Below are 57671 nucleotides of genomic sequence, written 5' to 3' on the forward strand. Positions count from 1 at the left end.
CTACAGCTTTGACTCGACTGAGCTGCCGATCAATACGGGCAAAGAGTACCCGATGGGAAATATGGGGCACCGCCCTGGTCCAAAAGGCGGCTACTTCCCAGTACCTCCGGTAGATTCCGAACAGGACATGCGTTCCGAGATGCTGTCCGTCATGGCCGATATCGGCCTGGAACCGGAAAAGCATCACCACGAAGTGGCGCCTGCACAGCACGAGCTTGGCCTGAAGTTCTCCACGCTCACCACGATGGCGGACCGTCTGCAGCTGTATAAATATGTGATCCACAATGTGGCCGCATCCTACGGCAAGACGGCAACCTTCATGCCGAAACCGATGTTTGCGGACAACGGCTCCGGTATGCACGTTCACCAGTCCATCTGGTCTGGCGGCAAGCCGCTCTTCGCTGGCGATCAGTATGCCGGTCTGTCCGAGCAGTGCCTGTTCTATATCGGCGGTATCATCAAGCACGCACGTGCTCTGAACGCTCTGACGAACCCGTCGACCAACAGCTACAAGCGCCTGGTTCCGGGCTATGAAGCTCCGGTCATGCTGGCCTACTCTGCCCGCAACCGGTCTGCCTCCATCCGTATTCCTTTCGGCTCCAACCCGAAAGCAAAACGGATCGAGACCCGCTTCCCGGACCCGACCGCCAACCCGTATCTCGCCTTCGCAGCCCTGCTCATGGCTGGCCTCGACGGCATCGAGAACAAGATCCATCCGGGCGACGCGATGGACAAAGACCTGTACGATCTGCCGCCTGAAGAGGCGAAATCGATCCCGCAAGTTTGCGGTTCACTGCGAGAAGCGCTTGCAGCGCTCGACGCAGACCGTAAGTTCCTTACCAAGGGCGGCGTGTTCGATGACGACCAGATCGATGCATATATCGAACTGAAAATGGAAGAGAACATGCGCTATGAGCTCCACCCTCACCCGGTGGAATTCGACATGTACTACAAGGTCTAGGGGCCTTATCTCTCTCCCTTAATCCTTGTAGAGGCCGGTATCGAAAGATACCGGCCTCTTCTTTATCCAAAACTGAAAAGCGGAATTGATGACCGACGCCCCAGCGGCGAACGTCTCTCCTGTCTGCGCAAACAAAAACGCCCCGGTCGATCTGACCGGGGCGTTTTTGTTTTGGCTTGTTTGTGCCTGAAAGGATCAGCCAGCTTCTGGTTGGCTCTTCTTGGCATGTACGTAAAGCGGCTCAGCATTGCCTTCGACGACTTCGCCATTGATGACGACTTCCTCGACACCGCGCAGATTTGGCAGTTCGAACATCGTGTCGAGCAGAATGCCCTCCATGATCGACCGCAGACCACGTGCACCGGTCTTCCGCTTGATGGCACGGCGAGCAACAGCCGTCAGCGCCTCAGGTGTGAAGTTCAGTTCGACATTCTCCATATCGAACAGGCGCTGATACTGCTTGAGCAGAGCATTCTTCGGCTCGGTCAGGATCTTGATGAGCGCTTTCTCGTCGAGATCTTCCAGGGTTGCGATCACCGGCAGACGGCCGATGAATTCCGGGATCAGGCCGAAACGCTGAAGGTCTTCCGGTTCCGTGTTGCGCAGGATTTCACCCACGCCGCGATCTTCGGAATTCTTGATAGAAGCCCCAAAGCCAATCGATGCGCTCTCACCACGAGACGAGATGATCTTGTCCAGGCCCGCAAAAGCGCCGCCACAGATAAAGAGAATGTTGGTTGTGTCGACCTGCAGGAACTCCTGCTGCGGGTGCTTGCGGCCACCTTGTGGAGGCACAGCCGCAACCGTGCCCTCCATGATTTTCAGAAGCGCCTGCTGCACGCCCTCACCCGACACATCACGCGTGATGGACGGATTGTCGGATTTGCGGGAAATCTTGTCGATCTCATCGATATAGACGATGCCGCGCTGCGCACGCTCGACATTGTAGTCAGCGGCCTGAAGCAGCTTCAGGACGATGTTTTCAACGTCTTCCCCGACATAACCGGCTTCGGTCAGTGTCGTGGCATCTGCCATCGTGAAAGGCACGTCGAGAATACGAGCAAGCGTTTGCGCAAGAAGCGTCTTGCCGCAGCCTGTCGGACCGACCAGCAGGATATTGGACTTGGAAAGCTCAACCCCGTCTGTTTTCCCGGCGTGGGACAGACGCTTGTAATGGTTATGCACAGCAACCGAGAGAATGCGCTTGGCGTGAACCTGACCGATGACGTAATCGTCAAGCACATCGCAGATCTCCTGCGGCGTGGGGACCCCTTCGCGAGACCGGACCATTGAGGTCTTGTTCTCTTCGCGAATGATATCCATGCAAAGTTCTACGCATTCATCGCAGATGAACACCGTCGGGCCGGCAATCAGCTTTTTCACTTCATGCTGGCTTTTTCCACAGAAGGAGCAATAAAGCGTGTTCTTGGAATCGCCTGAGCCGTTTTGTTTGGTCATGCCGTCCTCAATGCCGGGTAAGCCTTAATTTCGTCTTTAAAGACGTCCCACCCGTTTACTAACAAGACAATAAGTTTCTGAGCCTGCACTGCAAGAGGCAGGCCATTTTTGTGCGAGGGATGCACCCTATTTGTCATCCTCGGCTGTCCGGCGCTCAAAAACCTTGTCCACAATGCCGAATTCCTGGGCTTCTTCAGCCGTCAGGAAGGTGTCACGATCCAGCTTGCGCTCGATTACATCATATTCTTGGCCGGTGTGGCGCACATAGATGTTGTTGAGACGACGCTTAAGATCAATAATTTCCTCGGCATGGCGCTCAATATCGGTCGCAACCCCCTGATATCCGCCAGAGGGCTGGTGCAGCATGACGCGCGCATTCGGAAGCGCGATACGCATGTCTTTTTCACCTGCAGCAAGGAGAAGCGATCCCATGGACGCAGCCTGACCGATACATACGGTCGAAATTGGGCAACGGATGTACTGCATTGTGTCATAGATCGCGAGACCGGAGGAAACATATCCGCCCGGGCTGTTGATATACATCGCGATGTCTTTTTTCGGGTTTTCTGATTCGAGGAACAGAAGCTGGGACGTGATCAGCGCTGCCATGCTGTCATCAATTCCGCCGGTGACAAAAATGATGCGCTCTTTCAGGAGGCGGGAGAAGATGTCGAATGCCCGCTCGCCACGGCTCGTCTGCTCCACAACCATTGGAACCAGGTTTAGAGCTGTCTGATAGGAAGTCATCATGAATCGGGCCTTGCTCATCTATAGCGGGAATCTCTACCGGGCAGGAGTGGCAGAATGAAGTATATTTGTCCACGCATCTGTCACCGCAAGAGGTAAAGCGCTGTGGAAACTGCTAGCGAAACGGCCATTCAGGCGAATGGCTGGGTAGATCGCCCGCCGGATTGACCATGAAGGCAAGGTAATCGGCATTTACCGTCTCTGCCTGCAAATCGCGTGTCAGCATGTGATAGCCATCTTCGTAATAAACTGTCCTGACATGATCCGGCAGCTCTTTTGCGGTCCGCTTAACGCCCTTAGGGGGCACGACATAGTCATTAGCGCCATAGGATAGCAGAACAGGCAGCTTTGGCGGCAGGTCTTGAACACTCTGGTGCGCCGACTCCATGAGAGAGACCAGGCCATAGACCTGATCAATCCTGTTCTCAGTCAGCATCAAAGGGTCTTCCGAGGCTCTGCGGAGCATCTCGATATTATCAGATGGCTCAATATGGACGAAACGTGCTGGAGGACGCACGATCCATCCTGGCCGCGCATGGGCCGATGCCCACAGGCTGGCCCTGTAGAGGAAATTCATCGCCCCCCATCCGCGCAAGCCCGGACCAGAAGCAATCAATCTGTCTGCATCTGGCGGATTGTCAGAACCAAAGGCTGAGAGCGCTACGGACCCGCCCATGGATATGCCAATAACGGCAATCGTTGCATCTGGATGACTCTTGCGAGCCAAGGCCGTAGCTGTGCGAAGATCCTGGCGCATGACCTCTTCATCGGGCCAGACACCGCGCTCAGGCGACCTGCCAAAACCTCTCTGGTCATAAGCATAAGTCGTCACGCCCTGCTCGGCCCAATATGGCGCCGCTATATGGAACGCATTGGCATAATCATTCATGCCATGAAGACCGATGACGACATATTCAGGCTGATCTGTTCCCTCTGCAGGCCAGACCGTCAGGCCCAGGCGGGCACAATCGAAAGAAACAAATGTGCTCTCTTCCGGCAGGAATACGGGCTCAGGCGGTTTCATTGGACTCAATCTTGTTTGCGTGACGGGGGTGGCACAGCCTGACAGCAGGAATGCGAGAGACCATAGGATCAGTACTCCAACGCCAATCGAACTGATCCGCGCAGTTCGGATATAATGCCTGTTTCGAACCATGGATGGTGGCGCTTCAGCCAAGACGTGTTCCTCCATCTCGGAAACGGCAGGACAAAAATATGCTCGTCTGCCCGATCTATCCAGTTACTGTCAGTTGCGGTCATGGTTTTAAAGCTCTCTTGCCATAGGTAACAATTTGGAGATGAAATCGATCCGTCCAAGGGAAAGTTGCCATGTCATCACCCATCACACGCATAATTGAACCCCGTAGCCGGGATCTGGGCGGCAGCTTCAGGGTGCGACGTGTTCTGCCCTTCCATGCGCAACGCACCGTCGGGCCTTTCGTCTTTTTCGACCATTTTGGACCCGTGGATTATGCCCCGGGCGAGGGCTTTGATGTAAACCCTCACCCGCATATCGGCCTGTCGACGGTCACTTACCTGTTCGATGGCGCCATACGCCATCAGGACTCTCTCGGCACAGACGTCGTAATCAGGCCCGGCGCCATGAACTGGATGACCGCTGGGCATGGCATTGTCCATTCCGAGCATACACCGGAAGAGCTTCGCACACAGGGCCAGAGCATGCATGGCCTGCAAACCTGGGTCGCGCTGCCAGATGGAGAGGAAGATTGCGAGCCATCCTTTGAGCATCACGCCGCAGACAGCCTTCCGGAATTCGAGATATCAGGCGCGCGCATACGCGTGCTGGCCGGCGAAGCATGGGGAAAGGCGTCCCCTGTAAAATTCCCCTCGCCCATTCTCTACGTTGCCCTGGAAACCGAGAGCGTGGCTGAACTTACCTTATCCTCTGAACTCGCTGAGGAGCGCGCGCTCTATCTTGTGTGCGGTTCGGCCAATGTGGCGGGAGAATTTACGGATGCCGGCGTCATGCTGGTCTTGGAGAGCGGCGTGGATGTTGCCATCAAGCTCAGCCCTGGCACCAAAGGCGTCATCTGTGGCGGCGCAAAGCTGCCCGGGAAGAAACGGATCGAATGGAATTTGGTCTCCAGCAGCCAGGAAAAGATCGATCAGGCCAAGATTGACTGGACCGCAGCTGTACAGGCCGGTGGCAATCTCCGCTTCCCAGCTGTGCCAGGCGATGAAAACCCATGGATCCCCCTGCCCGGTAATTGATGCAGCCAGATCTCAGCTTGGCAGAACCACCCAACTTGCTGTCTTCAGGCACCCGTGCCACACAATTCGCAAATTGAATTCAGTCCCGAAAGCGACTCGTTATGAAGAAATATCTGATTTCAGCATCCCTGATCGTTCTGGCTGCCTGTGGCGCCGAAAAAAACGAAGCCCCGGAACCGCAAGCCGAAGCGGACGCCGTGGAAGAGACTGCCCTGCTGATGCCCCTGCCAACTGACACGACAACGGACATCACCTCTAAAGACCTGGCGGTCCGTATTGAGACACTTGCCGATGATACGTTTGAAGGCCGCGGGCCAGGCACGGAAACCGGCGAAGCGGCCGCAGACTGGGTCGCAGCGGAGATGAAACGCATCGGCCTGCAGCCTGGCGGTGAAGACGGCACCTATTTCCAGACCGTCAAAATGGTCAATCAGACTGTGGATCTATCTGCGTCCAACCTGACCTTTACCGCTCCGGATGGCACCGAAATGCCCATGGAACCCAAAAAGGACGCTGTCTTCTGGACGAAACGCCAGAATACGGATCACATATCCTTTGATCCGACGGATGTTGTGTTCGTCGGCTATGGCGCTGTCGCCCCGGAATATGACTGGAATGATTACGGAGATCAGGACCTTAGCGGCAAGACCGTCATCATCCTTGTGAATGATCCGGGCTTTGCTACGGGCGATCCGGATCTCTTCAAAGGCAAGGCCATGACGTATTATGGCCGCTGGACGTATAAATTCGAGGAAGCCGCCCGTCAGGGCGTTACTGCAGCCATCATCATTCATGAAACCGAACCTGCCGCCTACGGATGGGATGTCGTGACAGGATCATGGTCTGGCGCACAATCCGACCTGGTACGTTCGAATGGCGGCGAAGACCGCGCAGCGCTAGAAGGTTGGATAACGCGGGACGCGGCTGAAAAGCTGTTCGCCACTGCCGGGCTTGACCTGGAAGAGATGAAGCAGGCCGCCAAGACCCCTGGCTTCAAACCGGTGCCTCTGGAGGGCATGAAGGCAAGTGGTGAGATCACGCAGACGATCGAACAACTTGAAAGTCGTAACGTCATCGGCATGCTGCCCGGCAAGACTACGCCGGACGAATATATGCTGTACACGGCGCACTGGGACCATCTGGGCAAAAAGCCGGAACAAAAAACAGGCGCGCCGGGCGAAGACTTCTACGCGGACCAGATTTTCAACGGCGCTGTAGACAACGCAACCGGCACCGCGGCGCTACTGGAAATCGCTGAAGCCATGGCCGCACAAGACCTGGACCGGTCGGCTATCTTTGCAGCCGTGACACTTGAAGAGTCCGGACTGCTGGGGTCCGCCTATTTCGCCGAACACCCCACGGTGCCGCTCAACGAAATTGTCGCCGGTATCAATATGGATGGCGCCCTGCCAATCGGTCGCACGAAAGACATGGTCGTTATCGGCTATGGCGCATCCGAACTGGAAGACATGCTGAAGGATGTGCTGGCAACACAGGACCGCGTCATCAAACCGGACTCCAAACCCGAAGCAGGATACTTCTATCGCTCTGACCACATATCTCTGGCCAAAAAAGGCGTACCCATGCTGTACGCGGATGGCGGCGAAGACAAGCGGGATGGCGGGATTGCCGCCGGCAAAGCGGCCGCAGCGGTCTATACAGCAGAGCGCTATCACAAGCCGATGGATGAGTATTCTGAGGACTGGGATCTGGAAGGTTTCAAGGAAGACGTTCAGGCCTTTTATGACGTTGGCACACAAATCGCCCAATCCGATGAATGGCCAACCTGGTATCCTGGCAACGAATTCGAAGCAGTTCGCAAGGAAAGCCTAAGTAAAAAATAAGTCTCGAGTCCTTTCAAACAATATCAAGAAACCGTTGCGACCAGACAGGAAGACAGGATGCTTTCCTATCAACATGGCTTTCATGCGGGCAACAGGGCGGACGTGCTGAAGCATGCCGTCCTGCATGCCCTGTTTGAAGGATTCAGCAAGGCGACTAGTCCTCTACTCTATGTGGAGACCCATTCCGGACGCGGACGATATGACCTGAAAGGCCCGCAGTCTCGTAAGGGTGGCGAGGCGGATGATGGCATCCTGTCCATGACCGACGGTAAAGCCCCGAAACCACTACAGCCCTGGGTCCGCTTTGTCGAACAGGAAGGGATACAAAACTATCCCGGCTCACCTGCTCACGCACAAAAGCTGTTACCGGAGAAGAGTCGTTACATTCTCTTCGAAAAGCATCCTGCTGAATATGAGGCACTCACCAAGGCAATGGCGGGTGATGATCGCATCCAGATCAGGAAAGCTGATGGGTATGGCAGCGCACTGAAGCTCTCCCCCCGCACAGGAGAACAGATGGTCTGCCTCGTGGACCCAAGCTATGAGACGACACGCGATATCAACGCCCTTGCCTTGTGGACTCCGAAAGCCCTCAAACGCTGGCCTCGCGCCACGCTGATCCTATGGTTGCCGCTATTCCGGGACGGCCGCGAAGCAGAGTTCGGCGAGTATCTGACAACCCTAGACGAATGCTTTGTTGCAGGCGCCAGATGGCCTGTGGACGCTCTGAAGGAAACGGCCCTCGAAGGATCTGCCATGGTGGTCTATCGCGCACCGCCTGAAACCCGGGAGCCCTGCCTGAACATTGCATCCGCCTTGCAGTCGTGGTGGTCCAACAAGCCTTTGGGAGGCTGAGGACAGCATGACGGCCCTGCTTCTCATCGGAGGCGGACACGCTCACGTTACGGCCCTGCGATGGCTAAAGCAGAATCCGCAGTCTCATCTGACGATAACTCTGCTCACCCCTGACAGTCGATCCGTATACAGCGGAATGGTCCCAGGCTTTGTTGCCGGTCACTTCGCCAGAGAAGAAGTAGAAATAGACCTTGCTGGCCTTTGCAGGGATACAGGAACAGTCTTGATTGAAGAGGCAGCATCACACCTGGATGTGGACAGTCAGTTCGTAACTACAGGATCAGGTAGGCAAATCCCTTACGATCTAGCTTCCATAGATGTTGGAATTGTATCCCAACCGCCTACAGCCTCCAATTATCCAGACAGTATCGCCGTAAAACCTATGGCAGGCTTTCTCGATCACTGGGAAGCCATAAGTGGTGCAACGGGCGCAAAAGATATCGCCATCATTGGCGCGGGCCTTGGAGGGGTGGAACTTGCGCTCTCTGTCCAGCATGCCCTGAAAAGCACATCTGGAGCGCAGGCCAAGACCGTTTCCTTGATCGAGCGGAATAAGACAATTCTACCACACGCAGCCTCATCACTGCAGCAGCACCTCAGAAAAAGGCTTGTTCAGGCAGGTATCAGTATCCTTGAAAGCGCCGAGCCTGCATCCTGGCAAGACAACGTCTTACATCTTACTGATAGTCATAGCATTAAAGCGGATCACGTCTTCTGGGTCGCTGGGGCGGCTCCCTATGACTGGCTCAGTTCATCCGAGCTGCAAGCGGAGGAGGCCTTCCCCCTCGTACACGCAAGCCTGCAATCAGTATCTCATCCAAATGTCTTCATCGCGGGAGATACGGCACGTTTCGAAGACAAGTACATCAGCCGTGCTGGCGTCTATGCCGTACGGCAGGGTCCGATCCTGATGAGGAACCTAGCCGCGCGGGCAAAAGGTGATCCGCTTGAGACCTATAGTCCGCAAAAAGATTACATGAAACTCGTAAGCCTTGGCAGCAAGGATGCTGTGGCCGAAAAATGGGGTGTCACACTATCCCTACCCGGTTTGTGGACCCTGAAGCGAAAGATCGATCAGGCTTTCGTCCGGGGTTAGGAAGCGATCAAACCGGCCGCATGCTTGGCCGCCTCTTCCAGAACGACGCTCGCAGCAATCTCTGCAGCGTCCCGGTCGCCTTCCCTCATTCGGTCAAGGGCAATGCTTTGGTCGACTTTTTGCTGTGGCAGTGCGCTAGGGTCACTCAACCAGGCCCATGCCTTATCAGCAATCAATGAAGGTTTCTGCCGGGTCTGGACAAATTCCGGAACGATCTCCTGATCGTCACTGACAATGTTCAGAAGAGTGATGTGCTCGCGCTTGTAGAGCAGTCCGCGCGCCAGAGCCCAAGTTATCCAACCCGTTTGATACGCAACGATCATGGGCGTGCCCTGCATTGCCAATTCAGTCGTGACCGTACCGGAACAAGCCAGGGCAAGGTCTGCAGCAGCCATCGCATCATAACGATCCGCCGCCTGACTTGTTACCAAAGCCCAATCCTGAAGCCCTGGAAAAGCCTGAGAAAATTGTTCGGCAACATTTTTTGCTGGTGCAAACACGACACGAAGCGAAGGGTCCCTTTTATAAAGGATATGAGACGCCTCGACTAAAGCCGGCGCAACGCGCTTGATTTCACTTGAGCGGCTGCCTGGCAAGACCAGAACCATTCTCTCAGTTTCAGAGAGGGCGTTCAGCCGTCTGAAACGTGCGCCATCACCTTCAACATGACGAGAAATTGCCGGGTTTCCGATAACGGTCGTCGCCAGATTATACGGCTCGTAAAACGGCACTTCCATGTCGTGGATGCAAAGCAAATGGTCCACAACACTGGCCAGCGTCTTCGCGCGGCCCGGTCGCGTCGCCCAGACTTGAGGGCCGACCAGCTTTACCAGACGTATGGAAGGATCGCGCAGTCTCACACGTTGCGCAACCCGCAACATAAAGCCCCATGAGTCGACCAGAACGACGACGTCCGGTCGGTCAGCAATGATGGCATCCGCCGCAGCATCAGCCAGCTTTACCACATCGCCATACGCCTTGATGCCTTCAAAAAATCCAAGAACAGACAACGGCGACACATCGATGGGAGATATAATCCCGGCGCTGGCCAGTTCATCACCGCCAATGCCGGAGATGTGGACGGCCGGGGCTTTCTTCCTGATCTCTTCAACCACTTCCCGCGCCAGGACATCTCCTGAAGCTTCTGCCGCGACCATATAAATGCGGTGCGCGCTCACAGCCCCAGCTCCGGTGGGAAACCGTAAATGAATACGCCAAGGCGCTCGGCAGCTTCCTGCATGGCGGACTTGTTGAGTAGCAACGCCCCTTCTGCCTCTATAGCCAGCCCAGCCAGCCCTGCGGCGGCGACCTTCTCAACTGTGGAAACTCCCGTCGTAGGCAAATCAATGCGCAGCTCCTGGCCGGGTTTAGGACGCTTGACCAGAACGCCACGCCGTTTTGTATCAGTACCGCGGATTGTGACGGGCAAGCCGGCACATCGGTCCAGCATGGCATCCGTGCCCTCCTGCGCCTCGACGGCCAGCACGAGACCATCGCAAACGACAGCGCCCTGTCCGATATCAAGCGCACCTGTTGCCGCGACCACACGCGCGGCATGTTCAATATCTGCCATATCATCCGGGCTAGGATTATTCCCGGCAATCAGTCCTGCTGGCGCAAGCAATTGCCCGTTCACCTCATGGCTTCCCAGGACATTAAAGCCTTGCTTTTCGAACTCGTTCACGAGCACGCGCAACAAGGCATCGTCACCCTGCCGCGCGGCGGAAAGCACTTTGGGTAAAAGCGCCATACCCTTCATGTCGAGCTTCAGATCAGAGAAATTCGGGCGATTAACAATCCCCGCAAAGACAACATCCTTACAGCCGGCGGCCTTGAGTCTTTTCAGAACGCCCCCAACCTCACCAAGACCGATGATATCGCCGGGAAACTTCGACAATGCAGGCTCTTCAAATCCCTTCACACGGAGCACATAAACGCCCTGCCCGCTGGCAACCGCATTGTCTGCGATTGCCAAAGGGAGGTCCCCCAAGCCAGCGATGATACCTAGTGGCGCCATGACACCCTCACGCAGGCTTGCAGATCGGCCTGTCACCAGCGTGACGGATGAAATCAATCATTTCCATGGCCAGCGGCTTGTCTGCGAATTTCTCCGCCGCCTGATCGACGCGTTCCCTGAAGAGGCCTTCCCCAAAGAATACGGCCTTGTAGGCAGATCGTATCTCCATTTGCTCGGCCTTTGTGAAACCGCGTCGCTTCAATCCGACCATGTTCAGTCCGGAGAGCTTCGCATGATTGCCGACTACTGAGCCGAAGGGAATGACATCTTCAACCACGATGGCGCCACCGCCTATGAAGGCGTTCCGACCTATGCGCGAGAACTGGTGAATGGCAGAGAGACCGCCAAACCACACATTATCCCCAACCTCGATATGCCCCGCCAGAGAAACATTGTTGGCCATGACCACATTGTTTCCGATTTTGTTGTCATGCGCGATATGGGCACCAATCATGACATAGCAATTATTGCCGACAGTCGTGACACCGCCAAACTTTGGCATACCTGAATGCGCCGTCGCATATTCCCGAAAAACACAATTGTCGCCCACAACCAGACGCGAGTCAGGACTTGCCTCAAAACCGATAACTTGCGGGAGGCCGCCAAGCACAGCATGCGGATGCAGGGTACACCCATGCCCGATTTGCGTATGCCCCATCACAACGGCGTGGGACATCAGTTCACACCCATCTCCAAGGCTGGTGCTGGCAGCTACATAACAGAAGGGGCCGATTTTGACGTCCTGCCCGAGGCTTGCGCCCTCTTCAACACAGGCTGTCGGATGGATTTGGGCTGTCATGGTATATCCCGATAGGTTTCAGGCTAAGGCGAGGATGCCTAGCCTACCCCGTTTTCTTCGGGTTTGCATTCTTCTGCAACCATGCAACTTCGCGCATCCATTGGCGGATAGGCTTTGCAGGTGTTCCGCCCCATGTCTCGCCTGCCTCGATATCTCGGAACAGGCCTGCAGAGGCAGCAAGCGATACGCCTTCGCCAACTTTCACATGGTCGGCAATACCAACACGGCCACCAAGCATTGCACCATCACCGACCTGGACAGAGCCTGAGATGCCGCCAAAAGCGGCGACAAGCACAGACCGGCCGAGAACAACATTGTGAGCGATCTGGCAGAGATTATCGATCTTCGTGCGCTCGCCTATGATCGTGTCGTCAAAGACGCCGCGATCAATGCAGCTATTGGCTCCAATTGTTACATGATCCTGCAGGATCACACGGCCATAATGGGGGGCATCCTCTGCCCCCTTCGGGCCGGGCATCACGCCAAAGCCAGTCTCGCCGACCCGGGCACCAGCCAGCAATTTCACGTTGTCACCGACAAGCGCGCAGTAAACACTTGCGCCTGGCCCAACAGAACAATTGCGGCCAATCTGGACACCCGGTCCGATAATGGCGTTCGCACCGATAACTGAATGCTCGCCAATCACGGCACCGGGGCCGATAACCGCACCTGGCGCAATGATCGCCTCTTCATGTATGGAGGCTTCGGGTGAAATGGCTTCAGAGCCATGCCAGACCAGATGGCGGGGCTGATACATCGCCAACGCTGCTGCACCATGCGCATAACGCGGCACAGATGTGACAAGATAAGCCACGCTTTCCGGCACATGTTTGACATTGGCCGCATTCACAAACAGTGCGGAAATATCTGCGCTGATCTCAACGGGAGTTTTGCCATCCCCGTCAAGAAACCCGATATCTCCCCGGCGGCCAGTGCCTGCCGAGGAGAGTCCGGTAATCTGCAGGCTTTCATCGCCGTGCAGCTCCGAACCAGTACGCTCCGCCAAATCTTTTAGCGTCAAAGCCCCCAAAGGCGCATAAAAACGGGGATCGACTGGCACGGTAAGTCCTCGCTACTGCTGGGCAGGCTGATCAGGAATGCGCTGACGCACGACATTGATCGTCGGCGTAGCAGCGTCCAGTTTGGTGATCACAGACGCCGTCGCATCGATTGCCTCGGTGCTGTAGATAACGGCGCTGCGAGACATCACGACTTGGGCGTTCTTTTCTTGCACAACCTGCATCAGAACAGGCTCAAGAGCTTTATTGAAATTAACAAGCGCCTGACGCTCCGTAAGGGAGTATTCCTGAGAAGCCTTCTGACGGGCACGGCCAAAATCGGCAGTTTTCTTGTCATAGGCCTGCAGTTTGCCAACAAGAGCAGCATCGCCAGCAACTTGCTCACGTGTCTTGCCCTGCAGCTGAGCGTTCAGGCTCTTACCTTCGGTTTCAAGGGAAGCGCGGGTCGGCTCCAGTTCGTTATTAATCTGGGCTTCGATGTTCTGGAGCTTTGTCTGGATGTCCTTGCCAGCCTTGCTGTCGCGCAGGATCTTTGCCTCATCAATCGTTATGACTGTCGTGCCTTGTGCACTCGCAGCCGGGGCAACAGCCACGAGGGCTGCAAAAGCAACCGCCATGGCAAGAAAAATCTGTTTTAGTCGGGACATTATAGTCTCCTCCTGGTTGGGGCTTGAAACTTAGAAACGTGTAGACGTGGAGAACCGGAACGTCTCTGTCCGGTCATAGTCTTCCTTGCGAAGAATTTGCGAGAAGTCGAAGCGGATCGGACCGAATGGAGAATCCCAGAAAACACTTAGACCCGCCGAAGCCCGCAGCGATGCGGCCGTCTTGGTCATGCGCACAGAGGGGTTTCCGCTTTGGCTTGTATAGTAGATTGTTTGGCCGACATCCGAGCCCCGCAGCGTGCCCAGTGAGCCAACTTCGGTGAACAGGGCGCTACGGATACCATATTCTTCCGGAAGGAAGTTTGGCAGGCTCAACTCGAATGTACCCTGGTAGTATGCGTTACCGCCCTGAGAGTTCAGGCGGCGCGTACGGATGACTTCACCCGTCTCCGGATCCACTTCCTTCACAATCTCACGCGGCCCCAGACCGGCGACATCAAAGCCGCGGAATGTGCTGCCGCCACGGAAAAAGCGGTTGTTGATACGTACGCCCTGGCCGTCTTCCAGCGGGAAGACATACCCGCCAGAGAAGCGCGCGCTGGCAATCATGCTTTTCCAGATGCCACGGTAGAATGTGGCAGATGATTCCGTACGCAGATATTTCACGTCGCCACCCAGACCTGCGAGGTCCTGGCTGAAACGGAAATCAAAGCCGCGCGACGGCCTGATGGGGTCGTTGGTACGGTCCCAATAGAAATTATAGCCGATGATGCTGGAAATATCGCTGCGCTCTGCACGGCAGATCGTGTCGCGCAGAACGTATGCCGGGGAACACTGGTCTACGACCCGCTCGCCTGGTCCGGCATCCCCTTCTTCAACGGCGCGATAGCGGTCATCAGATCTATCTTCAGGCGTGTCTGCACCTGCCGTCTGAATAATATCAGTGACGAAGAAGCCATTGGCATCAATGATGTAATTGCGGTCGGTGACGTTCACGTCATCCGATTGCAAGCGATAGCTGAGCCCGAGCTGCATGCGCTCTGTCAGCGGGAAGCCTACGCGAAGGCCCGCACCGATCGTTTCACTGTTGAAGTAGGAGTAACGCTCATAATCCTGCTTGGTCGCAAACAGGTCGATCCCGCCAGATAGGTTACGATCAAATAGGCGCGGTTCGGTAAAGCGGAAATCGACAATCTGCTGACGGCTGGACGCAGATACCCGCGCGACTACGGACTGACCGCGACCACGCAAGTTGCGCTGCGAAGCGCTCACATCGATCAGGTAGGCATCAGCAGACGAGAAACCGGCCGCAAATGAAAGCTCACCCGTAGGCTGCTCCTCAACCTTGATGTCGACGATGGTTCGATCGGGCTCTTCTGCCGGCGTTTCAACGATCTCGACATCCTTGAAGTAGCCGAGCGCACGAACGCGGTTACGCGAACGGTCAAGAAGGATACGGTTGAACGCATCCCCTTCGGAAATACGCAGCTCGCGCCGGATAACACGATCCAGGGTCTGGGTGTTTCCGACAATATTGATGCGATCAATGTAAACGCGCGGGCCTTCATCCACGGCAAAGGTTACGTCGATATTGCCCGTTTCCGGGTTCACATCCAGTTGCGGACGAATATCCACGAACGCGTAGCCGGCAATACCCGCGGAATAGGTCAGCGCATCAATGGTTTCTTCGATGGCGTCACCACGGAACAAGGCACCTTCCTGGATCGGAACAGCGCGGCGCAGGGCAGCCGGGTTCAGTTTCTCAAGCGCCGTCTCCACTTTGACTTCGCCGAAATTGTACTGACGTCCCTCGTCCACCGTCATGGTGATGTAGAAGTCTTTCTGGTCCGGCGTCAGTTCCGCAACAGCGGAGGTCACGCGGAAATCGTAATAGCCATTGTTCTGGTAGAACTGACGCAGCAGGTCGCGGTCGTATTCGAGGCGGCCGGGATCATAGTTATCATTGGAACTGAAGAAGCGCCAGAATCGGGACTGACGCGTGACAATCTCGCTGCGAAGGCGGGAGTCTGAGTATTCCTTGTTGCCGATAAAGTTGATCGCGCGAACGCCGGTTACCGGGCCTTCGGTAATCTCGAAGATCAGATCAACGCGGTTTTGCTCTAGCGGCTTGTATTGAGGTTCGACTTTCGCGGCAAAACGACCGGACTGGCGATAGAGCTCCAGAATACGCTGCACATCAGACTGCACACGCGCCGCGGTGAAAATCCCACGGGGAGCGGCCTGAATGTCTTCTTTCAGCTTATCGTCATCAAGGGCGCGGTTACCTTCAAAGATAACGCGGTTAATGATCGGGTTTTCCACGACGCGCACAAGCAGGTCGTCATTAACCCTGTCGATGGAAACGTCAGCGAACAGATTCGTCGCAAACAGCGTCTTCAGGGAGAGATCGATTCGGTCAGGGCTGAATGGGTCGCCCGGTTCAACGAGCAAGTATGACTGAACGGTGCGCGCTTCGATACGCTGATTACCCTCAACAATGATGGACCGGATCGTACCGCCATAACGGCTGTCTTCCTGTGCATCGGCAGTTCCCATGGGCCCCATAGCCGTATTGAAGGCTACGGCACTGGTCGCCATTAAGGTTGCTGCAAGAAACTTACGCATCGTCGACACACTCTCTAGATTAGTTCGGCAAACGGCTTAGCCGCCTCTTGCTCCGAATAAGCCGGTCTCGATGATGTCACCCCAAGTGATCACCACCACCATTCCCAATAACAGGATCAAACCGAATGTCAGGGCCACTTCCTGCACTTTTTGCGGCATCTCCTTCCCCGTAACGGCCTCATATGCATTAAATACAAGGTGTCCGCCATCCAGAACCGGCAGCGGCAGAAGGTTAAAGAAGCCCACTCCGACGGATATCGCAGCGCAAATGCTGATCAGCATCCAGAAGAGCTGCTGCAAGCGCTGCCAAGGTGTAAGTTGCTCCTGTGACCACACCTTATTAACCGCCCGGCGGGAGATATCCCCAATTCCTACAGGCCCCGTCATGGCATGCATGGACATCTTGCCCGTTACGATGCGGCTTAGCATGGTAACCGTCTGATCAATGGTAGATCCGGTTTCCAGAACACCCTGCCCCAGGGCCTCAACAGGGTTGTAAGTTATACGGTCTCCATACGAGACGGCCCCCAGCGCAATACCGATTGTCGCCTGAGGAACCTTTTGGCCAAAATCATTCTCCCGAACGACTTCTACCGGCGTAACCGCCAGGTGCTTTCGTTCGTCACCGCGCTGGACCAGGAAGTCCATCTGCTCATTGGGATTCAGCATGATCGCGACAATGACTTCGCCCGTATTGGTTATTTTCTTGCCGTTGATCTCAAGTATGGAGTCGCCTTCCTTCATGCCGACCGTCTGTGCGGCTCCACCATCGGTAACGCCCATGACGCCAACCTGAAGGTTAGGCCGACCATGCACGCCAAGAATCAACGCGAAGATCAGGCTGGAGAGAATGAAGTTTGCAAAAGGCCCGGCCAAGCTGACCAGTGAACGCTGGCCCGTACCAAGATCAGAATAAGGCTTGCCGACAGGTCCTGTTTCGATTTTGCCGACATCGCCAGCAAGCTGGCCTTCCCCGACAAATTTCACAAATCCTCCAAGCGGAATCCAGTTCACGCGCCAGCGTGTACCGTTCTTGTCAGTGCGCTCGTAAACAGGTTTGCCAAAACCGATAGAGAAGGATTCCACGGCTGCACCGAACCAGCGACCGACGACATAGTGGCCAAGTTCGTGAATAACCACGACGATCCCCATCATGAAGATGAGGCAGATCAGAAACAGCGGTCCCTGGCTGAGAAATTCCCCCAAAGCTTATCCTCCTACTCGGCTCCGGGCCTTCTCAAGCAAGTCTGCCGCCACTTTCCGGCTGTAATCGTCCAGAAGGGCAATTTCTTCGAGGGTATCACATGCCATCCCACTCATGCTTCCCGCGAAATAACCATTCAGCGTCTCTTCTACTGCCCAGCTTATGTCGAGAAACCCGCATTGACCCGCGATAAATGCAGAAACGGCTGATTCATTAGCACAATTTAATACGGTCGTGGCGCCAGCCCCATGGGAATAGGCCTCTCGTGCAAGGCGTATGGCGGGGAATCGTTCTGCATCCACGGGCTCGAAATCCAGTCGGCCAATCGCCCCGAGGTCCAGACGGTCGACTGTCGTGGCGATTCGCTCAGGCCAGCCTAAGGCATATGAAATGGGCGTACGCATATCCGGTGCACCAAGCTGTGCAATGACGGAGCCATCGGTGAAATGAGCCATGCCGTGAACGATGGACTGTGGATGCACCAACACCTCAATACGCTCGCCTTCAGTACCGAACAGGAAACCCGCCTCAATGAACTCAAGGGCCTTGTTCATCAGTGTGGCACTGTCGATCGAGTTCTTGATGCCCATGCTCCAATTGGGATGCGCAGCAGCCTGCTGAGGGGATGCTGATCTCATCTCTGAAAGGCTCGCGGTCCGGAAAGGTCCGCCAGAGGCCGTGATCGTCAATTGATCCAATTGGCGCCCATCTCCGAGGCACTGGAAGATAGCCGAATGCTCGGAATCGACCGGCAGAACCTTGACCCCGGCTTTGCGGGCTTCCTGAAGGATCAGCCTGCCGCCGCAGACGATGCTCTCCTTGTTGGCGATGGCAATATCATTACCCGCTCGCACGGCGGACAAGGTTGAGTGCAAACCTGCTGCCCCCACAATGGCGGCAAGAACCCGGTCAACCGGACGGCTCGCGGCCTCCTCAATGGCGGCATCGCCTGCAGCAGCCTCGATCCTCGTACCTGCCAGGCGCTCTTTCAGTTCCGGGAGTCTGGATTCATCTGCGATAATGGCAATCTCAGCGCTACAGGCTATGGCCTGTCTCGCCAGAAGTTCGGCATCCGAGCCCGCGGCAAGCGCACAGACCTCAAACCGGACGTCGCCCACCGCATTGGCATGCTGCACGACATCCAGTGCGGACGTGCCGATTGAGCCTGTAGAGCCCATGATACTGATGCGGCGCGTATCCGTCATGACAAAAACCCTAGAGCATCCCTGAGAGGCGGATAAAGCCACAGCGCCAGAGATCCGATGACCGCCACTGCGCCGAGACCATCGACGCGGTCCAGAACGCCGCCATGTCCGGGCAATAGATTGCTGGAATCCTTGACGTGAAAGCGGCGCTTCAGACCACTTTCGAGCAAATCCCCTGCCTGAGCTGTAATCGAAAGTGTGGCGGCAGCAAGCATCCATACGACAAGGCTGGATTGCTGCAGGTCTGCTGCGGCAATTCCGCAAATACTGGTGAACGCGATTGCGCCAAGCGCCCCGCTCCACGTCTTGTTCGGACTCTCCTGAGGAATAAGACGCGGGCCGCCCAGGCCTCGCCCAACAAAATAGGCAGACGCATCAGAGGCCCACACAAAGGACATGAAAAACAAGGCCGCCTCACGCCCGTCCCATGGGCCCTCACGCAGACACCAGAGACCAGCCGCGATGGCGGTTACATAAACGAGGCCCATAATGGCCGTCAGTCGGTTCTGATAACGGCCTACAGCACTCATGAAGGCAAAGACGGCCCCGAGCACGCCAATCAACACCTGCAACCACATGAGCCCTAGCGGGAGGCTCAGACAGAAGACCGCAGACATCAGGCACAACAGGAAGCCCCTAGGGTGCCCGCTCATCCTGGCCCATTCCCAGGACATAATTGCCGCAAACACAGCACACGCGATGGCGAGCCACCATCCGCCATACCATACAACCGCAAGACCTATGGGGATCAGTACAAGTGCGGTCAGGAGCCGCTGCCCGATTTGGGAAAATCGGCTATCGGGGGGCGTCCAGTCACCCATTACAACTCCCCCTGAGTTACGGCTCCGAATCTACGCTCGCGCTCTTGATAGACCATTACGGCCTTCTCTAGCCAGCCTCTGTCAAAGTCAGGCCAAAGCACATCCAGGAAGACAAACTCGCTATAGGCAATCTGCCAGAGCAGGAAGTTGCTCAACCTGTACTCTGCGCTGGTGCGTATCAGAAGATCGGGGTCCGGCATGCCGCGTGTGTCGAGATAATCCGCAAACATGTCTTCGGTGATGCTCTCAGGCTCCACACGTCCTGCCGCAGCCTCTGTGGCCACTTTGCGCACGGCCCGCACAATTTCTTCCCGACCGCCATAATTGAAAGCGATGTTCAGATAGAAGCGATCATTGTCCTTCGTGTCGCGTTCAGCCTTGGCCACCAGGTCCGCAATGTCTTTGGGGAGGCCTTCACGCCGTCCGATGATGGTGATCTTCACGCCTTCCTTGCGGAGGCGGTTGAGATCCTTCTGCATATACGTTTTCAGCAGACCAAAAAGCGCGCTAACCTCAGAGGCAGGACGGCGCCAATTCTCGGTCGAGAAGGAATAGACCGTGAGATATTTGATGCCGATCTCACCAGCCGCCTCAACAACCTTGCGAAGCGCCTCAACGCCGCGCTCATGACCGGCAGCCCGGGGAAGGCCACGGGCTTTTGCCCAACGGCCATTCCCATCCATGATGATGGCGACATGCGTCGGCACAGGCGGTTTGCCACCCCCATCACCAGAGGACACAGAGGCGGCAACAGAGGACATTAGACCTGCATGATCTCGGCTTCTTTTGCCTTCAGTGCCTCATCGACACGGGCGACATAGGTATCCGTGAGCTTTTGCACCTCATCAGAAAGGGAATGCAGGCGGTCTTCGCTGATCTCACCATCCTTCTCCATTTTCTTGAGGCTATCCATGCCATCACGGCGGACGTTACGGATAGCTACACGGGCGGCTTCAGCATATTTGCCAGCCACTTTCTGAAGTTCTGCGCGGCGCTCTTCATTCAGCGGCGGAATCGGAATGCGCAAATTCTGCCCGTCGGTGACCGGGTTCAAGCCGAGCCCAGACTCACGGATAGCGCGGTCAGTCGCGCCGACAACCGACTTGTCCCACACATTGACGGACAACATGCGGTTGTCTGTTACTGTGACGGAAGCGACCTGGTTCAGCGGCACGGTGGAGCCATAGGCGGGCACCATAACCGAATCCAGCAGGTTCACTGAGGCGCGGCCTGTGCGAAGGCCACTGAATTCCGTGGCAAGTGACGCAAGTGCGCCATCCATGCGGCGCTCAAGATCCTTCTTGCTGTAACTCATGATGCAGACGCTCCGTTATTTGTAATTGTAGTTGATGTCCCCTTGCCGTGCAGCACTTTCAGCAAGGATCCCTCCTCTTTCAATGAGAAAACGACAATAGGGATGTTATTGTCGCGCATGAGGCTGACTGCAGACGAATCCATGACGCGCAGATCCTTGGCCAGCAATTCCTGGTAGCCGACTTCGTCATACCGCGTGGCGCTGGAGTCGAGCTTGGGATCGGCAGTGTAGACGCCATCCACCTGTGTGCCCTTTAGAAGAGCATCACAGTTCATCTCAATCGCGCGCAGGGCTGCGCCTGTATCGGTCGTAAAGAATGGATTGCCGATACCGGCTGCAAAGATAACAACACGGCCCTTTTCCATATGACGCTGCGCACGGCGGCGAATGTAGGGCTCACAAATCGCTTCCATCCGGATGGCAGATTGGACACGCGTCGGCACGCCAAGGCTTTCCAGAACGCTCTGCATGGCAAGCGCATTCATAACTGTCGCCAGCATGCCCATGGAATCGGCCTGAGCGCGTTCCATCCCCTTGGCTGCCCCTGCCACGCCGCGGAAGATATTGCCTCCGCCAATCACCAAACAGATCTCAGCGCCAGTCTCCTGTGCCGCCTTGATGGCACGCGCGAAATTCTCGCAGGTTGGGATATCGATACCGAATTGCCCGGGGCCCATCAGTGCCTCACCGGAGAGTTTCAACAAGACCCTTTTATACTTCAAGGGGGTGGTGTCGGCCTCATCACTCGGCATAGACGGCATCTCCATAATTTGAAGCCATATAGGCTCCTAAAAGATTCCCGGCCGCCTGTCATGGGCGACCGGGATGTTCAAAGCCCTTTGTGGGCAGAAAGGCAAGCCTGATCAGCTGCCTTTTGTCATGGAAGCAACTTCGTCAGCGAAGTTGTCTGCTTCTTTCTCGATGCCTTCACCCAGCTTGAAGTGCACGAAGCCCTTCAGGGTGGCGCCATTCTCTTCGAGGAACTTACCGACCGTTTGATCGGGGTTCATGACGAAAGGCTGCTCGACAAGGACAACTTCCTTGTAGAACTTCTGCATCCGGCCAACGATCATCTTCTCGATGACATTGTCAGGCTTACCGCTTTCGCGAGCCTGCTCGGTCAGGACATGCTTTTCGTTCTCGACCAGCGCCGGGTCCAGCTCATCCGTAGTGGCAGCAGCAGGCGACGTTGCAGCGATGTGCATTGCAACCTTGCGGCCCAGGTCTTCCAGATCGCCAGAACCGTCCAGAGCGACAAGAACGCCAACCTTACCCATGCCAGCCGTTTCGGCGTTGTGGATGTAGGAAGCGACTTTGCCGTCAGCCGTCAGTTTCGCGCTACGGCGGAGCGTCATGTTCTCACCGATCGTCGCGATCAGACGCTTGATCAGGTCATCAACACTACCTTCGCCATCCGGAGATGGTGCAGCAGACAGAGCCTCAACAGAGCCATCTGTATCCAGCGCAGCTTTTGTGATGCCTGCCAGAGCGGTCTGGAACGTCTCGTTGCGGGCAACGAAGTCCGTCTCAGCGTTCAGCTCAACGATTGCACCGGTCTTGCCGTCCTCGGAAACCTGAACGGAAACGAGGCCGTCAGCGGCAGTACGACCAGACTTTTTCGCAGCTTTCGAGAGGCCTTTCGCACGCAGCCAGTCGATCGCGGCGGCTTCATCGCCGCCATTCTCGACGAGCGCCTTCTTGGCGTCCATCATGCCCGCACCGGTTTTCTCGCGCAGTGCTTTCACTAGCGCAGCGGTAATCTCAGCCATTGCTGTATTCCTTCAGTTTCGTCTTCAGTTCGGATGCCCGAACTCAGGCACCCGTCTTATCTTCAGCCGTTTCGCTTTCAGCAGTCGCCACATCGGCTTCTGCAAGAGCGTCAACGTCTTCCAGCTCACCCAGGTCCACACCGAGGCCTGCAGTCGATTCTGCAAGACCGTCCAGAACGGCGTCAGCAAACAGGTTGCAGTAGAGGGAGATCGCACGAGCTGCATCGTCATTGCCCGGGAAGCCGTAATCGGCATCAGCCGGATCACAGTTGGTATCGAGCACTGCAACAACCGGGATACCCAGCTTGCGAGCTTCCTGAACAGCGATGGCTTCCTTGTTGGTGTCGATCACGATCATGGCAGCCGGCAGGCCGCCCATGTCAGCAATACCACCGAGGGAGAGCTGCAGCTTGTCGCGGCGACGCTCCAGATCAAGCAGTTCTTTCTTGGTCAGGCCCTGGCCGCTGCCGCTTTCGAACATCGTATTCAGCTCTTTGAGCTGCTTGATGGAGTGGGAAACGGTGGACCAGTTGGTGAGCGTGCCGCCCAGCCAACGGTGATTCATGTAGTATTGAGCGCAGCGTTGTGCGGCTTCAGCAATCGGCTCTGCAGCCTGACGCTTTGTACCCACGAACAGGACGCGGCCGCCTTTGGCGACAGTGTCACGCACGAACACGAGCGCCTGGTGAAGCGCTGGAACAGTTTGCGACAGGTCCATGATGTGAATGCCGGAGCGGTCGCCGTAGATGTACGGCTTCATGCGCGGGTTCCAGCGGTGGGTTTGGTGACCGAAGTGAACGCCAGCTTCGAGCAGCTGACGCATGGTGAAGTCAGGTAGGGCCATAGATTGTCTCCATCCGGTTGGCCGTCACGAGTGGAACTTTGGACCCTCATGGCCCGCAGCACCGGATGCACCCGTGAACTGGTTTCTGATGGGGCGGCTTATACATAAATCCCCCAAGGCCGCAAGATGCTCTGAACGCCTTTTGTCAGGCGGCTTTCAGGGGTTCGACGCGCTCGACACCGGGCGCATCCTTGAGGGCGCGCTGCGCGCTGAGCCCAATCGTGTAGGTCGACGGCAGTTTAAGCGTGACCAATCTGCCATCCTCAAGCGGCATTTCGATGAGGATTTCCCCTCTTTCAAGGTCTGGCAGCTTCGCGAGATGCCCAACGACGCCCGCAATATCCCGGACAAAAGCCCCGACAGAGAGCCTGATCTTGAGGGCTCCCATGGATTTGGACAGCCGCGCAGCTTCCAGCTTGAGGACGCGCTCTGCATTAAGGCGGATTTCCTCAGCGTTTCTTTTGACGCCAACTGTAATGGCCACTGCGTTTCCGACCTGCAGCAGATCATAATTCTGTGACAAAGTCTCAGGGAAAACCATCATTTCGATCTCGCCTGACGGGTCAGACAAGGTGAGGAAGGCGAACTTGCCGCCATTCCGCGCAGGCTTGTCACTACGGGCCCGCACTACACCGATCATTTCGAGCGGCTTGCCATCTGAAGCGCGCTCTTCAACTTCCATGGCGAGTGTCACACGATCACGGTCCAGCCCCTCCAGAATGTCATCCAGTGGGTGGCCTGAAAAATAGAAACCTATCGACTTGAATTCTGCATCAAGCTTCTGCTGTCCATTCCAGGCCTTTGCCTTGGGAAGCACGGGACGCAAGGCTGGCTCCGCTTCAGCGAAGAGACCGCCCTGCCCGCCCTGCCGGTCCTGAGCCGCAGAGACAGCGAGGTTCGCCAGCAATGGCGCCGCAGCCAGCACTTTGGCCCGGTTGGCATCCAGGCAATCGAACGCACCGGCCTTTGCCAGGGATTCGAACGCCTTCTTGTTCACGTGACGCGGATCGACACGTTCGGCGAAGTCATACAGATCCCTGAACGGCCCACCTTCGTTGCGGACCTGAACGACATGTTTCATCGCCTCCAGACCGACGCCTTTCAGCGCGCCTAAGGCATAGACAACCGCGCCGTCACGCACATCGAAGTCGGCGCTAGACGCGTTCACATTCGGCCCCAGAACCGGAATTTTTAGACGCTTTGCTTCCTGGAAGAACGCCGCCAGCTTGTCGGTATTACCTAGGTCCAGGCTCATCGAAGCAGCCAGGAACTCCACCGCGAAATGCCGCTTCAGATACCCCGTGTGATACCCGATGAGGGCATAGGCGGCAGCGTGGGATTTGTTGAAGCCGTAGCCCGCGAACTTCTCCATCGTATCGAAGATCTCGTTGGCCAGCGAGGCTTCCATACCCTTGTTCGCCGCAGCGCCCTCCACGAAACGCTGGCGCTGGGCGATCATCTCTTCGATCTTCTTCTTACCCATGGCGCGGCGCAGGAGGTCAGCATCGCCGAGCGAATACCCGGCAATCTCCTGAGCCATCCGCATCACCTGTTCCTGATAGACCGGTACGCCATACGTTGCCTCAAGGACCGGCTTCAGATCAGGATGGGCGTATTTCACGCCCTCGGGGTTTTCCTTGCCTTCGATATAGACAGGGATGTTTTCCATCGGGCCCGGACGATAGAGCGAGATGATGGCGATCACGTCTTCCAGGCTATGAGGGCGCACCTTCTTCAGCGTATCGCGCATACCGGCGCCTTCCAGCTGGAAGACACCAAGCGTATCGCCGCTAGCCATCAGATCATAGGTCGCCTTGTCGTCAAGGCTTTGCCACTCAGTCCCAACATCCCGTCCATCGCGCCGAATGAACTTCAGTGCACGATCAATAACCGTCAGGGTCTTCAGGCCAAGGAAGTCGAACTTCACGAGTCCGGCCTGCTCGGCATATTTCATATTGAACTGAGTGGCAGGAAGATCAGCCCTCGGATCATTGTAGAGAGGCACAAGCTCGACCAGCGGTCGGTCACCAATCACAACACCCGCAGCGTGTGTACCAGCGTTCCGATACTTCCCTTCGAGAGACAGCGCGACTTCGAGCAATTCCTCGACGCGCTCATCGGCGTCGATCTCGTCCTGGAACTTCGGCTCGTCGTCAATCGCATCCTGAAGCTTGGGCGGATTTGCCGGGTTGAACGGAATTAGTTTGGCCAGACGGTCCACCTGACCGTAAGGCATCTGCATTACACGGCCGACATCGCGCACCACAGCCTTCGCCTGTAGTGTACCGAAGGTGATGATCATTGCCACGGAGTCAGCGCCATACTTGTCGCGCACATAGCGAATGACCTCGCCGCGCCGTTCCTGACAGAAGTCAACGTCGAAGTCTGGCATGGAGACACGTTCCGGGTTCAGGAAGCGCTCGAACAGCAGGTCGAACCGGAGAGGATCCAGGTCTGTAATCAACAGCACCCAGGCAACCACAGAGCCCGCACCAGACCCCCGGCCTGGCCCCACAGGAATGCCGTTCTCCTTGGCCCATTTGATAAAGTCCGAAACGATCAGAAAGTAGCCGGGGAAGCCCATACGCTCGATAATCGACAGCTCGTAATCAAGCCGCTCGAAATAGACTTCACGCTCAGCATAGAGCTTGTCAGCAGCATCGAGACGATATTCCAGGCCCTCAATGGCCTGCTTGCGAAGCTCTTCAGATTCCGACCGCCCTTCCTTGGAGAAGTTTGGCAGGATAGGTTTGTGTGTCTCGGCCTTGATGGCGCACCGGCGAGCGATTTCTGACGTGTTCTCAATGGCTTCCGGCAGATCCGCGAACAGCTCGCGCATCTCATCAGCTGTCTTGAGGTATTGTGACGGATCAACACGCTTGCGGTCTTCCTGGCCAAGGTACTGGCCATTCGCAATACACATCATCGCGTCATGCGCTTTAGCATCTCCCGCCTTCATGAAGCGAACATCATGCGTCGCGACAAGCGGCAGATCCAAATCATAGGCGAGATTAATCAGGTCTTCTTCAACCGCATACTCATCCGCTGTGCCGTGGCGTGTGATCTCAACATAGCACCGGCCCGGATATGCTGCGGCGAGCATGGAAAGCTCTGTACGAGCATCTGCAAGGCGCCCCTTCAGCAGATGGCGAGCCACCTCGCCTTCCGCGCCGCCTGTCAGCAAGATCAGGCCCTCGGTTTGCTCCAGCAGCAAATCACGGGAAAGCTTCGGCACGCCATCATCTGCATCCAGATAGGAGCGTGAAGACAGATACATCAGCCTTTTGTAGCCGACTTCATTCTGAGCATAGAGAGAGATGCGCGTAGGGTCGCTCTTCGGAACGCCGTCCGTCACATCGAAACAGCATGCCATAATCGGCTGGATGCCTGCGTCCGTCAGGGTGAGCGAAATCTCCAGCGCGCCAAACAGATTATTCCTGTCCGTGATCGCAACAGCCGGCATGCCCTGCTCGACGCACCAGGCTTTCAGCCCCTTAGGCGTGATCATGCTCTCCAGCAGGGAGTAGCTGGACCTTACGGCCAGATGGATAAAGGGCGACTCAGACACAGGGCATTCTCCTGACGACAGGATACGTTGCCAGCCTGCTTCAGACCAGAGCTGAGGGGCACAGTCCGGAAGAGCTTTTCACAAGTTTGGGTCAGGCTGGTTGGTAATCGACCAGCTTGCCATCTTCCAAAGTCAGGATCCGGTCCATATGACGGGTCAGGGAAAAATTGTGTGTCGCGACCAGAACTGCGGCGCCTTCATTACGCACCATATTGATCAGGGTCGCGAAAACGCGCTCTGTGGTTCCCGGATCCAGATTACCTGTAGGTTCATCGGCGATCACGAGCCTGGGATCGTTCGCAAGCGCTCGCGCGATGGCAACCCTTTGCTGCTCCCCGCCAGACATTTGGGCGGGCTGGTGATTCCCGCGATCATTGAGCCCCATTTCGCCCAGCAGATGCTCCGCCTTCTCGCGGGCCACGGCCTTCTTCTCGCCAGCGATCATCAGCGGCATCGCAATATTATCTGCAGCACTGAACTCCGGCAGCAAATGGTGAAACTGGTAGACAAAGCCGATCTTGCTACGCCGGATGGCCGTGCGACCGGCATCATCGAGCGCCAGACAGTCTATGCCATCCAGCATGACTTTTCCGGCTTCAGGGCGCTCCAGCAGGCCAGCTGTGTGCAACAGGGTTGACTTGCCAGACCCGGAAGGCCCGACGAGCCCCACAAGCTCTCCTGCATTCAACTGGAGGTCAGTATTGTTTAGCACGTGCAGTTCGCCTGCCGCCGTGCGGTAGTAGCGATCAATTCCGATCAGTTCGAGAACAGGACCCGTCATTATTCGAACCTCAGCGCGCTGACCGGATCCTGACGGGATGCCCACCAGGCCGGGATGATCGAGACAAGCATCGACATGCCCAAGGCATAAAGACCTGTGCGGAGGACTTCGCCCCAGTCCAGAATGGCTGGTAAGCCCTCCAGCCCGTAGACTTCGGCGTCAAAGACCTGCCCTGGAACGAACAGATTGATGAAGGCCTCCACAGCACTGATATTCATGACGACGAGCACACCAATTAACATACCCAGCATCGCGCCCAGCATACCAAGCGTAGTGCCGACCAATAGGAAGACCCGCAACACGCCGCCCCGCCCCAGACCGATCGTCCTGAGAATGGCGATATCTCTTGTCTTGTTCTTCACCAGCATGACAACACCAACAATGATGTTGAGCGTGGCGATCCCCATGATCACCATGACCAGCAGACGCACCATTGTACGCTCAACCTGCAACGCATTCAGATACCCTGCCCGCTGGCTTTTCCAGTCAAACGTGTAGAGCGCATTGCCAGTCGCCTCTGCGATAGCATCCATGGCTTCGCGAGTCTTGTTTGGATCATCCAACCTGATATCCAGCATCTGATAATGATCCTTGGACTGGAACAGGATTTGGGCCTGCTTCATCGGCATGAAGATGTAGAGCCTGTCGAGTTCTACGCTACCTGTCTTGAATATATCCCCGACCGTATAGGACTTACTGCGCGGCGTAGAGCCCATAGGGCCCGCATTGGTCTGCGAGGTGATAATCTCGACCTTGTCGCCCGGTTTGACGCCAAGCCCCTCCCGTCCTGCCGCAAGAAAAGCCCCCATCATGATGACATCGCCGCCATTGCGGCCTTCCCCAAAACCGGCCTCAATAGCCGCCTTGCCGCCATCCTTGAGGAAGGGCATCGTTGCCAGATCTTCCTGACGAATTGCCCGCACAGCAGCACCGGTCTTCCGGCCATTAGCCGTAACGAGCACATATTCCTCGATATATGGAGAGACGCTCGACACGCCTTTGATCTTGCTGATTGCATCGGCAATCTGCTCGGCTTCTTCTTCCGTATAGGACGCAACAACCCCATAGACATGCGGCTGACCACCCAGAAGCGCATCCAGCAAGGTGGCGCGAAAGCCGCTCATGATGGACATGGTGATGATCAGCGCAGCAACGGCGAAGAAAATCCCAACAAAGGAAATGATTGAGATCAGGCTGGCTCCGCCATGCTCACGCTTTGCGCGCAGATAGCGCCACGCCAGAGTGCGCTCCAGCTTGCCAAAGGGCGCTGCGGCGGAAGGCAATTCACTCATGATGGGCGCACCATGGCCAGAGCATCCGCAACGGACAATTCTGATTTCTCGCCAGTCTTGCGGTTCTTCACCTCAACAACGCCATTTGCGATACCCCGCGGACCAATCACGATCTGCCAGGGCAAACCGATGACGTCCATTCTCGCGAATTTCGCGCCTGCGCGGTCTTCCGTGTCGTCATAAAGCGTATCGATGCCAGCATCGGTCAGCGCCGCATAAGCCTGGTTGCAGGCATTATCGCAAGCCTCATCGCCAACGCGCATATTGATCAGGCCGACATGGAAGGGTGCCACTGCCTCAGGCCACACGATGCCATTTTCATCATGACAGGCTTCAATGATGCCGCCGACGAGACGGGACACGCCAATGCCATAGCTGCCCATTTCCACAGGCACCATTTGTCCATCTGGCCCTTGTACCAAGGCATTCATGGGCTCGGAATATTTGGTCCCGAAATAGAAGATATGGCCCACTTCGATGCCGCGCGCCGACACCTGCCGCTCTTCCGGCAGTTCGGCAAAGGCCGCTTCGTCATGCATCTCATCCGTCGCAGCATAATGCTGTGTGCGCTTCTCGACCTCAGCGGTCAGGTCTGCATCGAAATCGAGATCCGCGCCTGGCGCAGGCATTTCCAGCAGGGCCTTGTCGCAGAAGACAGCGCTTTCGCCCGTATCGGCCAGGATGATGAACTCGTGGCTCAGATCTCCACCAATAGGGCCTGTGTCTGCCCGCATAGGGACAGCCGTCAGGCCCATACGCTCAAACGCGTTCAGATACGCACAGAACATACGGTTATATGAGCGGCGCGCATCTTCCGGGGTAAGATCGAAGGAATAGCCATCCTTCATGAGGAATTCGCGGCCACGCATCACACCGAAGCGCGGACGGATCTCGTCACGAAATTTCCATTGCTGATGATAGAGGTTCAGCGGCAACTGCTTGTAGCTTTTGACATAGCTGCGAAACACATCGGTCACGAGCTCTTCATTGGTTGGGCCGTACAGCATCTCGCGATCATGACGATCCGTAATGCGCAGCATCTCCTTGCCATAAGCCTCATAGCGGCCGGACTCTTTCCAGAGGTCCGCCTGCTGCAGCGTTGGCATCAGGATTTCGATAGCACCGGCCCGGTTCAGCTCTTCCCGAACGATCTGCTCGATCTTCTTCAGAACATTCAGGCCCAGTGGCAACCATGTATAGATGCCTGCCCCGTTCTGGCGGACCATTCCCGTGCGCAGCATCAGTTGGTGGGAGGCAATCGCCGCATCTGACGGCGCTTCCTTTGAAACGGGAAGGAAATACTTCGAAAGACGCATGGAATCTCCGTGATCGCGCACTGAATGTGGCCCACCTAGCCGCAGCTGCGCCTATTGCGCAAGAAGGCGTGGCACGACCACAGCTGCGATTGCTGTCAGGACGACCGCGCCGACTGAAGCCCATAATACTTTTTTCATGAGCATGGGATGCTTGGGGGCTGCCTCTTCAGTGCCTGGAATAGTGGAATCATCTTCCCACTGTCCCCGCACACCGATCGGCAACGCCACAAAAAAGCAGAGCCACCAGCAAATCGTAAAAACGACAAGGGCGCTTGTGATGGTCATCAGTGATGTCCCTCAGGTGTTTCCATCAGTTCGATCAAGACACCGTTAGAATTCTTCGGATGTACGAAGATAATGAGCGTTCCGTGTGCGCCGATACGCGGCTTACCCAAAACAGTCGCCCCGCGCTTGCCCATTTCCTCAACAGCCTGATGGACGTCATCCACTTCAAAACAAACGTGATGCTGCCCACCCTTGGGGTTCTTCTGAATAAAATTATGGATTGGCGAGTCTTCGTTCAGAGGTTCGATAAGTTCGATCTGGCTGTTTGGCAAATTCACGAAGCACACCTTCACACCCTGCTCCGGCATATCGAAGGGCGTGGTGATATCTGTTGCGCCATAAAGCGTTCGGTAGGTTTCACATGCCTCTTCAAGATCCGGCACAGCAACGCCGACATGGTTCAAGGGACCGATTTTGAATTCAGACATGGTGATCAACTCCGTAATACAATCACTTCAATAATGGGCCGATGCCCAAAAGCTGCAAGGCATGCCTTGCGGATGGCGCGGCCAATCGCGCGCTCGACACTTTCATCGTCCGAGCGATCCCGGCGCTTCATCTTGTTGATGGCGTCCTCAGCGGCGATCTCCAGAGGCTCTACGCTCTCATCCGCCAGACGACCGTCCCCCTCGGACAGACCCTTGGTCACAATGATCGGGCCATCAAGAATCTGTCCATCATCATCAAGTGTGAGAGAGGCAAAGACGATGCCGCCCCAAGACAGTTTCCGACGCTCATCAATGCCTTGAGCACCTTCCGGGACCAGCTTGTTGCCATCCAGATAGAGGCGCCCTGCCGGCACGAGATCTATAATTTCTGCATCGCCGGGCGCCAGGCGGACAAGGCTGCCATTGCGCGGCGCAATCGCTTCAGGAACCTGTAGTGACTTCGCGAAAGTCGCATGCTCCATGATGTGGCGCCTCTCGCCATGTACTGGCACGGCAATGCGCGGACGTACCCATTGATACATACGCTTCAGCTCATCCCGGCAGGGATGGCCGGATACGTGGATCTTCTCGGGCACCATGCGCGGTGTGATCACTCTGACGCCCTGGTCCGCAAGAGAGTTCTGAAGCTGGAAGATGCCCTTCTCATTTCCCGGGATAAGCCGGGAGGAGAAGATCACCGTGTCCCCCTGATGCAAGGAAATGTTACGATGGTCGCCGCGGGCAATACGCGTCAGGGCGGCCCGTGGCTCCCCTTGGCTACCCGTGCACAGGTAAAGAATATGCTCTGCCGGAATGTGAGCCGCATCAGCCTCGTCCACGAATTCAAGCGTGGGAGGCAAGATTCCGACGGCCTTCGCGGCATCCGTAATGCGGTGCATGCTGCGGCCGACCAGGCAGACAGCGCGGCCAGCAAGCTCAGCTGCCTCGATGACAGACTTTACGCGCGCGACATTGGACGCGAACGTCGTCACCGCTACAGCCTGACGCTGGCTGGCGATCAGTTGGATCAGCCCATCTCGTACGGATTCTTCTGAACCGGACTCCCCCTCTTCAAAAACATTCGTGGAGTCGCAGACCATGGCGAGAACACCTTCGTCGCCGAGCGCCGTCAGGGCCTTGATATCGGTCTTCGAGCCAATCTGCGGCGACGGGTCGATTTTCCAGTCCCCTGTGTGCAGGATGATCCCGGCCGGCGTACGGATGGCCAGGGCATTCGGCTCAGGAATGGAGTGTGTCAGCGTCACATAGGTCACCTCAAAGGGGCCTGCCTTGACTGTGCCACCCAGAGCAACCGGCTTGAGAACGGACGTATCTACGCCCCTCTCTTCCATTTTGGTGCGCACCAGTTCCGCGGTGAAAGGGGTTGCGTAGATCTGCGCCTTTGTCTGCAGTCGCGGATACAGAAGACCGACGGCACCTATGTGGTCTTCGTGCGCGTGCGTCAGGAAGATCGCCTCAATCTTCTCACCTACCAGAAAAGAAGGATCTGAGCAGATCAGATCAATGCCTGGCGTATCCAGCGAACCGAATGTCACGCCAAGATCCGCAAGAATCCATTTGCGATCATGCGCAGGGCCGTAGCCATAGGCATTGAGGTTCATGCCTATCTCTTCGCACCCACCTATTGGCAGGAAGACCAGTTCGTTTGCGATGTCTTCTGTGTCTGCCATAAATCTCAACTGTTCAGGTGATAAATTTCCAGGAGGCCGCGGATAGTAATATCTTGATCATAATGATCTATAGTTTCGCTGGCGCCTTCAAAGAGGGAGGCAACACCTCCCGTGGCGACAACCTGCATGGGTTTTCCATATTCGGCCTTGATGCGACGGACGATCCCATCAATCAAATCAATATACCCCCAGAACACACCTGACTGCATGGCACTTACAGTATCCTGGCCAATAACATGCTGAGGACGCTGAATGGCAATCCGTGGCAACTGGGCGGCGGCGTCATGCAAAGCACGTACGGAGAGGTTGATACCGGGCGAAATAATACCGCCTTCAAAGCCGCCATCTTCTGAGACCACATCAAATGTGGTTGCCGTGCCGCTGTCGATCACGATCAGATTCCCCGGATAGCTGACATGGGCCCCAAGTGCGCTGACAATCCGGTCAGCGCCGACCTGTTCCGGCCGGTGAATGCGAACTTCGACACCTGTCTTGAGATGAGGATCGCCAATAAACATAGGCTCAATTTCTAAATAGCGACGCGCCAGATTCCGGAAGTTGAACTGTGCTTGCGGCACAACAGTGGAAATCACGCAGCCTTTGATCTGGTGCAGATCGACCTTGTACATGTCGGCAAGACGCCACAACCACGCGGCATGATCGTCTGCGGTTTTTGTCGCGTCCGTTGCGCTGCGCCACTGATTGATCCAGTTTTCACCGTCGTGAATACCAAACACCGTATTGGTGTTACCAACGTCGATCGCCAACAGCATAAGCCTATGTCCTTCCTATCAGGGAGACATCCCCCGCCCTTATCATCTGCCGTTCCCCATTGGGCAATCGCAGAATAAGGGCGCCATCTGGAGCCATATCCTCGAAAACGCCCTCGACGGGGCTATCTGAGACCGTGACCCGAACGGTCTCTCCCAGACCTTCCGCCACCTTCAACCAGTCTTCGCGAAGGGGCTCAAAGCTTTGTCTTGCCTGTTCCAGACGACGCGCAAAAGTTTCTCTCAGTACGGAGAGCGCGTCTTCGGCGCTGATGAGCGTATCGCCCCTCAGATCATGAATGCAGGTGGTCGCCTGACTCGTACCTTCCGGACACTCGGCAATGTTGATGCCTATGCCGGCGACAACCCAGAAATCCTGTCCCTGCCCGCCTGTCTCAATCAGAATGCCGGAAAGCTTTGCCTGATTGACGCGCGCATCATTCGGCCATTTCAGTTTAACCGGAGCCCCTGGCGCTATGATGGCAGCCATGTCCGACACAGCCAACGCGGTCGCAAAGGGCAGACGCGCTGCGATAGATATGCCGCCAGGCTCTCTGAAGAACGCACTGGAAAACAGGTTCCCGGAAGACGACAGCCAGGGGCGCTGCAAACGTCCCCGGCCTGCGGTCTGAGATTCAGCGACCAGCCAGCAGTTCTCGATGTGGCCAGCCTTGGCACGGCGCTGGGCTTCCGTGTTCGTGCTGTCTATGACGCCCAAATGATATACGGGCCAGTCGAGTCTCAAATCGGCAGACCCGCAGCAGCGTTCCCGGCCCAACCTGACAGCTGGTAGATGAACACCAGGAAGACCACACCCGTCAGCACAGCCGAGGCGATGACCGTAAAGGTAACGGACCCATCAATTGCTTCGAACTTCTCTGTCGGCTCATCAAACCACATGATCTTGATCAGACGCAGATAGTAGCCAAGCGACACAACGGATGCGAGCACCAGGATAACGGCCAGTGGCAACAGTCCGGCATCCAGACCCGCATTCAGTACTTCCCACTTCCCGAAGAAGCCACCGAAGGGTGGCAGACCGGCCATGGAGAAAATCAGGACAGACAGGGCAATCGCCAGCCAAGGGCGCTTGCGCATAAGACCGCCCAGTTCGTTGACACCTTCAACCATTCCGCCTCTGCGCCGCATGGACAGCACACCGGCAAATAGGCCGAGCGAAGCAATGACATACAAGGTCATGAAGACAAGCAGAGGCCCCGCGCCGAATTCCTGCCCGGCAGCGACAGCCACAAGCGCATACCCGATATTGGCAATCGAGGAATAGCCGAGCAGTCGCTTGATGTTGGTTTGCGTCAGCGCGCCAAGGGACCCAATGATCATGGACAGAGCTGCGATGATCGACAGGATCAGCTGCCATTGCTCAATGACGCCACCAAATACTGTGTACATCACATTCGCGAACACAACCATGGAAGCCATCTTCGGAGCGGTCGCAAAGAAGGCGGCAACCGGTGTCGGGGAGCCTTCATACACATCCGGTGTCCAGACATGCATCGGCGCTGCGGAGACTTTGAATGCCAGACCGACGATCATGAGGACCATGCCGAACATCATTCCGACCGAAGGTTCGGCGGCGGCAATCGCCACATATTCGGTCGATCCCGCAAAGCCATAGACCAGCGACGCGCCATAGAGCAGCATTCCGGACGCCAGCGAACCAAGAACAAAATACTTCAGGCCGGCCTCGGAAGAACGGATCGAGTCGCGGTGGAATGCGGCCATCACGTAGGATGACAAGCTGAGGGTCTCAACGCCCATATAGAGAGTCATCAAATCAGCCGCAGACAGCATCATTCCGATGCCGAGGCTGGCGAAGATCGTCAGCAGGGCATACTCATAGCGAATTGTGTTGTGGCGCTTCAGGAAGCCTTCGGACATTAGCAGCGTAACTCCGCCGATCGCATAGCTCACAAACTTGGCGAAGTTCACAAAGGTATTCGTGCGCACCAGGCCATTGAAGGCTTCTCCGCCCTGATAGTTCATCAGAGAGAATGCCGCAGCCGCGAATAGGACGAGCGCACCGAACTTGAAGGCAAGCGCGTTGAACTTGTCTTTCAGAACGGCGCCCAAAAGCACGCCGATCAGAGCAGTTGCTGCGAGCCAGAGTTCAGGCCCGATTGCAAGGATCATGGCAGTGTAATCCAGCATGAGAGGTCAGCCTCCTGCCATCAGGTTCAGCACGCGCAGCGCCGAGCCTTCAGTAATGTTGAAAATGAGATTGGGTGCGACGCCGAACAGAATGGTCAGCAGGGCCAATGGCACGATGCAGATCAATTCGATCCGGTTCATATCCTTGATCGCGTTCAGCTTGGGATTCGTGATCTGGCCAAACACCGTGCGACGATACAGGGTCAGCATGTAAACGGCAGAGAAGATCACCCCAAGCGCGGCGCCAAAGGCAGCCCATGAAGAGGCCTGGTAGCCGCCGACCATGGTAAGGATCTCACCGATAAAGCCTGATGTGCCCGGGAGACCGACATTGGCCATGGTGAACAGCATGAACAGCGATGCATAAATCGGCATACGGTGCACAAGACCGCCATATGCGGATATCTCACGTGTGTGCATACGGTCGTAAACAACGCCCACGATCAGGAACAGCGCTCCAGATATGATACCGTGGCTGAGCATCTGGAAGATTGCGCCCTGCACACCGGCTTCGTTGAACGAGAAGACACCCAACGTGACAAACCCCATGTGCGCGACAGACGAATACGCAATCAGCTTTTTCATGTCTGTCTGACGCCAGGCAACGAGCGAGGTGTAGACAATCGCCACGACGGCCAGCGCGAACATGACCGGTTGAAACAGATGGCTCGCATCCGGGAACATCGGCAGCGAGAAGCGCAGGAAGCCATAGCCGCCCATCTTCAGCAGAACACCGGCCAGCACGACAGAGCCCGCAGTCGGAGCCTGAACGTGCGCATCCGGAAGCCATGTATGCACCGGCCACATCGGCAGCTTGACCGCAAAGGACGCCATGAAGGCAAGCCACAGCCAGGTCTGCGCACTGCGTGCGAACTCGTAGTTCTCAAGAACCTCAAAGTCCGAGCTGCCTGCAGCCTGGTACATATAGACCACGGCAACCAGCATGAAGAGAGAGCCAATCAGCGTGTAAAGGAAGAATTTGAACGCCGCATAGATCTTGTCCGGACCACCCCAGATCCCGATGATCAGGAACATCGGGATAAGGCCAGCCTCGAAGAAGATGTAGAAGAGCACCAGATCCAGCGAGGTAAACACGCCGATCATGAAAGTCTCAAGCACAAGGAATGCGACAACATATTCTGTGACGCGCTTGTTGATCGAGTTCCAACTGGCCAGAAGGCAGATCGGCGTCAGGAAGGTCGTCAGCAAGACCAGCGCTATGGACAGACCGTCCACGCCCATCTTGTAGCTGATGTTCTGATACCAGCGATATTGCTCAACCAGCTGATAGCCTGGCTCTGCCGGATTGTAATAGGCAAACGCAGCCAGTGAGACCAGGAAGGTCGCCCCTGAGATAATCAGGCCCGCCATGAGGGCCGTGCGCCCTTCAGAGCCCGCCTGCGTCTCATCCCGGCTGCCCGCCGTTGCCGCACGCACGATCATGATGATCAACGCCCCTGCCAGCGGCAGGAATGTCATCGCCGAGAGAATGGGAAAACCGCCCATCAGTTAACTCCTCCAGCGCGCAGCCACATAATTCCACCGAATACGAGTGCAGCGCCGATAATCACAAATGCGTAGTGGTACAGATAGCCGGTATGCATCTTGGACAGACGCTTGGCGGCGCCTTGCGTGACATGCGTCACCCCATCAGGCCCAAGGCCGTCGATGATCTTCTTGTCTGCTTTCCAGAAGAGATTGCCGAGCAAGGCCGATCCGCGGATCAGTGTCGCCTGGTAGATCTCATCGAAGTACCATTTGTTGTAGAACAATGAGTAGAGCGGCCCGCCACTATCGGCGATGCGCTTACCGACACCGCGATTGAAGTAGTAGGTAAAGGTCGCAATCAGGAAGCCCGCGATGGTGACGACCAGCGGCGCATAGATCACCCATTCCGGCACATCGTGACGATTGTGCAGAACGTGGTTCGCAGCTGAGCGATAAATCGCACCTGCCCAGAAGGTCTCATTATTGTGACCAACGAAGGCATTGTAGAAATACAGGCCTGCAAACATCGCGCCGAGGCTGAGCAGTGCGAGCGGAATAAGCATGACCATAGGAGATTCATGTGGGTCGCCATGGTGACCATGATCGTGATGATCATCCGCAGCCAGATGGTCGTCAGCATGAGAGTCTGCTTCATCGTGCACGTCATCATGATGAGCCTTCGATGCCATCGGGCCGTGGAAGGTCATATAGATAAGCCGCCAAGAGTAGAAGCTTGTCAGGAAGGCCGCGATGATGCCGAACCAGAAGGCCACTTGGCCAAACATGACCTTGGCAGCACCGCCCGCGAATGCACTCTCCAGGATAGCATCTTTTGAGAAGAAGCCGGAAAAGCCGATCTGTGTATGCGGAATGCCCAGACCGATGATGGCAATTGTACCAATCATCATGGCCGCATAGGTGAGCGGCATGTACTTCGCCAGACCGCCCATTTTGCGCATATCCTGCTCATGATGCATGCCGTGGATAACGGAGCCCGCACCAAGGAACAGTAGAGCCTTAAAGAAGGCGTGCGTGAACAAGTGGAACATGGCCGCTTCATAAGCGCCAACGCCTGCGGCAAAGAACATATAGCCGAGCTGGGAACAGGTAGAGTAGGCGATCACGCGCTTGATATCGTTCTGCGCCATGCCGACTGTCGCAGCATAGAGTGCCGTCACAGCGCCAACGATCGTGATCATGCCCGCGGCATAGAGCGTATATTGGTAGATCGGCGACAGTAGACAGACCAGGTAGACACCGGCCGTAACCATGGTTGCAGCGTGGATAAGTGCGGACACAGGCGTCGGGCCTTCCATGGCGTCCGGCAACCAGACATGCAGAAAGAACTGCGCAGACTTACCCATTGCGCCGATGAACAGCAGCACGCCGATAACTTCGAGTGCATTCAGATCCCAGTGCAGGAAAGAGATGGTCAGCTCGCGCACCGGGAAAGCTTCTGTGAAGCCAACTGGTACAACAGCCGTATTCTGGCGCACCGCGTCCAGAACCGGTCCAAATTCAACTGACCGGAAGACGTAGAAGACGGCCATGATGCCCAGCGCGAGGCCGAAGTCGCCAACACGGTTGGTGACGAAAGCCTTGATGGAGGCATCGTTCGGCGCCTTGTTCTGATACCAGAAGCCGATGAGCAGATAGGAAGCAAGGCCCACACCTTCCCAGCCGAAGAAGAGCTGGATGAAGTTATCCGCTGTCACCAGCATCAGCATCATGAAGGTAAAGAGCGACAGATAGCTGAAGAAGCGCGCCTTGTGCGGCTCTTCACTCATATAGCCCCAGGAATAGAGGTGAACGAGGCCGGACACGCCCGTGATCACCGCCATCATAACAATGGAGAGCGTGTCGACGCGGATCGCCCAATTTGCCTGGAACTCACCTACATGAATCCACGGCATCAGCGTAATGATGTGTTGCTTCAGCTCGCTTGCGGAAGACATGGCAACAAGGCTGGCATGGTGCTCCTCAGCGCCTGCTGCGTGACCGCCAAGACCGGCAACGTAAGCGAACAACTGGAACAGTGACAGCGCACCTGCTGACAGGACAACCGCCGTCGTCAGCGTCATGACGAGCTTATCGCCAATGAATTTGTGGACCAGCCCCGTAAGAGCGATCAGCCCAGGCGCGAGAACGATATACAGAATAAGGAAATCAGGTAGCATCCATCTATCCCTTCATCAGGTCGACACTCTCAACAGAGATGTCGCCGCGATTGCGGAAATAGACGACCAGAACGGCAAGCCCGACGGCCGCTTCAGCAGCAGCCACCGTCAGCACCAGCATCGCGAAGATCTGACCTGTAATCGTTCCGGTAAAGACCGAGAATGCGACGAGGTTCAGGTTCACAGAAAGCAGGATCAACTCGATCGCCATGAGAATGACGATGATGTTCTTGCGGTTCACGAATATGCCGACAACCCCGATCGTGAACAGGGCCGCAGACACGGCAAGATAGTGGGAAAGCCCAAGGTCCATTGTCTCAGATCCCCTGCCCCGGTGTGGGGTCCTTCAGTTCGACAGCGTCGCTGCGGCGGCGCGAAGTTTGTTTGGCGATATTCTGGCGTTTCGTTTCCGGGCGGTGGCGCAGTGTCAGCACAATCGCGCCAATCATTGCGACCAGAAGGATGATGCCGGCCATCTGGAACAACAGCAGATATTGCGTGTACATCACCTGCCCGATGGCTTCCGTATTGGTGGCTGCGCCAGGCGAAGCATCAAATGTGGACGCGTTGGTGGAAGTTCCGAAGACGGTCGCAAGCACGATCTCGGCCGCGAAAATGACACCAACAAGGACCGCGAACGGCCAGTATCGCAAGGTGCCCTGCTTCAGCTCAACAAAGTCCACATCTAGCATCATGACGACAAAAAGGAACAACACCGCCACCGCGCCGACATAAACAACGACCAGAAGCATGGCGAGGAATTCCGCGCCGATCAGGACCAGAAGGCCTGCGGATGAAAAGAATGCGAGGATCAGCCACAACACGGAGTGAACCGGGTTGCGTGCCATGATCACGGACAATGCCGAGACGAGCACGACCAGCGCGATCAGATAGAAAGCGTAGACTGCCACAGCCCTTCTAGGCCCCCTTCTTGGTGGAGCGAGCGCTCCACGAGTTTCAATTTACAGCGCCTTAACGATAAGGCGCGTCGAGTTCCAAATTCTTCGCGATCAGCCGTTCCCAGCGGTCGCCATTCGCGAGCAGACGGTCTTTGTCATAGAACAACTCCTCGCGTGTTTCGGTCGCGAATTCGAAATTCGGACCTTCAACAATTGCATCCACTGGGCATGCTTCCTGGCAGAAGCCACAATAGATGCATTTCACCATATCGATGTCATACCGCGTCGTGCGACGGGCGCCGTCGGCACGAGGCTCCGCCTCAATCGTGATGGCCTGCGCCGGACAGATTGCTTCACAGAGTTTACATGCGATGCAGCGCTCTTCCCCGCTGGGATAGCGACGCAGCGCATGCTCACCGCGGAAACGTGGGGACAGCGGGTTCTTCTCGAACGGGTAGTTTACGGTTGCCTTGCGGCGGAACATCTCCCGGGTTGCCACAACAAAGGCCCCGAGGAAATCTGTCAGCAGTGCACCGCGTATGGTTTGCGCCAGGCTCATGACTGCACTCCCATATAAACGACATATCCCGCCACGATCAGCACAGCAGCCAGAGATGTCGGCAGAAACACTTTCCAGCCCAGACGCATCAACTGGTCATAGCGGTAGCGGGGCACGATGGCTTTCACCATTGCAAAAAGGAAGAAGAAGAAAAGGATCTTGAACATGAACCAGAACAGGCCGGCAAAGGCGTTCAGGAACGGGTGATCGCGTACGAAATCCTCACCCAGCGGGATCGGACCATGCCAGCCACCAAGGAAAAGGATGGTCATCATCGCGCACATCAGAACGATGTTCAGATACTCGCCCAGCATGAACAGCAGGTACGGTGTGGAACCATACTCAACCTGATAGCCGGCAACGAGTTCGGATTCCGCTTCAGGAAGGTCGAAAGGAGGCCGGTTTGTTTCAGCCAGCGCCGAGATGAAGAAGATCACAAACATCGGGAACATGACGATGATCAGCGGAAAATTCTGGAAGCTGAAGGCGTGCCAGTTCCAGAAACCGCCATCCTGATTGTTGACAATGTCGGTCAGGTTCATGGAACCGACCTGCAGGATAACCGTCACAATGACGAAGCCGATTGAGACCTCATACGAGACCATCTGCGCCGCCGAGCGCAACGCACCCAGGAATGGATACTTCGAGTTGGAAGCCCAGCCACCCATGATGATGCCATAGACACCAAGAGAGCTGATCGCGAAGAGATAAAGAATCCCGACGTTCAGGTTTGAAATAACCCAACTGGTTCCACTGGTCGTACCCGGCGCGACAGGGATGGCCGACCAGGATGCAAAAGCCAGAGTACAGGTGAGGATCGGCGCCAAGATGAAAACCGTCTTGTTGGCACCTGCCGGAATGACGATTTCCTTGATCAGGAACTTGCCGAAGTCAGCAAAGGACTGAAGCAAACCGAACGGGCCGACAACGTTAGGCCCTTTCCGCATCATCACACCTGCCCAGACTTTACGGTCCAGTAGCAGAAGAAAGGCAATCGACAACAGAAGAACCAGGGTGAACAGGGCAATCTGCCCCAGAACCAGAAGCGGCCCCCAAAGCTGTCCAAAAGACTCGACGTAGTTGCTCATGGCGCCCGCCCTACTCCGCTGCTACCGGAGTGTCCAGCGCTGAGGCCAGCGCAGAACATTCGGCCATTGTCTTAGATGCACGGGCGATCGGGTTGGTCATGTAGAAATCATCTACAACCGCTCCAAACGAGACGCTGGTCAGCGCCGCCGAGGCACTCGTCATAGGCTGTTTCAGAGCCTCAATTCCCCGTACGCCAGGCGCAAAGCCGAGACCGGAGAACACGGTGCTTTCGCCTTCTGCACCCCGCAAAACGCCTCTCAAGGCGTCAGCCGTGTCATAAGCAAGCGTCTTGCCCATCACATCTGACAGGGCACGGAAAATGGCCCAACCTTCGCGCGCCTCGCCCTTGGGCTGGACAGCCCTTGAGGTCATCTGGACGCGTCCTTCGGTGTTCACATATGTCGCAGCCATTTCGGTGTAAGCAGCAGACGGCAGAATGATGTCCGCCCGCGCAGCACCTGCATCTCCGTGGGAGCCGACATAGATAACCTTGGAATCGCCCAAGCTTGAGAGGTCCACCTCGTCTGCCCCAAGAAGAACAACTGTCTCCATGCCGCCAGAGAGGATAGCAGCTGTGTCTGCGCCGTCATCTGCCGGAACGAAGCCGACATCAAGGGCGCCAACACGGCCTGCCGCATTGTGCAGCACACCGAAGCCAGCCCAATCTTCCTTGATCGCGCCAACTTCATTCGCAAGCTTCAGGGCAGAGGCAAGAACGGCTTCACCGTCTTCACCACACAGAGCCCCCTCACCCACGACAATCATCGGACGCTCGGCAGAGGCCAGTGCCTTGCCAAAATCCGTATCACGAACATTTGTCAGCGCATCCGCGCCTTGGCCTAGCCATTCATGATCATAGGTAAGATCTGCAGCTTCGCCGATCCGGCCGACTTTCAGATCAGCCCACAGCCATGTCTTGCGAATGCGGGCATTCCAGACGGCGGCTTCGACGCGTGGATTGGCGCCGACCAGAAGCAGCATGTCCGCCTCTTCAACACCCGCAAGCGTGCCATTCAGGATGTAGCGCTCGCGAACACCGTCGGTGCCATACTTGGCCCCGGCCGGGCGGCAGTCGGTGCTGTTTACACCAAGCGCGCGGAACAGATCCAGCGCTGCCTTGGCCTGCTCGACTTCGATCAGGTCACCCGCAACAACGCCGATCTTGTCTGCACTCACAGACAGGGCTTCTTTCGCGGCAGCGAAAGCCTCTCCCCAAGTGGCGGCGCGCAGGCGGCCATTTTCGCGAATGTAAGGCTTGTCGAGGCGCTGGCGGGCAAGTCCATCCCACACAAAGCGGGATTTGTCGGACAGCCACTCCTCGTTAATTTCCTCATTGGTCTCCGGCAGGATGCGCATCACGCCGTCACCCTTTGCATCAACTCGAATAGAGGCGCCCATGGCGTCCATCACATCGATCGATGATGTCTTGCGCAGCTCCCAAGGGCGGGCATTGAACGCGTAGGGCTTGGAGGTCAGCGCGCCAACAGGGCAAAGATCGATGACATTGCCCGACAGCTCAGATGTCAGACTCTTTTCAAGATACGTTGTGATCTCCGCACCTTCGCCGCGGCTGATCATGCCAAGTTCTTCAACACCGGCCACTTCAGCGGAGAAACGCACACAGCGCGTACACTGAATACAACGCGTCATGATCGTCTTGACCAGCGGCCCCATATACTTGTCTTCAACAGCGCGCTTGTTCTCTTCATAGCGGCTGCCGGCACGGCCATAGGCCATGGCCTGGTCCTGCAGGTCACATTCACCGCCCTGGTCGCAGATCGGGCAATCCAGCGGGTGGTTGATAAGCAGGAATTCCATCACGCCGTTGCGGGCCTTGTCGACATAGTCGCCCTTGGTGCGGATGTTCGGCGCAGAACCATCCCGGTTCGGGCGCATGTCGCCAACCGTCTGGGCACAGGAGGCAATCGGCTTCGGCGCGCCTTCCCATTCCACAAGGCACATGCGGCAGTTACCGGCCACGGACAGACGCTCGTGATAGCAGAAGCGAGGGATCTCAGCGCCAGCCTCCTCACACGCCTGCATCAGCGTGTAATGACGCGGGACCTCAATGTCCTTGCCGTCGATATTCAGCTTGAAGGTATCGGACATATGCCTTTACTCCGCTGCCACGACTGCGCCCTGCACCATGGCGCGCGGCAGCCTGTATTGATTGATGCGTTCTTCGATCTCGTGACGGAAGTGACGGATAAGCCCCTGGATTGGCCAGGCCGCTGCGTCGCCCAGAGCACAGATTGTGTGACCTTCCACCTGCTTGGTAACGTCCAGCAGTGTTTCGATCTCATCATGCTCGGCTTCGCCTTTGACCATGCGCTCCATGACGCGCCACATCCAGCCCGTGCCCTCACGACACGGCGTACACTGACCGCAGCTCTCATGCTTGTAGAAGTAAGCAAGGCGGGCGATCGCCTTGATCAGGTCTGTATCCTTGTCCATTACGATGACAGCCGCTGTGCCGAGACCTGATTTCAGATCCCGCAGGGTGTCAAAGTCCATATAGGCGTCCATGATCTGCTCGGCCGGAACCATCGGCACGGAAGATCCGCCCGGGATCACTGCCTTCAGATTGTCCCAGCCGCCGCGAATGCCGCCGCAATGAGTGTCGATCAGCTCACGGAACGTGATCGACATCTCTTCTTCCACATTGCATGGCTTGTTCACGTGGCCGGAAATGCAGAACAGCTTTGTGCCGGCATTGTTCGGACGGCCGAAGCCGGCAAACCACTCAGCGCCGCGACGCAAGATGGTCGGCGCAACCGCAATCGACTCAACATTGTTCACCGTCGTCGGGCAGCCATAGAGACCGGCATTGGCCGGGAATGGCGGCTTCAGGCGCGGCTGGCCTTTCTTGCCTTCCAGGCTTTCCAGCAGAGCGGTCTCTTCACCGCAGATATAAGCGCCAGCACCGTGATGGACATAAAGATCGAAATCCCAGCCATTCACATTGTCCTTGCCGATCAGCTTTGCCTCATAGGCTTCCTTGACGGCCTTTTCGAGCGCGTGGCGCTCATTGATGTACTCGCCACGAATATAAACATAGCATTTGTGTGCGCGCATCGCGCGGCTGGCCACCATGCAGCCCTCGATCAGCAGATGCGGATCGTGGCGCATAATTTCGCGGTCCTTACATGTGCCGGGTTCCGATTCGTCGGCATTGACGACCAGATAGTGTGGACGCTCCCGCACCTCCTTCGGCATGAAGGTCCACTTCAGTCCGGTCGGAAAGCCCGCGCCACCCCGGCCGCGCAGACCGGACGCCTTGATCTGGTCGCAGATCCAGTCCGGCCCCTGATCCAGCATCTCTTTGGTCAGATGCCAAGCGCCACGTTTTTTCGCGGACTCCAGATCTGGCGAGTGCAGACCATAGAGGTTTGTGAAGATGCGATCCTTGTCCTGCAACATGGCCTAGTCCTCATCATCCTGGCTGGAGGGGACATCGCCCGCATCCACGCGCTTGGAGAATTCTGTTTCGCCGCCTTCGGCCAGTGTTTTGGCCTGGCCGATCCAGCCTTCACGTTCGATCCGGCCAGGAAAGCTCATATAGTCTTCCACCCAGTCAACATTTTCCGGTGTCCAGGCAGCGATTTGCTTGAAGGTGAAAACACCGAGTTCATTGAGCGCGTCTTCGTTCTTCGGACCGATACCCTTAATGCGCTTGAGATCGTCCTGCTCTTCAGCAGTCACCTCAACCGTTTCCGGGCGCTCGCCAGCCAGATTTTCCTTCTCCTTATTGGAGATGAGAGTGGTCTTGCCGGTGTTACTATCCTTGGGAACTTCACGCTTGGTGTTTGTCGGCGCGGCCTCTTCCGGCTTCGCGGCTGACGATGCCTCAGGGGCCTCGGCTTTGTCTTCTGCCAGATTTGGCAGGCGCGAGACCTCGTTGCGGCTGCCATCAAACAGAGCCGGGTCCGTCAGAATGGCCGTGCCACCTTCCGGCGCGCTATTGATCCGATCAACCTGAGGGCCAGCCTGAGCCTCAACACCATTTTTGAGCTTGCCTATGATTTCCTGGAGGGAGTCTTCCGTCAGATCTTCGTAATAGTCATCATTGATCTGAACCATTGGCGCATTCACACACGCACCGAGGCATTCAACCTCTTCCCAGGAAAGACGGCCATCATCCGTTACGTACATCGGATTACCGATTTCAGTCTTGCAGACGTCTTTCAGGCGGTCTGCACCACGAAGCTGGCACGGCGTCGTGCCGCAAAGCTGGATGTGATACTTTCCTACGGGCTGCAGACGGAACATCGTGTAGAAGGTCGCGACCTCATACACACGGATGTACGGCATCTCCAGGCGATCCGCGACTTCGCGCATCGCCGGCTCTGACAACCAGCCTGCATTATCCTTTTGTGCCAGCCACAATAGCGGGATCACAGCGGAGCGCTGCTTCTCTGCCGGATACTTACCCCGCCAGAAAGCAATCTTCTCTTCAGTTTCAGGCTTAAAGGCGAACGTGTCGCCACCAGCCTCAAGATCAAAACGGCGCAGTGCCACTACTCGATCCTTCCTGCATAAAACATTTCAGCTTCATCCCATGACGGATGAAAAAATTGTGGAGCGAAAGACAAAACACTCACCGGTCAATCTCCCCGAACACGATGTCGAGAGACCCGAGAACGGCAGAGACGTCTGCCAGCATGTGGCCCTTGCAGAGATGGTCCATCGCCTGAAGGTGCGGATAACCCGGCGCGCGGATCTTCGCACGATACGGTCGGTTTGTGCCGTCGGAGACCAGATACACCCCGAACTCGCCCTTGGGCGCTTCGATGGCGGCATAGGTTTCGCCTTCCGGAACGTGGAAACCTTCTGTGTACAGCTTGAAGTGATGGATCAGCGCCTCCATCGAGTTTTTCATCTCGGCGCGACGTGGCGGAGCCATCTTGGAGCCTGGCACAAGAACGGGCCCAGGCCCCTCTTTCGCCAGCAGCTCAATACATTGCTGCATGATCTTCGTGGACTCACGCATTTCATCCATGCGGCAAACATAGCGGTCGTAATTGTCACCGTTGCGGCCTACCGGAATCTTGAAGTCGAGTTCTGAATAGCACTCATAAGGTTGCGCGCGGCGCAAATCCCAGGCCAGGCCCGATCCACGCACCATCACACCAGAGAAGCCCCAATCCATGATAGTCTTCTCATCCACGACGCCGATATCGACCATACGCTGCTTGAAGATGCGGTTCTCCGTAACGAGGCTCTCAATCTGGTCGAGCACCTTCGGGAAGTCATCGCACCACTCGGCGATATCATCCAGCAAGGGCTGCGGAAGATCCTGATGAACACCGCCTGGACGGAAATAAGCAGCATGCATCCGGCTACCCGATGCGCGTTCGTAGAAAACGCAGAGTTTTTCGCGTTCCTCAAAACACCAGGTGATTGGCGTAAGCGCCCCGACATCCATCACGCCCGTCCCGACATTCAGCAAGTGGGACATGATCCGGCCGATCTCTGAATAGAGGACACGGATCAGGCTTGCGCGACGCGGAATGGCGACGCCCAGCAGTTTCTCGATCGCCAGACACCAGGCATGCTCCTGGTTCATCGGTGAGCAATAGTCCAAGCGGTCAAAGTACGGCATGCCCTGCAGGAAGGTCTTGTACTCCAGCAGCTTCTCCGTGCCGCGGTGCAACAGGCCAATATGGCTGTCCACCCGGGTCACGACTTCGCCGTCGAGGTCCAGAATCATCCGGAGCACGCCGTGCGCAGCCGGGTGCTGCGGGCCGAAATTCAATGTGAACTTACGGTCATCAATCTCGGAAATGTGTGCAGTGTCGGCCATTATTCAGGGGCCTCCTCGGCCTTCTCGTCACCGGGAATCTGACTGGTCATCCCTTCCCATGGGGAGAGGAAGTCAAAGTTGCGGTACTCCTGAGCCAGCTCAACCGGCTCATAGACCACGCGCTTCTCGAGATCATCGTAGCGAACTTCGTAATGCCCGGTCAGCGGGAAGTCCTTGCGTAGCGGATAGCCCTCAAAGCCATAGTCCGTCAGAATGCGGCGCAGATCCGGGTGATCGGAGAACTGGATGCCATACATGTCGAAGGCTTCGCGCTCGAACCAGTTAGCAACGGGCCAAAGGCTCACAACACTTGGAACCGGAGTGTCTTCATCTGTCTGCACGCGCACGCGTACCCTGTGATTCATGCGCATGGACAGTAAGTGATAAACAACTTCAAAACGCTCCGCGCGCTCCGGGTAGTCCACTCCGCAAACATCAATGAAGGTTTCGAAATTACACTGCTGATCATCCCGCAGGAAGCGGAGCAGACTAAGCACGTGATCGCGCTCGGCCAGAATGGTCAGCTCCCCCAGAACAACATTCGCAGCCCGCACAGCATCAGGCTGGCGAGCTGAAATATGCGCCCCGAGATCTTTCAGGGATTCTATGGCTTCGGCGTCAATCATCACAGGATCCTTAGCGCTCAATCGAACCTTCGCGACGGATTTTCTTCTGAAGCTGAAGGAAACCGTAGACCAGCGCCTCAGCCGTAGGCGGGCACCCAGGAATGTAGATGTCGACCGGAACAATCCGGTCACAGCCGCGCACAACGCTGTAGCTATAGTGATAATAGCCGCCGCCATTTGCACAGCTGCCCATGGAGATCACATAGCGCGGGTTCGGCATCTGGTCGTAAACCTTACGCAGCGCCGGTGCCATCTTGTTGGTCAGCGTGCCAGCAACGATCATCACATCAGACTGGCGCGGTGATCCGCGCGGCGCCATGCCGAAGCGTTCAAGGTCGTAGCGCGGGTTACCGGCATGCATCATTTCAACAGCACAACAGGCCAGACCAAAGGTCATCCACATTAGCGAGCCTGTCCGCGCCCACGAAATCAGATCGTCGGCCGCAGCGGTGAAGTAGCCTTTGTCCGCCAGTTGATCCGACAGCCCTGTATAGAAGGGATCATCAGGCCTGGGCTTGAACCCACCCTCGACACCAGAACGTGAGGCACCAAGCGCATATGGTTTATAATCGTCAGCCATTATTCCCACTCCAGCGCACCGCGGCGCCATTCGTAGATAAACCCAATGGTCAACACGCCCAGGAAAACCACCATGGACCAGAAGCCGACAAGTCCGATTGTGCCGAGGCTGATCGCCCATGGGAACAGGAAAGCGACCTCAAGGTCGAAAATGATGAACAGGATGGCGACCAGGTAGAAGCGCACATCAAATTTCATCCGTGCATCGTCAAAGGCGGGGAAACCACACTCATAAGCTGAGTTCTTTTCAGGGTCTGGCTGTGCCGGCGCCAGCAGCGTCGATCCAACGATGAAGAGGCTTGAAATAACCCCACCAATCACCAGGAAAATGATGACCGGCAAGTAATCGAGCGCCAAGCGTTCAATCTCTGACATGCTGTGTGGTCTCCTGCCAAAAGTTGGCCCATATCTGGCGCCGGATTAGGACGGTTTCGCTCGTGGCGCAACAGACAGCCGCAATATATCGCAGCTATCAAGTTTAACTCGTGTAAATGCCCAGTTCACGGGCAGTTTGCTGCGGCGCACCGTCACGCCCGTTTATCACATGACACCAGAAACACGGCGACTCAAATGTCCCTCCAAACTCTACATTGCCTGTTGTGGTGGCGAAACGGGCGCTACCATTGTCAGTTATGAGGCACGCCCAGCGACACAAGCGTTTCAGACGTGAGCCGTCCGAGCATCAGTCTGTTCTGCTGCTGATAGGCCTTCATGGCGCGAAGTGTGTCTTGCCCGAGGACACCGTCATCCGCGACAGTATATCCCGCCTTCTGCAGAGCACGCTGCAGACTCAGGACGATTTCAGGCGTTATTTCCGAGTCGCAGACGACCTCCTGCTCGGAAATATGCGCCGGCTGAACCACAACCTGCTTTTCAACTGTCTTGTAGGCTGCTGGCACTGTCACAGCTTCCTGCCTTGGCGGCGTCACAAGACGCTGCCTGACAATGGTCTCGTATAGTGGGTCAACATCTGCGGCAGCCTCGGCAGATGGCACTTTCACGACCTCTGTAGAGATATCTTCGTAAACCGACGGGGTGAGACTCGTTTCCACGCGCTGCTTCCGCACGAGGGCTCTTCGCGTTTCCGTGCGATACTTTGCAGGCATCATGACCGGGCAGATGCCCAATTCCTGCACCACAGACGCTTCCTCAGCGTTCAGAGTGTGACCTTCGAGATCACATGGGCCGTCCGAAACCTGCCACGTCACATGCGCCGGCTTTATTAGGATCTGCTCAGTGCGTGTCTCGTACTCGGCGGGGAAAAGCTCAATCTCTGTCTGTTGAGGCGTAATCTCGATTCTCTCTGTCACAGTTTCACTTACAGGGGCGGAAACAGCTTCATCGATAACGACATCCCGGACCAGTATCTGCTCTGTCACAGTCTCATAGACAGCCGGAATGACACGCACTTCGATATGCTCCGGTATCTCGGAAATCTGCTCGGTGATGACCATCGTGACTTCCGGAACGAGAACCTTTGCGACACAGGCCGGCGGGCGGGCTTGCTGCGCGAAAGCGACACCGGCCAGCGCACAGGCAAATATTGCCAGCCCCAATAGTTTCCTCTGAACAACCATATATGTCCCGTACATCACCCCTGCCTGCTCTCTCGGAGCAGTCTATCTAATAGTCCACACATAGCTCGCGAGCCATAGAGTGTCTGAACTGGTTCATTCAGCAGGCTGCTTTTGTTCGGCTCTGCCACTGGTTTTCTGCGCAGCACATACTATTACGGCGGCAACAGAAAGCATCGAGGTTCCAGATGATCCCAAGATACACACGACCCGAAATGGCTGCCATCTGGGAGCCTGAATCCAGATTTGGCATTTGGCTGGAGATTGAGACCCTCGCTGCCGAAGGCATGGAGAAGCTCGACATCATCCCGCAAGGTGTTTCCGCTGCGGTGCGCGAGCGTGCCGCTTTCGAAGTGGAACGCATCGACGAGATCGAGCGTGAAGTGAAGCATGATGTCATCGCCTTCCTGACCAATGTTGCCGAACATGTCGGAGAGGAAGCCCGGTTCCTTCACAAGGGCATGACCTCTTCAGACGTCCTGGATACCTGCCTGAACGTTCAGCTGGTGCGCGCTGCTGACCTGCTACTGACCGGTATCGACCGCGTTTTGGCGGCCCTGGAAAAGCGCGCCTTTGAGCACAAGCTGACGCCCACCATAGGCCGCAGCCACGGCATTCATGCCGAGCCAACAACGTTCGGAGTGAAACTCGCAACCTTCCATGCAGAATTCCAGCGCTGCCGGGCCCGACTGGTCGCCGCACGCGAGGAAGTCGCGACGTGCGCAATCTCCGGTGCTGTTGGTACGTTTGCCAATATTGATCCACGCATTGAGGAATATGTGGCCGAAAAACTCGGCCTCGAAGTTGAACCTGTCTCCACGCAGGTCATCCCGCGCGACCGTCATGCCATGTATTTCGCAACCCTCGGCGTAATCGCCTCATCGATTGAACGCCTCGCGACAGAAGTGCGTCACCTGCAGCGCACTGAGGTTCTGGAAGCAGAGGAGTTTTTCTCTGCCGGCCAGAAAGGTTCCTCCGCCATGCCGCACAAGCGGAACCCGGTGCTGACCGAGAATTTGACAGGCCTCGCCCGTCTCGTTCGTTCAGCCGTTACGCCGGCCCTAGAAAACGTTGCCCTCTGGCATGAGCGCGACATTTCCCACTCCTCTGTTGAACGCGGTATCGGCCCGGATGCCACCGTGCACCTGGACTTTGCCCTGCACCGCTTGGGTGGGGTTATCGAGAATCTTGTCGTCTATCCGGAAAACATGCTGAGCACGCTGGAGAGCATGGGGGGCCTGCACAACTCGCAGCGCATCCTGCTCGCGCTGGTCGAGAAAGGCGTTAGCCGGGAAGACAGCTATCGCATCGTCCAACGCAACGCGATGAAGACCTGGAAAAAAGAAGGCCCATTGCTGGACCTGCTCAAGAAAGATCCAGAAGTTAGCGAACGCCTGTCAGATGATGAACTCGAGGCCCTGTTCGACCTCGATTACCACTTCAAGCATGTCGACACGATCTTCCAGCGCGTCTTTGGCAAAAGCTAAGGCCGTCGCCTGATCAAACCTTTTGCAACGCCGCCTTTGCCTTGGCTGCAATGTCAGACCAGGCCGAGGCGGCGATGTCTTTCTCGGTGGCGATCCATGACCCGCCAACCGCGACCACATTCGGAAGCGCCAGATACTCTGCCGCATTGTCCGTGCTCACCCCGCCTGTCGGCATGAAGCTCAGATGTGGCAAAGGTCCGCTAAGGGCCTTCAGTGCCGGGACTCCGCCCGCAACCGCGGCCGGAAAGAGTTTCAGCATCTTGAAGCCTTCTTCATACCGGCTCATCGCCTCGCTCGCCGTGGCGATGCCGGGAATGGTGATGTCCCGATATTCTGCAATCGCCTCAAGAAGTTTCGGGCTCATCCCCGGAGAGACAAGGAAATCTGCGCCAGCCTGAATCGAATTGCGAACATCGTCGCCGGTCAGGACGGTTCCCGCGCCGACGATCAAATCGGGCTGTGCCTTTTTCATTGCTTCGATCACAGCGAGGCCGCTAGCCGTGCGCAGCGTGACCTCTGCAATGGTCAGCCCCCCTTCAACCAGGGCATCTGCCAGAGGTGCGGCAGATTGCACGTCCGGCACAACAAGCACCGGTACAATAGGGGCACGGCCTGCAGCGGCTTTGAGTGTCTCAAGGGATTGGGTCATGAAAGCCTTTCCTGGGCATAGTATGCTGCAGCCCCGATCAGGGGCGCTTCTGGGTCGTGCATAAGCTGAATGGGACAATCTGCCAGATAATCCGACATTGGCCCCCTATCCCGAAACCGCGAAATGGCTTCCGGACATTTGAGATAATCTACGATGCGTTCGGTCACGCCGCCGGCAAGGATGATTCCACCCAGCGCGCCATTGGCGAGGGCAAGATCTCCAACTGCGCCCATGACGGCATTAGCGCGCATGGCGATCAGCTTGTCGAACATCTCATCGCCCGCATCTGCGCGCTCACGCATGGCTTGGGGACAAATCTCTTCATACGGACGCTTGAAGACCTCGCAGAAGGCCTTGTGTACGTGCTCCAGGCCCATGCCGGAGGCGACGATTTCATTCGACACATAGCCCTGCTCTCGCACGAGGATGCTGGCAATGTCGAATTCAAGCTCATCTCTGGGTGAAAACGCAATATGGCCACCCTCGCCTGCCATAACACGCCAGGTGCCCTGACCAGTCGGCAGCAAAGTCGCGACGCCAAAGCCCGTCCCCGGCCCGGCAACAATCATTGGATAGCCAGGCAACGCTGTGCCTGACAGCACTTCCTCGAACGATGAAGAATCATGTTCGGGTACGGATCGCGCCATGGCAGTGAAATCATTGATCAGGCGAACATCGTCAAACGAAAACATCGCCTTCAGGCGTTCAGATGCCACATGCCACTGACGATTGGTAAGGAACACTTCCTCATTTTTCACAGGTCCAGCCATGGCAAAACATGCCCGGCGAACGTTCACACCTTCCGTTTCAATATATGACGCAAGGGCGCGATCGAAGGCCTCAAAATTGTCCCCCGGCAACTTTACGAATTTTTCGATCTCGACCTTGCCGTCACATTTAGATGCAACAGCAAAACGAACATTGGTGCCGCCGACGTCACCAACAATCATCTGCTCACCCATACTACTCAGTCCCCCTTGTCCCAGAAACGGAACTGGCTTGCCCCTGCGGCTGCAGGTCCGGCCAGTTCGCGGAAGAAGGTGAACATCTCCCGTCCGAGACCCATATTGTTTTCATTAGGCCGGTATTCTGCCGCATCACGCGCAGCGAATTCTTCCGGGTCGACCTTAATATCCAGAACGCCCTTCTCCGCGTCGAAGACGATCACGTCTCCATCGCGCACTTTGGCTATCGGGCCGCCACGTGCGCCTTCCGGGCTCATATGGATTGCGGACGGCACTTTGCCACTTGCGCCAGACATACGGCCATCCGTAACCAGAGCAACCTTGAAGCCCTTGTCCTGCAGTACAGCCAGTGGCGGAGTGAGGCTGTGCAGTTCCGGCATGCCATTCGCGCTCGGCCCCTGGAATCTGACAACAGCCACAAAATCCCTGTTCAGCTTGCCTGCGTCGAACGCCTCTTTCAGCGCCTCCTGAGAATCAAAGACTATGGCTGGAGCTTCCAGCACACGTTTTTCAGGCTGCACGGCAGACACTTTGCTGACGCCAAGACCAATCGGGCCAGCCATCATCCGCAACCCACCGTCTTTGGAGAACGGATCAGACGCATGGCGGAGTATATCCGCATTGCCACTCTCTTCCGGTGCCGGACGCCACTCAACCTTGCCGTCTTTCAGGAAAGGTTCCTCGCAATACTTCGAGATAGGCCCGCCGACCCCCATGGCCGATCCATCCAGAAGCCCGGCATTCAGCAATTCCCTGACGAGGAATCCCATGCCGCCGGCCGCGTGGAAATGGTTCACATCTGCAGGGCCATTCGGATAAACACGCGCGAGCAGAGGCGTCACGGCGCTGATATCGGCAAAGTCCTCAACGGTCAGGATGATACCCGCTGCTGCAGCCATGGCCGGCAGATGCAGCGCGTGATTTGTTGAGCCGCCTGTGGCCATTAGGCCAACAATGCCGTTTACGACAGAACGCTCGTCAATCATTTCACCCGCAGGCAGATACTCATCACCTTGCGCCGTAAGCTTCGCCGCACGCTGGGCGGCTGCCCGCGTCAGCGCTTCCCGTAGAGGTGTGCCTGGATTGGTGAAGGCCGCACCAGGAAGATGGAAGCCCATGACTTCCATCAGCATCTGGTTAGAGTTCGCCGTTCCATAGAATGTGCAGGTGCCCTGCGCGTGATAGCTTTCGGACTCGGCCTTCAGCAAGGCATCACGACCAACCTTGCCTTCAGCGAAGAGCTGCCGGGCCTTCTGCTTTTCGGGGTTCGGCAAGCCGGATGGCATTGGACCGGCCGGAACGAAAATAGACGGCAGCCAGCCAAAGCGCAGTGCCGCAATAACCAGTCCGGGCACGATCTTGTCGCACACACCAAGATGAAGCGCCGCATCGAACACATCATGGCTCAGGCCAATGGCAGACGCCATAGCGATCACATCGCGGGAAAACAGAGAAAGCTCCATCCCCGTGAAGCCTTGGGTGACGCCATCGCACATAGCAGGCACACCGCCCGCAACCTGTGCCACCGCATTCACCTCACGCGCTGCTTCACGAAGAATGCGCGGATAATCCTCATACGGCGCATGTGCTGACAGCATGTCATTATAGGCAGTAATGATGCCGATATTGGGCCAGCCTGCACCGAGCAGCTGAGTCTTTTCAATAACAGCGCAGCCAGCCGTCGCGTGCGCCAGATTGCTTTCCGTAAGTCGCTGACGCGCGAAGCCTTTTGGACGCCGCGAGCGTATCATTTCCAGATAGGCCTGACGCGAGTCTCTTGAACGCTCACGAATACGCTCGGTGATCTCTGTGATCTTTGGATTCATCGTGGTCATTATGGTGCCCAGATAACCGTCAGTCGCGGTCCCAATGTGTCTACAGCGTGTCGAATTGGTCGGTCTTGGGGCGAGGCCTCAAGCGATGTTTCGAACACGCTTTTCTTGGACTCACCAAAAATGAGCAAAACCGCTGCTTTCGCTTTGCCCACCGCAGCACCTGTCAGCGTCATGCGATCTGTATTGTCGCCTGCGACAGGACAGCCTGTTGCATCTATGACGGCTACGGCATGATCCGTATCGTAAGACATCGCCGCTTCAAGACCGGCAGAGTTCGGAAACCAGCTCGCCGTGTGTCCATCCTCTCCCATGCCCAGAAGAATCACATCGACCGGGCTGCAATGCGGAAGATAGGCCTGATGCCTATTTTGCACAGCCTGCACCGCTGTTTCAGCCGAGGTCTTCATTGGAAGGAAGCCCGCTGCGCCAGACTTTCCCGTCAGCAGTCTTTCGCGCACGAGGCGTTCATTAGAGGCATCAGTTTCCGGCCCGGCCCAGCGCTCATCCACCAAGCCAACCATGACCCGCTCCCAAGCGAGATCAACGTCCGTTAGATTATCGAAGACACCGCCAGGTGTTGAACCGCCCGACACCATCAGGGATGCAACAGGTTCATCCTCCAGCGCCTTTTCCAAGGCACGTGCAATGAACTCGGTCGCATAACGAGATGCTTCCTCCCGGGTCTCGAAGGAAAGGAATTCATGCCTCATGCCGGTCATGAACCTTCCCACCATTTGCGGCCATCCCGGTCCATCATCATCGCCGCTGCGAGCGGACCATCTGTGCCGGCCGCATAGGCTTCAGGCTTCTCGCCGGAAGCGTCCCAGGCTTCGATCAAGCCATCGACCCATGTCCAGGCCGCCTCAACCTCATCCTTCCGCATAAAGAGGGAAAGGTTACCGCGTACGACATCCATCAGGAGACGCTCATAAGCATCCGGATAGCGCACGGTGAAGCTCTCTGCGTAGGACAGGTTAAGCGGCAGGGATTTCACGCGCAGCCCACCCGGGCCAGGCTCCTTGATCTGCACGAAGAGGCGCATGCCTTCATCAGGCTGCAGGCGAATGACCAAGCGGTTGGCAATGTCATTGCCCTCTCCGAATAGAGAGTGGGGCACATGCTTGAAATTGATCACAATATCCGAATGCCGGTGCGCCATACGCTTGCCGGTACGCAGGTAGAACGGAACACCTGCCCAGCGCCAGTTATCGATTTGCGCCTTGATGGCCACGAATGTCTCGGTTGAGCTTTCATCTTCAGATGACAGCTCGTCGAGATAACCCTTGACCGGCTTGTCGCCCTGTACGCCGGCCTTGTATTGGCCGCGCACCGTCTGACGCTTTGCTGCATCTCCCTTGATGGGGACCAGAGCGTGCAGAACCTTTATCTTCTCTGTGCGAACATCATCATCATCCAGGTGGTTCGGCGCTTCCATAGCCGTAAGACACAGCAATTGAAGCAGATGGTTCTGAACCATATCCCGCAACGCGCCGGATTTGTCGTAGTAATCCGCGCGGCCCTCAAGGCCGAGATTCTCGGCGACCGTGATCTGCACATGGTCAATATAATTTCGCGACCAGAGCGGCTCGAACAGCATGTTGCCAAACCGCAGGACCATCAGGTTCTGCACCGTTTCTTTGCCGAGATAATGATCGATCCGGAACACTTGCCGCTCGGCAAAAACCGCCCCCACGCCATCATTGATCGCACGTGCGGATTCCAGATCAGTCCCGATCGGTTTTTCCAGCACGACGCGGGTGTTTCCACCCGACAAACCGACGCTTCCAAGGGCTTCGCAAATATCAACATATAGGCGCGGAGACGTAGCCAGGTAGAATACGCAAGGACGTTCAGAGTCTTCGGTCAGATGGGATTTCAGCGTTTCCCAATCTGCATCTTCAGCGGTCGCATCAATTGAGACGTAATGGATAAGCTTCTCAAACTTAACCCATTCCTTTGCATCCCAGCTATCGCCGGAAGCGGTCTTACACGCCTCCTTGGCCATCGCACGATACTCGTCGCTGGTCATTTCACTCCGCGCGGTTCCCACAACGCAGCTCGACGCAGGAATCTGGCCATCCAGCCAGCGGTGGTACAGCGCAGGCAAAAGCTTTCTGCGTGAAAGGTCTCCGGTTCCCCCAAAGATGACAATGTCAAAGGGATCAACGGGTATGAATTTCGCCATTAGGCATTCTCCACTTCATACCGATTCTAATCGGCAAGGT

The 57671-nt window shown here is 56.5% G+C and carries 52 protein-coding genes (1 of these 52 only partly in view); 6 read left to right on the forward strand and 46 right to left on the reverse strand.

Annotated features, from left to right (window positions below; all coding sequences use genetic code 11):
- On the forward strand, positions 1-961 hold the 3' portion of the coding sequence (gene glnA / locus HY29_RS02280) for a type I glutamate--ammonia ligase (RefSeq protein WP_034791408.1). 443 nt of this gene lie to the left of the window's left edge; 961 of the gene's 1404 nt are visible here — the last part of the coding sequence; its start codon lies off the left edge, out of view; its stop codon occupies positions 959-961.
- A gap of 195 nt (positions 962-1156) precedes the next feature.
- Here the strand turns inward: glnA and clpX are convergent, their stop codons facing one another.
- The 3 genes from clpX to HY29_RS02295 form a co-directional block, all read right to left on the reverse strand.
- On the reverse strand, positions 1157-2419 hold the full coding sequence (gene clpX, locus HY29_RS02285; RefSeq protein WP_034791410.1) for an ATP-dependent Clp protease ATP-binding subunit ClpX: 1263 nt from the start codon (positions 2417-2419) through the stop codon (positions 1157-1159).
- Positions 2420-2545: 126 nt separating this feature from the next.
- Complete coding sequence (locus HY29_RS02290) at positions 2546-3187, reverse strand: ATP-dependent Clp protease proteolytic subunit (protein ID WP_206741908.1); 642 nt, start codon at positions 3185-3187, stop codon at positions 2546-2548.
- A 94-nt stretch (positions 3188-3281) separates the two neighbouring features.
- Complete coding sequence (locus tag HY29_RS02295) at positions 3282-4190, reverse strand: alpha/beta fold hydrolase (RefSeq protein WP_241765114.1); 909 nt, start codon at positions 4188-4190, stop codon at positions 3282-3284.
- 305 nt (positions 4191-4495) lie between these two features.
- On the opposite strand from HY29_RS02295, the gene HY29_RS02300 reads away from it, so the two are divergent.
- The 4 genes from HY29_RS02300 (at position 4496) to HY29_RS02315 (ending at position 9193) form a co-directional block, all read left to right on the forward strand.
- Positions 4496-5398 (forward strand): pirin family protein, encoded by a 903-nt coding sequence (locus HY29_RS02300; protein WP_034791414.1) that lies wholly within the window; start codon positions 4496-4498, stop codon positions 5396-5398.
- A gap of 101 nt (positions 5399-5499) precedes the next feature.
- The gene (locus HY29_RS02305) at positions 5500-7242 is read left to right on the forward strand and encodes a M28 family metallopeptidase (RefSeq protein WP_034791417.1); all 1743 of its coding nucleotides are present in this window, start codon (positions 5500-5502) and stop codon (positions 7240-7242) included.
- 57 nt (positions 7243-7299) lie between these two features.
- On the forward strand, positions 7300-8097 hold the full coding sequence (rlmJ, locus tag HY29_RS02310; protein ID WP_051601059.1) for a 23S rRNA (adenine(2030)-N(6))-methyltransferase RlmJ: 798 nt from the start codon (positions 7300-7302) through the stop codon (positions 8095-8097).
- Positions 8098-8104: 7 nt separating this feature from the next.
- On the forward strand, positions 8105-9193 hold the full coding sequence (locus HY29_RS02315) for an FAD-dependent oxidoreductase (RefSeq protein WP_051601060.1): 1089 nt from the start codon (positions 8105-8107) through the stop codon (positions 9191-9193).
- On the opposite strand, the gene HY29_RS02320 is transcribed toward HY29_RS02315, so the two are convergent.
- From HY29_RS02320 to HY29_RS02505, 38 genes are all read right to left on the reverse strand, one after another.
- Positions 9190-10371 carry a lipid-A-disaccharide synthase gene (locus HY29_RS02320; protein ID WP_081811189.1) on the reverse strand — a complete coding sequence of 394 codons (1182 nt, stop codon included), beginning with the start codon at positions 10369-10371 and terminating at the stop codon, positions 9190-9192. The two genes, HY29_RS02315 and HY29_RS02320, sit on opposite strands and share 4 nt — an antisense overlap.
- Positions 10368-11210 carry an LpxI family protein gene (locus HY29_RS02325; protein ID WP_034791419.1) on the reverse strand — a complete coding sequence of 281 codons (843 nt, stop codon included), beginning with the start codon at positions 11208-11210 and terminating at the stop codon, positions 10368-10370. The genes HY29_RS02320 and HY29_RS02325 overlap by 4 nt, the downstream gene beginning before the upstream one ends.
- 7 nt (positions 11211-11217) lie before the next feature.
- Positions 11218-12009 (reverse strand): acyl-ACP--UDP-N-acetylglucosamine O-acyltransferase, encoded by a 792-nt coding sequence (lpxA, locus tag HY29_RS02330; protein WP_034791421.1) that lies wholly within the window; start codon positions 12007-12009, stop codon positions 11218-11220.
- Positions 12010-12052: 43 nt separating this feature from the next.
- Positions 12053-13069, reverse strand: coding sequence for a UDP-3-O-(3-hydroxymyristoyl)glucosamine N-acyltransferase (lpxD, locus tag HY29_RS02335; protein ID WP_034791423.1), 1017 nt, complete (start codon positions 13067-13069; stop codon positions 12053-12055).
- Positions 13070-13081: 12 nt separating this feature from the next.
- A complete protein-coding gene (locus HY29_RS02340; RefSeq protein ID WP_034791425.1) occupies positions 13082-13675 on the reverse strand; it encodes an OmpH/Skp family outer membrane protein in 594 nt (197 codons plus the stop codon).
- 30 nt (positions 13676-13705) lie between these two features.
- On the reverse strand, positions 13706-16258 hold the full coding sequence (gene bamA, locus HY29_RS02345) for an outer membrane protein assembly factor BamA (RefSeq protein ID WP_034791427.1): 2553 nt from the start codon (positions 16256-16258) through the stop codon (positions 13706-13708).
- Positions 16259-16294: 36 nt separating this feature from the next.
- Positions 16295-17464, reverse strand: a complete 1170-nt coding sequence (locus HY29_RS02350; RefSeq protein WP_034791429.1) for a M50 family metallopeptidase — start codon at positions 17462-17464, stop codon at positions 16295-16297.
- A gap of 3 nt (positions 17465-17467) precedes the next feature.
- A complete protein-coding gene (dxr, locus tag HY29_RS02355) occupies positions 17468-18667 on the reverse strand; it encodes a 1-deoxy-D-xylulose-5-phosphate reductoisomerase (protein ID WP_034791430.1) in 1200 nt (399 codons plus the stop codon).
- Positions 18664-19488 carry a phosphatidate cytidylyltransferase gene (locus HY29_RS02360; protein ID WP_051601061.1) on the reverse strand — a complete coding sequence of 275 codons (825 nt, stop codon included), beginning with the start codon at positions 19486-19488 and terminating at the stop codon, positions 18664-18666. Before HY29_RS02360 ends, dxr begins: the two co-directional genes overlap by 4 nt.
- Entirely contained in the window at positions 19488-20249 is a 762-nt protein-coding gene (locus HY29_RS02365) for an isoprenyl transferase (RefSeq protein WP_155838179.1), read from the reverse strand. Before HY29_RS02365 ends, HY29_RS02360 begins: the two co-directional genes overlap by 1 nt.
- Positions 20249-20803, reverse strand: a complete 555-nt coding sequence (frr, locus tag HY29_RS02370) for a ribosome recycling factor (protein ID WP_034791433.1) — start codon at positions 20801-20803, stop codon at positions 20249-20251. The genes HY29_RS02365 and frr overlap by 1 nt, the downstream gene beginning before the upstream one ends.
- Complete coding sequence (gene pyrH / locus HY29_RS02375; protein WP_422119910.1) at positions 20800-21564, reverse strand: UMP kinase; 765 nt, start codon at positions 21562-21564, stop codon at positions 20800-20802. The genes frr and pyrH overlap by 4 nt, the downstream gene beginning before the upstream one ends.
- Positions 21565-21666: 102 nt before the next feature.
- The gene (gene tsf / locus HY29_RS02380) at positions 21667-22572 is read right to left on the reverse strand and encodes a translation elongation factor Ts (protein WP_034791443.1); all 906 of its coding nucleotides are present in this window, start codon (positions 22570-22572) and stop codon (positions 21667-21669) included.
- Between the two features lie 43 nt (positions 22573-22615).
- Complete coding sequence (gene rpsB, locus HY29_RS02385) at positions 22616-23416, reverse strand: 30S ribosomal protein S2 (RefSeq protein WP_034791445.1); 801 nt, start codon at positions 23414-23416, stop codon at positions 22616-22618.
- Between the two features lie 145 nt (positions 23417-23561).
- Positions 23562-26984 (reverse strand): DNA polymerase III subunit alpha, encoded by a 3423-nt coding sequence (gene dnaE, locus HY29_RS02390; RefSeq protein WP_034791448.1) that lies wholly within the window; start codon positions 26982-26984, stop codon positions 23562-23564.
- A gap of 91 nt (positions 26985-27075) precedes the next feature.
- The gene (locus HY29_RS02395) at positions 27076-27765 is read right to left on the reverse strand and encodes an ABC transporter ATP-binding protein (RefSeq protein ID WP_034791450.1); all 690 of its coding nucleotides are present in this window, start codon (positions 27763-27765) and stop codon (positions 27076-27078) included.
- Positions 27765-29057: an ABC transporter permease gene (locus HY29_RS02400; protein WP_034791452.1), complete on the reverse strand. Its 1293-nt coding sequence runs from the start codon at positions 29055-29057 to the stop codon at positions 27765-27767. The genes HY29_RS02395 and HY29_RS02400 overlap by 1 nt, the downstream gene beginning before the upstream one ends.
- A complete protein-coding gene (gene proS / locus HY29_RS02405) occupies positions 29054-30373 on the reverse strand; it encodes a proline--tRNA ligase (RefSeq protein ID WP_034791454.1) in 1320 nt (439 codons plus the stop codon). Before proS ends, HY29_RS02400 begins: the two co-directional genes overlap by 4 nt.
- 51 nt (positions 30374-30424) lie before the next feature.
- Entirely contained in the window at positions 30425-30658 is a 234-nt protein-coding gene (locus tag HY29_RS02410) for a DUF1467 family protein (RefSeq protein ID WP_034791466.1), read from the reverse strand.
- Positions 30658-31086 carry a methylmalonyl-CoA epimerase gene (gene mce / locus HY29_RS02415; RefSeq protein WP_034791468.1) on the reverse strand — a complete coding sequence of 143 codons (429 nt, stop codon included), beginning with the start codon at positions 31084-31086 and terminating at the stop codon, positions 30658-30660. Before mce ends, HY29_RS02410 begins: the two co-directional genes overlap by 1 nt.
- A gap of 5 nt (positions 31087-31091) precedes the next feature.
- Positions 31092-32777: a ribonuclease J gene (locus HY29_RS02420; protein ID WP_034791470.1), complete on the reverse strand. Its 1686-nt coding sequence runs from the start codon at positions 32775-32777 to the stop codon at positions 31092-31094.
- A 5-nt stretch (positions 32778-32782) separates the two neighbouring features.
- Positions 32783-33550 (reverse strand): type III pantothenate kinase, encoded by a 768-nt coding sequence (locus HY29_RS02425; RefSeq protein WP_034791477.1) that lies wholly within the window; start codon positions 33548-33550, stop codon positions 32783-32785.
- A gap of 4 nt (positions 33551-33554) precedes the next feature.
- On the reverse strand, positions 33555-34292 hold the full coding sequence (locus HY29_RS02430; protein ID WP_034791478.1) for a biotin--[acetyl-CoA-carboxylase] ligase: 738 nt from the start codon (positions 34290-34292) through the stop codon (positions 33555-33557).
- The gene (gene nuoN / locus HY29_RS02435) at positions 34289-35716 is read right to left on the reverse strand and encodes an NADH-quinone oxidoreductase subunit NuoN (protein WP_034791479.1); all 1428 of its coding nucleotides are present in this window, start codon (positions 35714-35716) and stop codon (positions 34289-34291) included. Before nuoN ends, HY29_RS02430 begins: the two co-directional genes overlap by 4 nt.
- Positions 35717-35722: 6 nt before the next feature.
- A complete protein-coding gene (locus HY29_RS02440; RefSeq protein ID WP_034791480.1) occupies positions 35723-37222 on the reverse strand; it encodes an NADH-quinone oxidoreductase subunit M in 1500 nt (499 codons plus the stop codon).
- Complete coding sequence (gene nuoL, locus HY29_RS02445) at positions 37222-39381, reverse strand: NADH-quinone oxidoreductase subunit L (RefSeq protein ID WP_034791481.1); 2160 nt, start codon at positions 39379-39381, stop codon at positions 37222-37224. The genes HY29_RS02440 and nuoL overlap by 1 nt, the downstream gene beginning before the upstream one ends.
- A 4-nt stretch (positions 39382-39385) precedes the next feature.
- Complete coding sequence (gene nuoK, locus HY29_RS02450) at positions 39386-39694, reverse strand: NADH-quinone oxidoreductase subunit NuoK (RefSeq protein ID WP_034791482.1); 309 nt, start codon at positions 39692-39694, stop codon at positions 39386-39388.
- A gap of 4 nt (positions 39695-39698) precedes the next feature.
- Positions 39699-40292, reverse strand: coding sequence for an NADH-quinone oxidoreductase subunit J (locus HY29_RS02455; protein WP_034791483.1), 594 nt, complete (start codon positions 40290-40292; stop codon positions 39699-39701).
- 61 nt (positions 40293-40353) lie between these two features.
- On the reverse strand, positions 40354-40839 hold the full coding sequence (nuoI, locus tag HY29_RS02460) for an NADH-quinone oxidoreductase subunit NuoI (protein ID WP_034791484.1): 486 nt from the start codon (positions 40837-40839) through the stop codon (positions 40354-40356).
- Complete coding sequence (nuoH, locus tag HY29_RS02465) at positions 40836-41927, reverse strand: NADH-quinone oxidoreductase subunit NuoH (RefSeq protein ID WP_034791485.1); 1092 nt, start codon at positions 41925-41927, stop codon at positions 40836-40838. Before nuoH ends, nuoI begins: the two co-directional genes overlap by 4 nt.
- Before the next feature lie 10 nt (positions 41928-41937).
- The gene (nuoG, locus tag HY29_RS02470; protein WP_034791486.1) at positions 41938-44037 is read right to left on the reverse strand and encodes an NADH-quinone oxidoreductase subunit NuoG; all 2100 of its coding nucleotides are present in this window, start codon (positions 44035-44037) and stop codon (positions 41938-41940) included.
- 6 nt (positions 44038-44043) lie between these two features.
- Positions 44044-45348 (reverse strand): NADH-quinone oxidoreductase subunit NuoF, encoded by a 1305-nt coding sequence (gene nuoF / locus HY29_RS02475; RefSeq protein ID WP_034791487.1) that lies wholly within the window; start codon positions 45346-45348, stop codon positions 44044-44046.
- A 3-nt stretch (positions 45349-45351) separates the two neighbouring features.
- Positions 45352-46446 (reverse strand): NADH-quinone oxidoreductase subunit NuoE, encoded by a 1095-nt coding sequence (gene nuoE / locus HY29_RS02480; protein ID WP_034791488.1) that lies wholly within the window; start codon positions 46444-46446, stop codon positions 45352-45354.
- A gap of 79 nt (positions 46447-46525) precedes the next feature.
- On the reverse strand, positions 46526-47731 hold the full coding sequence (locus HY29_RS02485; protein ID WP_034791489.1) for an NADH-quinone oxidoreductase subunit D: 1206 nt from the start codon (positions 47729-47731) through the stop codon (positions 46526-46528).
- Complete coding sequence (locus HY29_RS02490; protein WP_034791490.1) at positions 47731-48357, reverse strand: NADH-quinone oxidoreductase subunit C; 627 nt, start codon at positions 48355-48357, stop codon at positions 47731-47733. Before HY29_RS02490 ends, HY29_RS02485 begins: the two co-directional genes overlap by 1 nt.
- Before the next feature lie 10 nt (positions 48358-48367).
- Positions 48368-48967 (reverse strand): NuoB/complex I 20 kDa subunit family protein, encoded by a 600-nt coding sequence (locus tag HY29_RS02495; RefSeq protein ID WP_162176663.1) that lies wholly within the window; start codon positions 48965-48967, stop codon positions 48368-48370.
- Positions 48937-49302 carry an NADH-quinone oxidoreductase subunit A gene (locus HY29_RS02500; RefSeq protein WP_422119911.1) on the reverse strand — a complete coding sequence of 122 codons (366 nt, stop codon included), beginning with the start codon at positions 49300-49302 and terminating at the stop codon, positions 48937-48939. The genes HY29_RS02495 and HY29_RS02500 overlap by 31 nt, the downstream gene beginning before the upstream one ends.
- Before the next feature lie 260 nt (positions 49303-49562).
- Positions 49563-50528, reverse strand: a complete 966-nt coding sequence (locus tag HY29_RS02505; protein ID WP_081811191.1) for a peptidoglycan-binding domain-containing protein — start codon at positions 50526-50528, stop codon at positions 49563-49565.
- 170 nt (positions 50529-50698) lie between these two features.
- Here HY29_RS02505 and purB point away from each other — a divergent pair, with 170 nt between their 5' ends.
- On the forward strand, positions 50699-51997 hold the full coding sequence (gene purB / locus HY29_RS02510; RefSeq protein ID WP_034791515.1) for an adenylosuccinate lyase: 1299 nt from the start codon (positions 50699-50701) through the stop codon (positions 51995-51997).
- 13 nt (positions 51998-52010) lie between these two features.
- On the opposite strand, the gene eda is transcribed toward purB, so the two are convergent.
- From eda to zwf, 5 genes are read right to left on the reverse strand one after another with little or no spacing between them, the layout of a single operon-like run.
- Positions 52011-52646 carry a bifunctional 4-hydroxy-2-oxoglutarate aldolase/2-dehydro-3-deoxy-phosphogluconate aldolase gene (gene eda / locus HY29_RS02515; RefSeq protein ID WP_034791518.1) on the reverse strand — a complete coding sequence of 212 codons (636 nt, stop codon included), beginning with the start codon at positions 52644-52646 and terminating at the stop codon, positions 52011-52013.
- Positions 52643-53608, reverse strand: coding sequence for a glucokinase (locus HY29_RS02520; protein WP_034791528.1), 966 nt, complete (start codon positions 53606-53608; stop codon positions 52643-52645). The genes eda and HY29_RS02520 overlap by 4 nt, the downstream gene beginning before the upstream one ends.
- Positions 53609-53613: 5 nt before the next feature.
- Positions 53614-55446, reverse strand: coding sequence for a phosphogluconate dehydratase (edd, locus tag HY29_RS02525; protein ID WP_034791530.1), 1833 nt, complete (start codon positions 55444-55446; stop codon positions 53614-53616).
- Complete coding sequence (gene pgl, locus HY29_RS02530) at positions 55446-56165, reverse strand: 6-phosphogluconolactonase (RefSeq protein WP_051601063.1); 720 nt, start codon at positions 56163-56165, stop codon at positions 55446-55448. Before pgl ends, edd begins: the two co-directional genes overlap by 1 nt.
- Entirely contained in the window at positions 56162-57631 is a 1470-nt protein-coding gene (zwf, locus tag HY29_RS02535) for a glucose-6-phosphate dehydrogenase (RefSeq protein ID WP_034791532.1), read from the reverse strand. The genes pgl and zwf overlap by 4 nt, the downstream gene beginning before the upstream one ends.
- Positions 57632-57671: the final 40 nt, after the last annotated feature.

The sequence above is a fragment of the Hyphomonas beringensis genome (assembly GCF_000682755.1).
GTDB classification, from domain to species: domain Bacteria; phylum Pseudomonadota; class Alphaproteobacteria; order Caulobacterales; family Hyphomonadaceae; genus Hyphomonas; species Hyphomonas beringensis.

Excerpts from the sequence above, each read along its gene's own strand:
- rlmJ (WP_051601059.1), top strand. The coding sequence starts at position 7,300 with ATGCTTTCCTATCAACATGGCTTTCATGCGGGCAACAGGGCGGACGTG.
- pgl (WP_051601063.1), bottom strand. The coding sequence starts at position 56,165 with ATGACCGGCATGAGGCATGAATTCCTTTCCTTCGAGACCCGGGAGGAA.
- nuoG (WP_034791486.1), bottom strand. The coding sequence starts at position 44,037 with ATGTCCGATACCTTCAAGCTGAATATCGACGGCAAGGACATTGAGGTC.
- pyrH (WP_422119910.1), bottom strand. The coding sequence starts at position 21,564 with ATGCCGTCTATGCCGAGTGATGAGGCCGACACCACCCCCTTGAAGTAT.
- HY29_RS02300 (WP_034791414.1), top strand. The coding sequence starts at position 4,496 with ATGTCATCACCCATCACACGCATAATTGAACCCCGTAGCCGGGATCTG.
- tsf (WP_034791443.1), bottom strand. The coding sequence starts at position 22,572 with ATGGCTGAGATTACCGCTGCGCTAGTGAAAGCACTGCGCGAGAAAACC.
- HY29_RS02420 (WP_034791470.1), bottom strand. The coding sequence starts at position 32,777 with ATGGCAGACACAGAAGACATCGCAAACGAACTGGTCTTCCTGCCAATA.
- nuoI (WP_034791484.1), bottom strand. The coding sequence starts at position 40,839 with ATGAGCCTGGCGCAAACCATACGCGGTGCACTGCTGACAGATTTCCTC.
- zwf (WP_034791532.1), bottom strand. The coding sequence starts at position 57,631 with ATGGCGAAATTCATACCCGTTGATCCCTTTGACATTGTCATCTTTGGG.
- HY29_RS02505 (WP_081811191.1), bottom strand. The coding sequence starts at position 50,528 with ATGTACGGGACATATATGGTTGTTCAGAGGAAACTATTGGGGCTGGCA.
- nuoN (WP_034791479.1), bottom strand. The coding sequence starts at position 35,716 with ATGCTGGATTACACTGCCATGATCCTTGCAATCGGGCCTGAACTCTGG.
- HY29_RS02495 (WP_162176663.1), bottom strand. The coding sequence starts at position 48,967 with ATGGCGCCGCGGTGCGCTGGAGTGGGAATAATGGCTGACGATTATAAA.
- edd (WP_034791530.1), bottom strand. The coding sequence starts at position 55,446 with ATGACCACGATGAATCCAAAGATCACAGAGATCACCGAGCGTATTCGT.
- HY29_RS02440 (WP_034791480.1), bottom strand. The coding sequence starts at position 37,222 with ATGGGCGGTTTTCCCATTCTCTCGGCGATGACATTCCTGCCGCTGGCA.
- mce (WP_034791468.1), bottom strand. The coding sequence starts at position 31,086 with ATGTCTGAATTCAAAATCGGTCCCTTGAACCATGTCGGCGTTGCTGTG.
- HY29_RS02425 (WP_034791477.1), bottom strand. The coding sequence starts at position 33,550 with ATGCTGTTGGCGATCGACGTTGGTAACACCAATACGGTGTTTGGTATT.
- HY29_RS02360 (WP_051601061.1), bottom strand. The coding sequence starts at position 19,488 with ATGGGTGACTGGACGCCCCCCGATAGCCGATTTTCCCAAATCGGGCAG.
- HY29_RS02305 (WP_034791417.1), top strand. The coding sequence starts at position 5,500 with ATGAAGAAATATCTGATTTCAGCATCCCTGATCGTTCTGGCTGCCTGT.
- nuoF (WP_034791487.1), bottom strand. The coding sequence starts at position 45,348 with ATGTTGCAGGACAAGGATCGCATCTTCACAAACCTCTATGGTCTGCAC.
- HY29_RS02400 (WP_034791452.1), bottom strand. The coding sequence starts at position 29,057 with ATGAGTGAATTGCCTTCCGCCGCAGCGCCCTTTGGCAAGCTGGAGCGC.
- HY29_RS02520 (WP_034791528.1), bottom strand. The coding sequence starts at position 53,608 with ATGGGTGAGCAGATGATTGTTGGTGACGTCGGCGGCACCAATGTTCGT.
- HY29_RS02490 (WP_034791490.1), bottom strand. The coding sequence starts at position 48,357 with ATGATTGACGCCGAAGCCATAGAATCCCTGAAAGATCTCGGGGCGCAT.
- HY29_RS02295 (WP_241765114.1), bottom strand. The coding sequence starts at position 4,190 with ATGAAACCGCCTGAGCCCGTATTCCTGCCGGAAGAGAGCACATTTGTT.
- clpX (WP_034791410.1), bottom strand. The coding sequence starts at position 2,419 with ATGACCAAACAAAACGGCTCAGGCGATTCCAAGAACACGCTTTATTGC.
- HY29_RS02340 (WP_034791425.1), bottom strand. The coding sequence starts at position 13,675 with ATGTCCCGACTAAAACAGATTTTTCTTGCCATGGCGGTTGCTTTTGCA.
- HY29_RS02325 (WP_034791419.1), bottom strand. The coding sequence starts at position 11,210 with ATGGCGCCACTAGGTATCATCGCTGGCTTGGGGGACCTCCCTTTGGCA.
- nuoL (WP_034791481.1), bottom strand. The coding sequence starts at position 39,381 with ATGCTACCTGATTTCCTTATTCTGTATATCGTTCTCGCGCCTGGGCTG.
- HY29_RS02410 (WP_034791466.1), bottom strand. The coding sequence starts at position 30,658 with ATGACCATCACAAGCGCCCTTGTCGTTTTTACGATTTGCTGGTGGCTC.
- HY29_RS02315 (WP_051601060.1), top strand. The coding sequence starts at position 8,105 with ATGACGGCCCTGCTTCTCATCGGAGGCGGACACGCTCACGTTACGGCC.
- dxr (WP_034791430.1), bottom strand. The coding sequence starts at position 18,667 with ATGACGGATACGCGCCGCATCAGTATCATGGGCTCTACAGGCTCAATC.
- nuoK (WP_034791482.1), bottom strand. The coding sequence starts at position 39,694 with ATGGACCTTGGGCTTTCCCACTATCTTGCCGTGTCTGCGGCCCTGTTC.
- eda (WP_034791518.1), bottom strand. The coding sequence starts at position 52,646 with ATGACCCAATCCCTTGAGACACTCAAAGCCGCTGCAGGCCGTGCCCCT.
- lpxA (WP_034791421.1), bottom strand. The coding sequence starts at position 12,009 with ATGACAGCCCAAATCCATCCGACAGCCTGTGTTGAAGAGGGCGCAAGC.
- rpsB (WP_034791445.1), bottom strand. The coding sequence starts at position 23,416 with ATGGCCCTACCTGACTTCACCATGCGTCAGCTGCTCGAAGCTGGCGTT.
- bamA (WP_034791427.1), bottom strand. The coding sequence starts at position 16,258 with ATGCGTAAGTTTCTTGCAGCAACCTTAATGGCGACCAGTGCCGTAGCC.
- proS (WP_034791454.1), bottom strand. The coding sequence starts at position 30,373 with ATGCGTCTTTCGAAGTATTTCCTTCCCGTTTCAAAGGAAGCGCCGTCA.
- nuoH (WP_034791485.1), bottom strand. The coding sequence starts at position 41,927 with ATGAGCAACTACGTCGAGTCTTTTGGACAGCTTTGGGGGCCGCTTCTG.
- HY29_RS02365 (WP_155838179.1), bottom strand. The coding sequence starts at position 20,249 with ATGTCCTCTGTTGCCGCCTCTGTGTCCTCTGGTGATGGGGGTGGCAAA.
- HY29_RS02290 (WP_206741908.1), bottom strand. The coding sequence starts at position 3,187 with ATGAGCAAGGCCCGATTCATGATGACTTCCTATCAGACAGCTCTAAAC.
- HY29_RS02395 (WP_034791450.1), bottom strand. The coding sequence starts at position 27,765 with ATGACGGGTCCTGTTCTCGAACTGATCGGAATTGATCGCTACTACCGC.
- purB (WP_034791515.1), top strand. The coding sequence starts at position 50,699 with ATGATCCCAAGATACACACGACCCGAAATGGCTGCCATCTGGGAGCCT.
- frr (WP_034791433.1), bottom strand. The coding sequence starts at position 20,803 with ATGAGTTACAGCAAGAAGGATCTTGAGCGCCGCATGGATGGCGCACTT.
- HY29_RS02485 (WP_034791489.1), bottom strand. The coding sequence starts at position 47,731 with ATGGCCGACACTGCACACATTTCCGAGATTGATGACCGTAAGTTCACA.